A 56,636-nucleotide genomic window follows, 5' to 3' on the forward strand; every position below is an offset into this window, starting at 1 on the left:
CATGAGAACGGATTCTCCTTTTGAAATTGTGTCGTATTTGTTCCTAATATATCAGTTATTTAGTTTGACTTCCACCATCCTGAGGCACAAATCATTTTTAAAGAATCAATAAATAGGTATACTAAGATGGCAAGTATTGCTTCATCATTAATTTACATATGGAGTGGGATCTAATGAGCACTGCCAAAACTTGGATTCAAATTAAACTGATTCTCCCTATTCTGCTAGGTACTGCATTGTATGCTTTTGGACTGTTGTACTTCATTATCCCTAACCAACTAATGGAGGGCGGCGTCACCGGGGTTACCGTACTGCTCAATTATGCGTTTGGCCTCTCTCCGTCTCTGACGACCCTTGTTATCAACGTCCCGTTATTTCTGATCGGGCTCAAGATATTGGGCGGCAGGCAGATGGTCTATACAGGGGTGGGCATTGGTGCCCTTACAGCGTTTCTGTGGTTGTTTGAGAAAATGATTCACTCTGGATGGATTGAGCCACTGCACACGGAGAATGATCTCCTGCTGGCAGCCCTTTATGCAGGTGTCACTCTCGGGGCTGGTCTGGGTATCGTATTCCGCTCAGGCGGTACGACCGGTGGTTCAGATATCATTGCACGGATTCTCAATCGAAAATATGGATGGAGCATGGGCCGAATTTTGCTCGGTATCGATTTTATTATTATCGGCATTTCACTAATCTACATTCCAAAAGAAAAAATACTCTATACGCTGGTTGCCGTCTTTATCGCCTCAAAGGTCATTGACTTCATTCAGGAAGGGGCTTATTCCGCTCGGGCATTCATGATCATTAGTGACCATGCTCCCGAAATTGCCGATCTGATTACCCGGGAAATGGACCGCGGTGTAACTCTGATTCCTGCCATCGGTGCCTACTCCAAACAAGCCAAGCATGTTGCTTACTGCGTTATTTCACGTCAGGAATTCAGGCGACTGCAAATCATTGTCAGATCTGTTGATCCCCGAGCCTTCGTTATTATCAGCGATGTTCATGACGTCCATGGAGAAGGCTTCAAGGAATCCTGAAAACCAACAGAAATATATGCAAAAAAACCTCTATTCCAAGGACAATCCAGTTGGCTTCCTTGCGGTATAGAGGTTCTTTGGTTTGAAGCTGATGATCAGCGCCGGAATGGAAATATGCCTTGCTGCTGTGCACGATACTTACGATATCCTGCATACGTTAGTGCCGCCACAATCACGGATGTGATGAATAATCCTGCCGCTCTCCGGTTCGGTCCCTGAACAAATGGAACAAAGGCACTCTCATCCTTCTCGCGACCAAACAATTGATTGACCAGTTCTTCGCCTTGGGTAATCATGCTTTGCAGCTGAGTGATATCTGGCTGTTTAGCTCCAGTCAGCCCTTTGGTATGGGATAACCAGGCGTCCAGCTGAGCGATCTCATAGGGTTCACGACGAATCATCGCTGCCGGTCGAATGGTTTCATAGTGTTCTTCAAGCAAAGCATAACGGCTCGTGAGTGCTGCTGCTTTCTCATGCTGACTCACAGCAGTGGATATGGCCTGAAGGTCATCTTTTACAATTTTATAATATTGGAGCCATAAGGGTTTGGATGGATTCGCAAGACTGTCAGCAGCGAGCCGCAGCTTGGCAGAAGCCTGCTGAAGACCGGTGTCATCACTTTTGACGCGTACGGCTGCTTGTTTTACTTCAACAATCGTTTCGGATAAGGCATGAATGCCTTCGACCGTCGTCTGACCTTCAAACGAGATATGCTCCAGCCGTTCGCTAATCCGCATAATACCGTTTCTGACTTCTTCGATATTATGATCCAAGGCATTCCTGTAGAGCGATGTCGCTTCCTGATTAAGCTGCTGAATGGAACTGTTGACAAGGGCTTGTTGATCCGCTTCCCCTTCGTTCCCTACACTTTGTGCAGATACACTGTATGACAAGTTCGTCCAAAATAACAGCGCCATGAACGATACTACCCATAATCCGGTTTTGTTCCAGAACATTCTCTTCATGGACATCCCCCCCATACCAATGTATGGCAGGGCGCGACCACTTAGAACAAGCTTGCAAAATCAGGCTCGTTTCGCCTGTTTTAATGCCAGCCACGCACACAGAATGCTAACCAGGGTAAGCCCGAAAGTGAAATTGCGCACACCATCCAGATGCTGATAGAGAGCACTAGGCAGCCAAGGAAAAATATCATATGTATAGTCCATCGTATCGTTCAATAACGTCCATAGACTGGCAATCAGCAGCGCCAACCATCCGAAACCAAAGAACCTGACATAAATCAACGCTTCAATGGCCATGGCACTGTGTGAGGCGATCAGCATCCAGTCCTGCCAATGCGGCGAACCACCCTGCATCCACCCCGCGAAAATAATCGAAACAGCCCAGACCCCATATTTCACCGATGTAACCACAGCGAGAGCTTGAATAACATGTCCGATTCGGTTGAGCACCACAGACTTAGGCTTATATAGAACCCATAGAAGACCAAGGGTAAAAAACAAACTCGCTGTAGGACTGTCCGGAACAAATACAACCTGCCATAGGGGCTGTTCCGCCAGTGTTAATTTCAGCTGATCTCCGTACCATATGTACCCGTACACGGTACCTACTGCATTACACCAAAACAGAAGCCACAGAAAATACCGATTGGTCAGAAATTCCCGGCTCCAGAAAAAAGATAAAGACACGTTCGCTGCCCCTTCCTTCTTATACTTCCTATTGTCTTTATGAAGCGTTGATTTGGTTAAACATTCAAAAAAACCTGACCGCAACAACAGTCAGGTTTTTGGCTTAATTTGATTTTACTGTTCTGCCTTCTGTTTCGCAAGCCATTCCGCCAGGTGATTGATATCGTCGTCTGTCAGACCTTGGGCGATGGCTTGATCATACATGGCCGGCATGCCGTTATATCCCTCTTTAATAATGGTCAAGATCTCTTCCTGGCTATGTTTGTCACCAATACCACGAAGCGAAGGTCCACTAGCTCCCTTCATATCTGCAGCATGACATGCCACACATCCTGCCTTTTTGAACGTTTCCATTGCAGGATCATCCTTCTCAACGATGGCCACTTCTTCCTTTTGGCCTGGTGCATTGGAAGTCGGCAGACCTTGTTCATGCTTCTCGTGTGCCTCTTCCTCACGCTGAATGTGTTCAGGCTTCTGGCCTGTTGCTTCAAGCTCGTGCTTGTAGTGAGTCCAAGCCACATTCGTGAGATAAAATACAGAGAGGATTGACAGAACCATGAGTGATGATGCAATTGGACGTCTGTAAAATCGTCGTTCCTTGCCTGTATCCAAGAACGGGGCAAGCAGCAACGCTCCAAATGCAACCCCGCTGACACCCAGAACACCGAGCAGGACATAATCGCCTGACGCGTATGGATATTTCAGATATTGGTACAGAAAAAGGAAATACCAGTCCGGCATCGGAATAACGGATGCACTTGGATTAGCCGGATAACCAAGCGGCGCAGGTTCAGAGATGGTCAGTACCAGGATACCCACCAGCACCACAACACCAACCATCCATTCCTTCAGCAGAAAGTTAGGTATAAATGCTTCTGATTTGCCTGGATACGCTGTATAGTCCGGTGGAGTAATAAAACCTGCCCCTTTTCGGACGCGTGAATCACCGACAAAGATAATCTTCTCCTGATCATCAGGCTTGTGTCCGTGAGCCATTGCGATTCCTCCCTTCTCAAGTTATAGTGGTCCCGAAATGCCCTGTCTGCGGATCATGATGAAGTGTCCGACCAGAAGCACCAGAAGCACAGCGGGAAGGAAGAAGACGTGCAGGGCAAAGAATCGTGTTAGCGTCTGTGCACCTACAATGGTTCCACCTTGAAGGAATTCTTTAATAATAGGTCCGAGCCATGGGACGGTATTGGCAATTTCCAGGGTAACTTTGGTTGCAAAATAGGCTTTGTTATCCCATGGCAGCAGGTACCCGGTCAATCCAAGACCCAGCATGACGAAAAAGATCAACATGCCGACAACCCAGTTCATCTCACGGGGCGCTTTATAAGAGCCTGTAAAGAATACACGCATCGTATGTAAAAACATCATTACGATTACCAGACTGGCTCCCCAGTGGTGCATGCCGCGCACAATTTGGCCAAAAGCTACCTTGGTCTGCAGATACTCGACACTGGCATAAGCATTGATAATATCAGGTACGTAATACATCGTAAGAAACATTCCTGAGAGAATCTGAATTACGGTGATAAAGAACGTCAAGCCACCAAAGCAGTAGACGAATGCGGAAAAGTGGTGAGCCGGGTTTACGTGCTCTGGAACTTCATGATCCGCAACGTCCCTCCAGATTGGCGTGATATCGAGACGCTCGTCAATCCAGTCATAGACATTTTTAAACATCTGCGTTCACGCCTCCTATTTCACTCGGGTGTTCGGAACAATCTCGCCCAGGTATACCCAGCCCTGTTCCTCCTTGACCACATATTCATCCAGCGGTTTCGGGGCTACGGCAAGATTTTTTCCTTCCTTGTCATAGTGCGCGCCATGGCAGGGGCAATGATACTCATCAGGATAATTTTTGTCACTGTTCCAGCCGACTGTACAACCCAAATGTTTACAGATCGGTGAAAGCGCATAAATTTTACCCTGCTCATCCTTACGAATCCATGCCACAAGCGAAGCATTACTCAGGTACCAACCATCTTGCTGCTGCAGTTCAAATGTGAATTCTTGAGGTTCGTTCGTGATTTTGCTGATCTCAGCTACTTTGACAGAAGTGCCTTCTCCCTTGTGCTGCAAAATTGGGTCCACCGCAAAACGGACCATGGGAAGAATCGCACCGGCGGCCATATAGGCTGTAGCTCCACCAAGCGTGTACGTTAAAAACTGCCTGCGTGACATCTCCATCCGGCTTGGTGGTTTGTTCGAGGCTTCGTGCTGGTCATGCTCACTGCTCATACTGTCTCCACCCCCCTTTTTCAGCCAACTCTCTCATACGTTTTCATTATCAGAAATTCCACGACTTACTAGAACATACATAATCATATAGTAGCCCTAGAACACCGTCAAGAATTTGTCACACATTTTTAAGGTTCAATTGTAAGCGTTATTAAAAAAGTGTTGATAAATTGTCACATTTCCAGTCAGATGTTAATTCTTCCACATCTCGCGTATTTTTTCCCCGACATACCCTGCTATTTTTGCTTCATCTATTTCCTCAACCATTTGAGAACGATTAAAAACCAGATCTGCAGAAGAAATTTTGTCTTTGTCCAATAAACCATCTGATGTCATTATCACCACATATCTGAATCCTGAGCGCTTCAGCTGCTCACATATGGTGTTTAATGCCATTGACATTTCTGGAAAAGCGAAATGGAACGCTGGATATGTCATGACCCTCCCTTTAAATGGGACTTCAATCAGATCCAGAAAATCTCTAAGCCTCTCTAGTGCTTCCGTGGCTTCAGCCGGCGAATGATTTCCCGTAAGACCGGTGAATGGAATAAGGCATGTATCCAGATAGAGTTGCAGTTCAGCCCAGCTGTCTTGAGTCATCTCACTGAATTTCAATTCCCTATTTCCCCTCTCTATCCATTTTATTCCCATATTATATATGAGCAAACGATGTAAATCTATAGAGTTATTCGTAAATCTCTCCCAAAAAACACAAAAGGAAATGCGTAATCACGCATTTCCTTCTTATATGGTTGGATCATCAGTTAATCAGTTTATGGTTTTCAGTTCATCCGTCAGACTCCGGAAAGCTACTTCGTCTCCGGTAGCCAACGCCTTGTCGATTTCCATATACAGCTTCTCGCTACGCTGTTTACGAAGCGCTTCGTCCCACACCATCTCAGCAGCCAGCCCCAACATGACTTCATACGTAACTTTCATTTTATCCAATAGGATGCACCTCCAAAACGGATTTAAGAGCTCCTATATTCCTTACCTTTGGCAACATAACCAAGTGAAGTCCTCGACATCCGCTCAAGGTCGGCATCCGTCAATTCACGGATCACTTTGGCTGGTGTTCCCAGAGCTAGGGTATAGGGCGGAATTTTAGTATTTTCAGTTACAACAGAACCGGCCCCAATCAGTGTGTACTCACCAATATCGGCTCCATTGAGAAGGATGGCTCCCATACCGATCAGCGAGCCTGTTCCGATGTGACAACCATGAATAATCGCGGCATGTCCCACTGAAACGTCATCTCCCAGAATCAAAGGTTGATTCGTATTCACATGTCCAACAGCATTGTCCTGAATGTTACAACGTTGTCCGATCCAAATTGGCGCCAGATCGGCCCGTAATACGGCATTGAACCAGACCGTTGAATCTGCACCTAACTTCAGGTCACCTATAAGTTTGGCACCTTCAGCTACATACACCGAAGAATGAAGCTGCGGTTGTTGACCCTTGAATGGGATTATCATATCAGTATCACTCCTTAATTTGGGAGTGATTTTAGCAACTTGTCCCCTAAATGTCAAACACAAGAGGAGTCGTGTCACCAGACAGCGATCGGCAGGTTGCAGCAAGCCGTAAGCCCCATGCTGTCATTTGCACGGTACTCTCACCCTCCTGCTCTCCGATGCGAAGCATTCCCAGATGCAGCATCATTTTGACAACTCTCGTTTCATAGATCGTCTCCGGTGTGTCGTAATAAAACGGCTGGATTAACGGGCCAATTTGTCGGAACAAGGACTCTGCAGTGGACCAACCAGGCGCACATTCTCCTGTCCAATACACAATGGAGGACAAGTTTGGAATAGCACCTTTATAAAGTCTTAACCAAAACCGAAATAGCTGTATCATCTCGGCTGTATTCTCTGCACCCAGTTTTTCCTCGCCGGCTGCAGTCAATTTCAGCAGCCCCTGTTCTTCCCGAACAAGCCGGTGGTGGAAAGCATAGTCATATAGCAATGCAAACCGGTCAGGGTAATCCTTGAAGGAACGACCGTAGCCAAACCTCCATCCCGCTTTTCCAACCAATGATTCACTGACATGAAGATGGTCCATCACCTGCTGCTGAGAACGACGGTACATCATGCCTTCTGCGTTCAAAGTAATTTCATGCTGCTGCACAAATTGCAGGAACAACTTCAGATCGTCTACCAGCAGATGGTATTCATCTCGATACATCGGTGGTTCATTTGTCGTTTTAATACCTGCCTTCAGGTGAGCGGATAACACATCCCGGAACCTCATTTTCAGATCCTGGGGTACCTGGTAAAGGTACTTCGTATGCTGTGTTGTTCCATTGAATAACCATCCACTCTTGGTGAACCGAACTATAAGATCTCGCGGACTGGCACCGGACTCGCTTTCTTTTTTGTCCATCGATTGACGGGCAATGGCGACAAGCTCCTCCATGCCAAAGTATTGCCGAGGATCAAATAGCAGGTTGTTCAGGAAACGCAGATGGGCCACATTAAGTTCGCTGACCTGTTGCTCAAAAAATCGTCTACTGCCCAACGTTGTGAGAATACTCTGGATGAGTTCATGTTTGGAATTGGGTTTACACTCACACTGGTAATAGTCTGCTATTCGATTAAGCTGGCCGATATCGGCAAAAGTTAGCATATCCGCTAGATTCATGGGTCCATCGCCTCGCCGTTAACTACTATTGGGCTACTGATTCGGGGCCGGAGTAGTTTGGTTTTGTAAACATGTTTGACGGAATTCCCATGATCTAAACCTCATTTACCAAATCTTTTATCTTTTTATTCATCCTATGCCCGAACTTGTCTGCTCAGAAGAAAAATGAGAGGCACAGAATGATACCAAACGACAGTTTCGCTGTTTCAAAACAAAAAAAACAACCTGAGTCCAATTACTCAGATTGTTTAGCCGCATCCAATGATAGATGTCGTGTGCAATTATATAACAAGGGACTCCAGTCATCCTGTTCTTTTTCCAGGATCGTAAGTGACAGGTTTCCAATTCGTTCCGTATAGCGGTCTTTGAACAAGGCAGACAACAGGTTTGCGAGAAAAGCGCCATGAGTTACAATCAAAACATTTTTGTCCTGATATGCAGCCCATAAATCTTCTAGAAACGCTAAAGCGCGAGTCTGTATATCAATAATCTGCTCCTGTCCCAGATCCAGCGTCTCCCAGTCCATTCCCCAGCGGGTGATTCGTTCATCCGAGGTCAAACCCTCGATCTGACCGAAACCTCTTTCTTTCAAACGCGCATCTGGCTCAAGCATAGGCACGTCTAGCAATCCAGAGATAATCTCTCCTGTCTCCTGGGCTCGCGATAAACCACTGGTAATGATATAGTCCCATTGATAATCCTCTGTCAACAGACGGTGTCCCAGACGTTCTGCCTGCTGACGCCCTTCGGCATTCAATGGTATGTCTGTCTGCCCTTGGATACGCCCTGCAGCGTTCCAATCGGTAAGACCGTGACGAATAAGCCCAATTCGCATCTCATCCCTCATTTCTCTAAACGGCGAACGCCTGGTTAACTACGCACGCGCACCTTGTTTACGTTTGTTCGTCGTTCGATGCATCCGCCCCAGCGAAAACAAAGCCATGCCAATGGCGAGTAGTGACAAGGCCATCCAGTATCCCGGATACGCAGGTCCCATACTTACGACAAAGGGTTCAATAATGCTTCCTCTGTCGGCCCCTGGCATGTCGTACTGATACATACCTGAAGCAGTCAGATCGCTTCCAGCAACAGCTGTTTCGAGAATCCCCGTAGAAACGACACTTTGCTGTTCAGCTTCTGATACCCCAGACTTAAACATCGCCATGTATAAGAAACTGCATAAAAAAATGGCCAGAAACGCAGCAATCCACAACGTCATATGCTTGCGGATCGCAGCAGAGAATCGATTCACTTTTGCCTCTTCAGGCAAAAGCCACGGGGACTCCGCATAAATGCGGTCCATTACGTTGCGATTGACTCTCTCTGCCTGCTGCTCTGTCACTGGTTCCGGTATGCTGTGCAGCAATACTTGGGCTTCTTCCCAAACTTCAAACTGCTGCGAGCACTCCTCACAACCATCCAGATGTGCATGAAAAGCAAGCCGCTGCGGATGATTTGCCGGCAAGTCCCAGATCAGTGCAAACAAGTCCTGGGCTTCATTGCAATTCATCTGTTCTTCATCCCTTCATATGGCTCGTACACCGGTTCGAAGAAATAAGGTTCCAATTGAGTTTTTACGCTAGATCTTGCTCTGAACAATAACGATTTTACAGAACTGACGCTCTGCCCAAGAATATTCGCAATCTCCTGGTAGTCTAGTTGATCATATTCACGGAGTATGATGGCAGAACGCTGCTTCTCCGGTAAGTTGTTAATGGCATCTCTAACCAGCATGACCCGCTCACTGCGCAGTACAGCATGCTCTGGGGCGTTCTCGGAAGGAGCAATGGGTACAATCCCGCTCTCTTCTAGAGGAACACTGCCACTGCGCTGTTTGCGCAGCTCACTCAGCACCGTATTTCTCGCAATGGTATATAACCACGTCGAGAATGAGGCATCCACCTCGCGGAATGAGTGTAAACTGCGGAACGCCTTATAGAAAGTCTCAGAACAGAGATCTTCCGCAAGCAGCTCCATATTGGAACTTTTCAACATATGATATACGAAAGCCAGTATTTTACGCTGATAACGACGCATCAGCTCGGAATATAACTCCAGGTTACCTTCCTTGATCTCTCGAATCAACTGGGAATCCGTCATTTGAGTGCGACCCCTCCTCGCCCATCCATGTGCTTCTCCCCGTTCGACTCTATCCATGTATTACCGAACAGGCACAAAAAAGTTGCGGTTCTCACCGCATAAAACAGCGTAAAGCCATATCAGGCCTCTACGCCAAATTCCCCTATGTAATGGCAATTTCCCCAACGTTTCTACATTAACAGTATTTATTGTACAACGGTCAGCAGCCTCCTGGCAAATTCTTTACGATTTACAAAAGCCCGACCTGTCATTCTTATGCCTCTTATTTCACGAGTATGACTACATAAGAACCCAACTGGCAAAATTGCACATTGCACACTCATTAGACGCAAAGAGATCCAAAAAGGTTGCAAAATTTTAACCTTTTTATTTCAGATCCTTTTTTGGAGGGTTTTATTTCCTGAATTTACGTAAGTTATAATTTGATTTAACAATTTTTTATAAAGTGTTGACAAAATGAAAACGTATACATATAATAAAAGTACAGTATGGTTTCTCTCCACTCCTATCCAATAACTGTATTGCTCCACGTGAGCAATGGCCGCTTATGTAAGCGGTCTTTTTTTTGCCCTTCTTTAAGGACGTATCATAACAACTGTTTATCAATACACAAAAAAAGGAGGGCTCTCGCCCTCTTTTTTCTATTCTCATACCCAGACCTGATATCCCAGGGAATCCAATAAAGACTTCGCACGTTCCATATCCTCTTCCTGACGGAATGACAAACGCATGATGCCTGGCACATCGACCCGGTTCTCGATAATCTCCAGGTTGCTCAAGTTGATATCATGTGTCCCAAGCTCTGTTGCGATCTTACCAATCATCCCTGGTGCATCCTGAACGTCTGTATACAAGTCAAACAGCGGCGAGATCATGCCTTTACGCCGTTCTGGCAATACGCTGCGGAATTCACGTGCCTGACGGAATGCTTCTTCGATTCCTGGACCATTCTCGTTTTCCAGCATATCCGTAAAAGCAGACATCTGGCTGTTCCAGTCCTTCAATAGACCAAGGAGTACTTCACGATTGCTCAGCAGGATATCACGCCATACAATCGCATCACTGGATGCAATACGTGTGATATCACGGAACCCGCCTGCCGCCAACATTTTATACAGGGGATTTGATTCATTATATTCACGTACCTGATTCACGAGCGCTACCGCGATGACATGTGGTAAATGACTGATAGCTCCCACAATATCATCATGTAATAATGGCTCAACTCTGACGATCTGTGCCCGCGTATACGCTAGTAGCTCGGATAATCTGGCATATGCCTCTTCAGGAACATGTGCAGACGGAGTCAGAACATAATACGCGTTCTCGAAAAGTACGGCCGACGCCGCATCAACACCAGCACGCTCAGATCCGGCCATCGGATGACCGCCAATGAAGTAGGCATCGGTCATGCGTACATGCTCAGCACAAGCCGCAATTGAAGCTTTGGTGCTGCCAACATCCGTGATGATGCATCCCTTTTTCAAGGGCAGCTTCGCCAATTGTTGAAAATATGATTCAAGCAGACCTACCGGAACGCACAAAAAAATAAAGTCGGCATCCTGCACCGCTTCTTCCAGAGAGAGTGTAGCATCGTCCACTACACCACTCGCTATGTACTTTTCTTTCAATTCAGGTAGATGTGCATAGCCCATTACAGTTACTCCCGGCTTGCCTTTGAAGCAAAGCGCGAGAGATCCTCCAATGAGCCCCACACCAATCATTGCAATTTTTAATTTCATGAGACCTCACTCTTTCATCGCCGGTTTTAGTGGCTTGTTGTCGCCTTCTCAGCCAGCGTGTTCTCCAATGCCGTCACAAAAGCACGGTTCTGTTCTGGTTTGCCTACAGACACACGGATGTATGTTGGATAGACTTGGAATCCAGGGCGGACAATGATCCCTTGTTTGAGCAAGGATTGGAACACATCTTTAGATGGCATATCCAAATCGACCAAGATGAAGTTTCCTTGCGACGCGAAGAACGGCAATCCAAGACGGGTAAACTCGTTTTGCAGATAATCACGTTCAGATGCATTCTGCTTCGCACATTCCTGAACAAATGGTTGGTCCAAAAGTGCAGCCGTTGCTGCCACCTGGCCAAAACGCGACGTGTTGAATGGTTCACGTACACGGTTAATCAGGTCGATGACCTCCGGACGTGCAATGCCATATCCAATTCGTAGTGAAGCAAGGCCATAGATTTTGGAGAATGTCCGTAAAATGACCAGGTTCGGATAACGATCCAGCATGGAAATGGTTTGTGGATAAGCCGCATCCGTTACAAACTCATAATAGGCCTCATCCACCACAACCATGACATGAGCAGGTACCCGATCCATAAATGCTACAAGTTCCTGTTCAGAGATAATTGTCCCTGTAGGATTATTCGGATTACATACCCAGATGACTTTGGTTTTATCACTAATTTCCGCCAGCATGGAGGACAGGTCATGCGTTCCATCTTGAAGCGGAACTTCAATTGTCACTGCCCCCTCAATGTCTGCATTGCTTTTGTACACGGAGAACGTCTGATCCGCCATGATTGTCTCATCGCCGGGAAGGAAGAAGGCACGGGTAATTAATGCAATAATCTCGTCTGATCCGCAGCCAAAAATAATGTTGTTTCGTTCCACGCCCAAATGCTTTGCCAGCACTCCTGTCAGCTCAACGGCGCTGCCGTCAGGATACAGACTAACATAGGCCAGCTCTTTCGTAATGGCTTCCAGTACGGCAGGAGAGCTGCCATATGGATTTTCGTTGGAGGCCAGCTTGATCACTTGCTCAAGCCCCAGTTCACGTTTCACTTCTTCAATCGGTTTGCCCGGTTGGTACACAGGCAGATTGACAATCTGGGATTTCGGTTTCAACCCGACCGCCTCCTGTAGTTAAGTTATAAGTTACATGCCGAAACATGCAGGGCAATAACACGCCGTTATCTCCCTATCCTTTTAATTGTGCCACAAAGTTGCGAATTTGCAACAGCCCTGCCTCACGGGTATCCGGATTTCCAAGAAGAGGAATCGCTTCTTCCACCTGACGAACAATGGCACTCCCGACAACCACCCCGTCACAGATGCGGGAAAAACGCTCTACTTGCTCATGGCTGGAAATGCCGAACCCTACCGCTACCGGAATATCTGTCAGACTTTTCACAGTCTCAATAAAACTCTCTACTCCGTCAAAGAAGGAGGCTCTTTCCCCCGTTACACCTAGTGAAGATACGCAGTAGATAAAGCCTCTCGCTCCAGTAACGATACGCTCAATCCGCGCGTTGGACGTAGGAGCTACCAGCGGAACCAGATGCACGCCTGCCTCGTCCGCCCTGCGGCGCATCTCTTCTGCTTCCTCAATGGGAAGATCCGGAATAATCATGCCGCTAATATCGTGTTTCACAAGTTCACCAAAGAACAAATCAAGTCCCGTTTGCAGTACAGGGTTGTAATACGTAAAGAGAACAAACGGTAGCTGTACCCCAGCCTCGCGTGCTTTGGCCGCTGTTTCCATGCAGGTACGAATGGAGATCTGGCTTTTCAGCGCACGCTCGGAAGCACGCTGGATGACAGGGCCATCCGCAAGCGGATCGGAATAGGGAACCCCAAGCTCCAGGATGTCAGCTCCTGCCTGTTCAAGCTCCTTGATAATATCAATTGTCGTCTCCACATCGGGGTCACCAACGGTCAGAAACGGAATAAGTGCTGTACGATTTTGTTCCTTTAAACGCAGGAAGGTCTGGTCCATCCGATTCATGACAAGTTCCCTCCCGTATATTTCATAATGGATTCAACATCTTTGTCTCCCCGACCGGACAGACAGATGACAACGATATCGTCTGCTGTAAGTTCAGGTGCAAGCTTAACGACCTGAGCCACAGCATGTGCAGATTCCAGTGCAGGAATGATACCTTCTGTACGACTGAGCAGCTGCAGAGCATCCAGCGCCTCCTGATCTGTGATCGGTACATACTTAGCACGTTCAATGTCCTTCAGATAGGAATGCTCCGGACCAACGCCTGGATAATCCAGACCCGCCGAGATGGAATGTGCAGGTTGAACCTGTCCATACTCATCCTGAAGCAAATAACTCATGGAACCCTGAAATACGCCATGTGTGCCTTTACTCATCGTCGCTGCGTGGAATTCAGTGTCCACACCTTTGCCGGCAGCTTCGACACCAACAAGCTTTACATCCTGATCCCCGATAAACGGGTAAAACATACCAATTGCATTGCTTCCGCCACCGACAGCCGCAACAATCACATCAGGAAGACGCCCTTCGATCTCCTGGATCTGTCTGCGCGTCTCATCCCCAATGACTCGTTGAAAGTTACGCACCATCATGGGATATGGATGAGGACCAACGACGGATCCAAGCACATAGAATGTATCCTCCACGTTGCTGACCCAGTAACGAAGAGCCTCATTCCCTGCATCCTTCAGTGTCCGTGTGCCAGACGTCACCGGAATCACTTCCGCCCCCAGCAGCTTCATCCGGAATACGTTCAGTTGTTGACGCTCTGTATCTTCTTCGCCCATGAACACTTTACATTCAAGACCAAGCAGTGCAGCAACGGTTGCCGTTGCGACGCCATGTTGTCCGGCACCCGTTTCGGCAATGACTTTCTTTTTACCCATACGTTTGGCAAGCAAGCCTTGTCCGATCGCATTGTTAATTTTATGTGCACCGGTATGATTCAAATCTTCCCGCTTCAGATAGATCTTCGGTCCTCCCAGATGGCGAGACAACTGTTCCGCATGATACAGCGGCGTCTCCCGTCCGGAATACTCACTTAGCAGATAGTTTAATTCCTTATTGAATTCCTCGTCTTGAGAGTAATGATCATACGCCTCTTCCAATTCGATTAGAGCGTTCATTAGTGTCTCAGGAACAAAGCGGCCTCCGAAGGGACCGAATCGCCCGTGTTGATCCGGCAATTGATGTGTCATGCCTGCTTCACCCTTTCTACAAATGCTGTGATTTTTGCAATATCTTTCACGCCGTCAGACTCTACGCCGCTGGATACATCGACGCCGTCTGGTGCATAGGTCTGTATCAGTTGTTCTACATTATCCGGATGCAGCCCCCCTGCTACGAACAGAGCAATTCCATGTTGAATGGCCCATTCGGCATAAGCGGGAATACGATCCCACGCAAACGTCTTGCCGGAACCTCCTCCGTATAACGGATCATAGGTATCCAGTAATATGGCATCCACAACGTTTTGATAAGGATCAAGTGCCTTCTTGGCAGTATCGTTCACTTCTGCAGCTGTTTCATCTTTGGGAAAGGAAAGAGCCTTGAACACCTCGGTGCCGAAACGCTGCTTCACCAGTCCGCAAAATTCCGGAGACTCCTGTCCATGCAGCTGTATAACATCCAGGTGAGCTGCTTCCATGACACCCTCCAGTTCTGTGATTGAAGGATTCACAAATACTCCCGTCAGTTTCGGACGATAAGAAGCATTCCAGTCCATGAGGACCGCTCTTAACTCGGCAGCCTTACGCGCATCAATTTGGCGACGGGACTCGGCAAAGACAACACCAATGTAATCAATCGGCAAGTTTATCATCGATTTTAGCACTTCAACGTCCTGAAGTCCACAAATTTTTACTGCCGCTGCCGATTCTCCAGGCGCCCTGTTATCTCTGCCGCCTATACCGTCATTCATGAGTTTATTCATCCTCTTGGCCCCATCAGTTCGTAAACGGCTGCTTCCACATCATCCTTACGCATCAGATGTTCACCGACAAGGATTCCCTGTACTCCGGCCTCTATTAGTGTTCCTAAACGCTCTGGACCGTCAATTCCGCTCTCACTGATTAACGTTACGCCATCCGGAATCAACTTCATCAGATCAAGCGTTGTACTTAAGCTGGTTTCGAACGTCTTCAGATTACGGTTATTGATCCCAACAAGAGTTGCCTGCGGAATCTCCAGTACCTGCTCCAGTTCCGTTCGGTCATGGACTTCAATTAAGACATCCAGTCCTATACTTTTGGCGAATGATAGATACTGGCGGATCTGCTCTGGTGACAGGATGCTTGCAATCAGCAAAATGGCATCTGCACCAAGCAATCTCGCTTCAGCGACCTGGCGCTCATCGATAATAAAATCCTTACGCAAAAGAGGAATATTCACTGCTTGATGAATGGCCTGCAAATATTCTCCACTGCCTTGAAAGTAGGAGACGTCGGTCAATACGGAAATACAATCTGCTCCTGCCCGTTCATAGGCTAATGCAATCTCTACCGGATGAAAGTCAGGACGTATAAGCCCTTTGGATGGTGATGCTTTTTTCACTTCAGCAATAAGTCCCAGGCTCCGATTACGATTCTTCGATAACGCCCGTTCAAACCCGCGGGTAACCGGCAATGTTTCAATCTGTTTTAATGCCTCTTCCATCTGAAAGGTCTGGGCCAATACTTCAACCTCTTGCTGTTTCGTTGCAACAATTCGATCAAGATACATGACTGTACGCCTCCGTTGTGTGTATTAGCTGTTCCAATTTCATCGCTGCTTTTCCGGAATCCACAGCATTCGCGGCCATGGTCACACCTTCCGCAATGGTCTCCGCAAGACCCGAAAGGTAGATGCATGCTCCAGCATTTAGCAGAACGACATCACGATACGCGCTCCGTTCTCCGTGAAAGATTCGTTTTATGATTTCGGCATTCTGGAGAGCATCTCCTCCAAGAACAGTCTCCAGCGGATGGAGCGACAACCCCATATCACGCGGGTCAATGTCATACGTGTGAACTTCACCATTACGCAGTTCAGATACCTGAGTCGGTGCGGATATGCTGATCTCATCCAGTCCATCATGACTTGCAACGACGAGCGCTCTCTTTAAATCGAGACGATTGAGAACTTCTGCAATCATCGACGTACGACTGCGGTCATACAGACCAAGGAGCTGCCGATCCGCTCCTGCGGGATTAGTGAGAGGACCAAGCATATTGAAGATCGTACGTACACCGAGCTCTTTGCGAGGTGCAGCCGCATGTTTCATGGAAGGATGGTATACCTGAGCAAAACAGAAGCAAATTCCGATCTCATCCAGGCATTGTCTGGCCTGTTCTCCATCCAGGTGAATGTTAACCCCCAGCGCTTCAAGAACATCCGCACTGCCCGCTTTACCAGAAGCAGATCGATTACCATGTTTCGCCACTCGAACAGAGACTGCTGCCGCAATGATGGCTGAGGCTGTTGAGATATTGAACTTGTGAATCCCCGATCCGCCAGTCCCGCAAGTATCGAGCAGCCCGCTGCTATCGGTAAGAATTCGGCCGCCCTGTCCACGCATGGCCTCGGCGAAACCGGTGATTTCGTCCACCGTTTCCCCTTTCATTCGGAGAGCCATTAGCAATCCGCCGATCTGGGCCGGAGTCGCTTCACCTCTCATGATGGAGTACATCAAGTTACGTGCTTCCGTCTGCTCGAGATGGTTACCCTCCAAAATTTTGGAAAGTCCGTCCTTCATTCCTTCGTTCAGGTTTAATGCAGATGCGGATCTCTTGGAGTCTTCATTCATCACAGGGTTCATATTCATATCCGGTCTCTCCTCTCTCAGTTCTGTACAGCCGTGGCTGGCGTTACAAAATAATCTGCATTAGCAAGTGTCAGGTGGTTATCTTTTCCTTTGGGAGGGAACATGGCCTCCGCTGTACGGATTGCTTTAAGTAATGCTTTCGCCTTGTTGACTGTTTCCTCGTATTCACTTTCAGGTACCGAGTCCCATACAATGCCTGCTCCGGCCTGCACGTACGCTTTCCCTTTTTTGAAAATGATGGTTCGAATCGTAATGCAGGCATCCATGTTACCGGAGAACCCGAGATAGCCGATAGCGCCTGCGTAAGCACCGCGTGCTTCTTTTTCCAGCTCTGCAATAATCTCCATTGCACGCAGCTTCGGTGCACCCGATACCGTTCCAGCTGGGAGACAAGAGAGGAATGCATCGAAGAAGTCCTTGTCTTCTCTGAGCTCGCCCGTCACATTCGATACCATGTGCATGACGTGAGAATAACGCTCAATCTCCATGAACATGTCACACTTCACACTGCCAAATTTCGATACACGGCCGAGATCGTTGCGGCCCAGATCAACCAGCATGAGATGTTCCGCCCGTTCCTTCTCATCCTGCAGCAGATCGGCTGCAAGAGCACGATCCTCTGCTTCCGTTGCACCTCTTGGACGTGTGCCGGCAATTGGCCGTGTCTCCACACGATTTCCATCCACCTTTACCAGAGCCTCTGGTGAGGTCCCTACAATGATTTCATCATCCATTTTCAAATAATACATATAGGGTGATGGATTCAGTGTCCGAAGTACACGATATACATGAAGCGGGGAAACCTCAGTATCAATGTGGAAGCGCTGCGACAGCACGACCTGAAAAATATCACCTGCACGGATATATTCCTTGGCTTGCTCCACATTGCCGATAAACTGTTCCTTCGTTAGGTTGGAACGAATATCCCCCAGATCAACGTCTCCCGGAATGGATCGCGGATTCAGGTTTTCCCCTGGTCCTTGCTGCTGCAAGCGCTCAGCGGCCTGCTCAAGCTTCTCTGATGTCACTGCATAAGCTTTCCGGATGTCCTCATCCGTTGCTCCTTCTTTGACATGAACGTTGCCGACAAGCAGCATTTGCTGTTTCACGTGGTCAAACACAATAATCTGGTCACAGAACATGAAACGGATATCATCCATATTCAGATCATCCAGCGCATGAGCTGGAAGCTTCTCATAATATTGCAGCAGATCATATCCAAAAAAACCAATCGCTCCGCCTGTAAATGGCGGCAGTTCGTCATCCTTGGGACTACGGTACTTGCGCAGCAGCGCTTTTAGTTCTTCAATGGGTTTGCCTGGCAGTTCGCGCTTCTGGCCAGCTTCTTCCACTTCCATCCGACCCTTTTTGGCCGAAATCATCAGAAACGGATCCGTACCAATGAAAGAATACCTTGCCCACTGAATACCGCCCTCCACACTTTCCAGCAGGAATGCCCGGTCATTCTCAGCATAACGGCGGAAAATCCGGATAGGCGTTTCCATATCAGCCAAAATCCGTTTGACTACCGGAATCAGATTGTATTCATTCGACATTTTCAGTACTTGATTAACGTTTGGCGTTATCATCAGATCACGTCCTTTCAGATTAGGTAGAAGAAAGTCGGTTGTATATAACAAAAAAACCTCTACCATCAGGTAGAGGTTCTGGGTTTATAAGCTGTAATTAACAGTTTGGCGCTTCATAAATAACAAGTCCCTATACTTCCATGCTGGATCATCAGACCAGTCTCATGAATGAACGTCCTACACCCACCAACCTGCACGTCTTGAATATGGGTTCACTAACTCTTCCGCTTGCACGATACCATCACAGAAACGAAATGGGATCTCAGCAAACAAAAATGAGCATATACCAAAACAAAACGGTGTCACTGGACACGTTTCACAATATGAGGTTCCTGTTCCTATCAATCCTGTAGCACGACGTACCGCGAATCAGTTGGCCGACCTTGTTACTCCGGCTACCACCCGCTGGACTCTGCTATATACTCCACTATCTCAGCTGCTCTCAGCTCAACTCATACTCTACTCAACTGGTTCTCACTATACAGCATTCAGAATGGTTTGACAACCACTCTATTTCTTACGAATTCGAAGGTGCAGCCAAATCGGGCCGCAGAGATTGTGCACCATTCAGGTACACATGATTGATTTCATGTTGGTCTTTGGTTGTGTTCACATGCACCATGAAACGAATGCATTGCGGCAGGGCACCCTTAACAGGTACTTCCAGTGCACACATCAAAGGTACCAACTCCCAGCCATCCAGTTGGCGAATGGCCTTCGCTGGAAAGGCTGCATCCAAATCACCCGTCATCGTAATCCAGACGCTGCAGATATCTTCCGGTTTGATATCATTGCGGTCTACAATCTCTTGCAGCAATACCGCTGTTTCCTTCAAAATCAGTTCTTCGTTATTTTGCGTGACTGTTGTAGCCCCGCGAATTCCACGTGTTACCATCGTTATTCTGCTCCCTTCTTAAGCAATTCAATGACATCCCGAACTGCCGATACGGGCACGTCTTTCACAATTCGCGCTGCCCCAATCCGATCCGGAATAATAAAAACCATATGTCCTTCACGGAATTTCTTGTCATGCATCATGGCATCCATCAACGCATCCGTATTCAGATGTTTTGGCATGGTGACCGGTAATCGCAGGGAACGAAGCATTCGCACCGTATCGTCATATAGACCTGCAGGTGCACCAAGCTTCTCGCCCAGCAAAGCCGATCCGGCCATCCCGATAGAGATGGCTTCTCCATGCAAAAACTCCCCGTATCCAGCTATCGCTTCAATTGCATGACCAATGGTATGGCCCAAATTCAAAAGTGCACGCTCGCCGTTTTCCCGCTCATCACGAGACACAATTTCAGCCTTGATGCCGCATCCGCGTTCCAGACCGTATCCGAGTGTTTCCGCATCAAGCGCGAGCAACGCTTCGGCATGCTCTTCACACCAATGTGCAAACGCTTCGTCGCGAATCAGGCCGTGCTTCAGCATTTCCGATAGTCCGGCTGAAACATCGCGCGGCGGCAAGGATTGAAGTGTATCCACATCATAGAGCACAAGCTCAGGCTGATGGAATGCACCAATCATATTTTTGGCCAGCGGATGGTTAACGGCTACTTTACCACCAACACTGCTGTCATGTGCGAGGATTGTTGTAGGTACTTGTACAAACTTGATTCCACGCATATATGTAGCCGCCACGAATCCAGCGAGATCTCCCACAACGCCTCCGCCCAAGGCAATAATGGCGGAACTGCGATCCAGTTTACCCTCAATGGCAGCTGTCATCATGTCTTGATAAACCGATAGGGATTTGGATGTCTCTCCCGAAGGAACCACTGCCGAAACGACTGTATAGTCAGCCGCCCGGAGGGTCTGTTCAAGACCAGCCAAATACTTGGGAGCCACATTCTCATCTGTAATAATGAGCAGCGGACTTTTTTTGGTCAATCCATATTGCTCAAAAAATCGAGGCGCCTCAGCGAGCAGACCACTGCCAATCAGAATGGGATATGAGCGTTCCTCCAACTGAACTGTCAGCTGACGCATATTAGTAGCTCTCCAATTGAGCGTTATAGTTGTTGTAGTTGGCGCGAATTTCCTCCATGGAATCCCCACCGAATTTCTCAAGGAATGCCTTGGCAATCTCCCATGCCACCACATGTTCCATGACTACGCTTGCTGCCGGAACGGCACAAGCATCTGAACGTTCGACTTGGGCAGTGAAGGCTTCTTTGGTATCAATATCAACACTTTGAAGTGGTTTGTAGAGTGTCGGGATAGGTTTCATAACCCCACGAACCACGACCGGCATTCCGTTGGTCATTCCGCCTTCAAATCCACCCAAACGATTGGTTGCCCGGTGGTAACCACGTTCCTCCGTGTGAAGAATTTCATCATGTACCTGGGAGCCGCGAATCGTTCCTGCTTCGAATCCGATACCGATCTCCACACCTTTAAAGGCATTAATGGACATGACACCTTGAGCAATCCGTGCATCCAGTTTGCGATCATACTGCACATGGCTTCCGAGACCTACAGGCACACCTTCAACAATGCATTCCACGATTCCTCCGATGGAGTCGCCTTCCTGCTTGATTTGATCAATATAGGCTTCCATCTTCTTCTCCGTCTCTGCATCCGTCACTCGAACCGAGGAAGCTTCGGTTACTTCAATCAGCTCATCGATAGGCAGGTCTTGGTAAGGTGCCTCAATCTCTCCGATACGCAGTACACGCCCCGCTACCTTAATGCCAAACTCAGCCAGGAATTGACGGGCGATCGCTCCACAAGCTACACGTACCGTTGTTTCACGTGCACTGGAGCGCTCCAGAACGTTGCGCAGATCTTTCAGGTTATATTTGAGTCCGCCATTCAGGTCCGCATGTCCAGGACGAGGACGATGAACGCGGCGTTTCTCTTCATCACTGCCTTCAATAGGCTCAATATTCATAATGTTCTGCCAGTGTTTCCAGTCATTATTCTGAACGACCAGAGCTACCGGTGCTCCAGTTGTATATCCGTGACGAATGCCACCCACAAAATTGGCCTGATCTTTCTCAATCTGCATCCGGCGTCCACGGCCATATCCTTTCTGTCTACGGTGGAGCTGGAAGTTCAGTTCCTCAAAATCAATATTCAGATTGCTTGGCAATCCTTCGATAATTGCGGTCAATTGGGGTCCGTGCGTTTCCCCTGCGGTTAAATAACGTAAACTCATAATACGTTCCCCCTTTAAACTGTTAAACTGCACATTGCTAAAATCCCATAATTTCTTTGCTCATTATAGTATAGCTGACCCGCTTTGACAAGAAAGCCCGTCGTTTCCTGCCCAAAAACGAAATTTTGGTCAGCTTGTGCTGACACAATTCGGAGTTGAAATTACGCTCTTCCTTACCCCGAAATACAAATAACCGTCTGGACACATGTTCGTGTGTAATCCAGACGGTCATCCAATCCATTGACCTTGTTTATTTTTTGCGATAGAAGAACGTTTCCGCTGTCTCCAGACCGTATTGTCCAGGTGAGAAGATCTGTTCTGTGCTGCCTACGAATAAAATGCCGCCTGGCCGTAAACTTGCTGCAAATTTATGATACAACAGATTTTTAGCTTCCTCGGTAAAATAGATCATTACATTCCGGCACACAATTAGATCATACCCATCATCAAATCGGTCCAGCAGCAGATTCTGCTTCATAAACTTGATTGAGCTTTTGAGCTTGTCATCGATTCGATAAACCAACCCATCCTGCTTAAAATAACGACTGGCTGTCTCTTTGGGGACATCCTTGAGCGAACGCTCCATATAGCGGCCTTCCTTGGCTTTGGCCAGTGCACCTTCGTCCAGATCACTCGCCGTAATGGAACTGTCCTTAAGAATCCCCATCGTATCCAAAATCATTGCAAGTGTATAGGGCTCTTCGCCAGTTGAACAAGCTGCACTCCACACCTTTACTCGGCGCTTTGGACCAATCAATTCAGGAAGGATCTCGTCACGGAGCACTTCCCAGCGGTTAGGATTTCGCCAAAATTCCGAAACGTTAATCGTCATCCGATCAAGAAATTCGTAAAACAGTGACTTATCCTTCTGCATGGCATCAAAAAAATTAGAAAATGTATGAAACCCGTTTTTGTTTCGAAGTGTGGTCAGCCGTCTTTTCATCTGGCCTTCCTTGTATTGAGCAAGATCAATGCCTGTGCTCTCTTTGATTTTCCGAATAAAACCGGCATAATCCGGGTCTAGTTGTTCCTGCTCCAGCATCGTATCACCCTTCTGGCTAATAAATTACAACCAGGCTGCGATGCTCTTGTCGTACGTCACCAATTCATCTGTAGTAAAGAAGTTTGCTGCTTCACGAGAGGCAGACTCCGGTGAATCAGCTCCATGAATCAGGTTATGCGGTGTGTGGCTTGCAAAGTCTCCACGGATCGTACCGGGAGCCGCTTCCTTTACATTGGTTTTGCCGATAACGATCCGCGCAAGTGCCACAATGTCATCACCTTCCCAGACCATGGCAAATACTGGCCCGGATGTGATAAACAGCACCAGATCATCAAAAAACGGCTTACCCTCATGTTCCGCATAATGGCGCTTGGCCTGATCCTCCGTCATCTGAACCAGTTTCCCAGCCACCATTTTAAACCCCTTGTCTTCCAGACGGCTAACGATACGCCCAATCAAACCACGCTGCACACCATCCGGCTTCACCATCAAAAATGTACGATCCATACGCTCACTCCTCACTCACGGTTCAAAGTTAGTTCATTATGTAGACGCAATCACTTTGATTGTAACATACATGTCCAATTCCTCCCAATGAGGAATCTCACATCCATATCTTTGGAGTAAACCCGAGCAATAAGCAGTATGATCGTATCCATGCACTTTAATGAGTCCGCTTGACAACAAAATGTGCGATATCGCGCAAATTTTTGCTTGTTTTGATATTGGGCAGCTGATCCAGAGCATCGAGCGCTTTCTTCATATATCGGTCAGCCAGTGCTTCAGCTTTAGCGATTCCTTGACTTTGGCGAATCATTCCAATCGCATCCGAGGCACTCGCCCGTCCATCTTCACGCTGAACACGTGAAATCTCGTTAAGCAGCGGCTCACGAAGATCACGTTCCTGCAGAGCGTACAGGACAGGCAGGGTAATATTCCCCTGTTTCATATCACTACCTGGAGGCTTACCCAGTTGTTTCTCCGTTCCCACCAGATCAAGTACGTCATCCTGAATCTGGAAGGCCATGCCCACATTATATCCGTAAGTATACAGGAGTGAAGAAACATGTTTTGGTGCGCGTGTAGCCAGAGCCCCAAGCTGGCAGCTGACCGCAATCAGCAGCGCCGTTTTGCGACGGATCCGCAGCAAGTAATTGCGAACACTCTGTCCTGTATTGAAAAAGTCACGAATCTGCTCCATCTCACCGATAGACATCTGCACCATGGCCTTCGCCAGAATACGATGGATGTCCGGATCGGACAGGCCAGCTGTCATCTGAAGTGCTTTTCCATAGATATAATCCCCGGTGTACATCGCAATACGGTTATCCCATTTGGACTTCACCGTAGGTTTGCCTCTCCGCGTCTCTGCATTGTCAATAACATCGTCATGTACCAGCGAAGCGGAATGAATCAATTCCAGCGGTACCGCAATCAACTTCAGGCGTTCAATGTCATATGTACCATATTTACCGCCGAGCAGTACAAATACCGGACGCAAACGCTTCCCGCCGGCTTTAAGCAGATGTAGTGAAGTTTCACTTAGTAGTTTCTGATCTCCCTGCACACTGCGATACAATTCTTTTTCAATGTAATCCATGTCTTTTTTTAACAACCCGAAAATATCCAATAGTTTCATTCGTTCACCCGTGTCAGCGTATTATCAGTCCAAAAATCCATGCTTACCTTCCCCTCCAGCAAGTCGGGCCTGCAGGCATCACGAAAAACCAGGGCTTGCCGTTCCTGCTTGTGTTCTACTAAGTCGTACCTTACTTCTTCGAATGTCATGGCTAACATCCGGGAATTAAACTCTTCGACTTGTTCTGAAACAAATTCAGAAGTTGCCGGAGCATGGGTCAAGGCTGTGGTTTCACCGAAGCTCTACCATCAGCGCTCACCAATACCCCGGTACCGGGGCGAGCAAGTCATATTCTGCATATAAGTTAAAACAGTTATAGAAAAAAAACTTTTAGCCCCGTTGATCCGGTTCTCCCCATCTTGCGAACAGTTGATGCTGAATGCGCAAACTATCCAGCACTTTACCTACCAAAAACAAAATCAACTCTTCCATCGTCTGAGGTTTGTGATAAAAAGCCGGCATGGCCGGAATCATTCGAACACCCAAGCGAGAGAGCTTGAGCATATTTTCCAGATGGATTGCATGCAGCGGTGTCTCCCGTGGCACCAGAATTAGTGGCCTTGCCTCCTTCATCATGACATCCGCAGCGCGAGACATCAGATTATCTGACGCCCCCTGTGCGATGGAGGAAAGTGTGCCCATGGAGCATGGCATGATGATCATGCCATCTGCCAGATAAGATCCGCTTGCAATCGAAGCCCCTATATCACTAACGGGATGATAGACCAGCGAACCGCCGAGGCCGCCGAATTTCTCTTCCAGCACACCTTCACGATTCGTGACATCCCAATCCATTTCTTCTTTTAAAACCCGCCAGCCGGCATTAGATATCACCAGATGAACAGTGAAATCCAGGCCGAGCAGCGTTTCAATAAGTCTTATGCCATAAATACTTCCGCTGGCTCCGGTAATTCCGACAACAAGTCGTTTATTGTCCAGCTGCTGCATATTTATTTCACCGCCAGGTCTATCAAAGTAAAGGTAAATACGACCAGACTCAAAACACTATTCATGGTAAAGAAAGCCGTCTGTACACGACTCATATCGTTAGGCGATACAATATAGTGCTCATAGAAAAGAATACCATATGTAATCAGCATGCCTGCTCCATACCACCAGCTCAGATCCGTCATCAACAAAAGCGCCAAAAATCCGATGGCTGTAATAATGTGAAAGAACTTAGCAATATTCAACGATTTAATAAGTCCGAAACGGGAAGGAATGGAATGAAGCCCCTCTTCCTGGTCGAACTCCAGGTCCTGACATGCATAAATAATATCAAAGCCCGCGGTCCAGAACACAATCGTAACGTACAGCACAATGGCTGTCCAATCCATGGACCCCGTAACAGCAACCCAGCCTCCAAGTGGAGCAAGGCCGATAGTCATTCCGAGAACAACATGGCAGAGCCATGTGAATCGTTTGGTGTATGAATACAATACCAGCATAAACACTGCGATTGGAAGTAATTGCATTGATAACACATTAAGATTGGATGAAGCCCAGAATAACAATACAAATGAAACAATAATAAAGATAACAACCTCGCCATTTTTGAGCAGGCCCGCTGGGATGGCGCGCATAGCCGTCCGCGGATTTTTGCCGTCGATCGCTTGGTCAATCATCCGGTTAAGTCCAAATGCCGCACTGCGTGCACCAACCATGGCCAGCAGCACCCACATAATCTGCATCCAGGTTGGGAACGTTCCGTTCACGACCATAGAGCCGAGAATGGCACCCATAAATGCAAAAGGTAAAGCAAAAAGCGTATGTTCAATCTTGATCATTTCTAAAAAGATGCGAATTTTCCTAAACATGCTGATTCTCCTTGGTTCCAATATGCAATGCCGCGATGCCTCCGGTCAGAGGATAGGCCTGCACTTGCTTCAATCCGGTTTCTTCGAAAATGGTAGCCAGTTCCTTCCTTCCCGGAAATAATGCCAATGAATCAGGCAGCCATTTATACTGCTCATAACGTTTGGCGAACAATTTGGCAAGTCTCGGCAGTACTTGTTCAAAATAAAAATAATAAATACCTTTAAACGGTTGCCAGGTCGGCTTGGACAATTCCAGACACACAACCATGCCACCAGGTTTCACTACACGTTTCATCTCTGACAAAACCTGTCTCAAATCAGGAACATTACGAAGGCCAAACCCGATGGTAACATAATCAAATGAATTATCTTCAAAAGGAAGTGACATGGCATTCCCCTGAACAAGCGTAATCTGCTTTTGTCTGTTTACGGCATTAACCTTGTTCTGTCCCACTTCAAGCATATTGCTGCTAAAGTCCAGTCCATGCATGTGACCTGTTTCACTTGCCTCTGCCATCGCCAGCGTCCAGTCACAGGTACCGCAGCACAGATCTAAACCTGTATCCCCTTTGGACATGTTCATTTTTTTCATTGTGAATTTGCGCCAGGCTTTATGCCTGCGGAAACTCAGGATGTCATTCATGACATCATATTTTCCCGCTATACTCTGAAACACCGAATGGACAAACTCTTCTTTCGGTTTCGACTCTGCGCTCCCCATTTGTCTCCCCCTCAATCTTCCCTTACTGCTGCGTGTGAAGGCTCCAGATAACCCAAATAGGTTTCCAAGATGGCATGCAGCTCAGCTAATCCCCGCTGGTCTTGTTCTTCCTGCAGCAAAAGCTTTATGCGGTTTGTACTTTCACGAAGCCTGTCCAGCAGAAGCCCATCAATTTGATACTTGACTGCCACAGCACCACATGCCCGCATATCTAGCTCTGGCTGGCCAAGCAGGTTCCGCTCATCGGCTGTACCTTGCTTGTATATATGCCAGAAAGCATAGCTATGACTGAATTTCTTCGCGTCATTCATTCGCTGCAGCTCTTCCACAACGGTCTCGCACAAGCTGAATTCTGCAAGAAGACTCTCCCATAGCTTCTGTTCCTTTGATCCAATCATGTCCGCAAAAGAAAGAAACAGCTGCATCTTCAGCTGTACCGTTTCACGCAAGTATTCTTCAGCCGAAACGAGAAGTTTTTTCATCCGATCATACAGCGTCATCTTGCGCACGTTGACATCAGATACGGCACCGCTGAGCTTGCCAATCATCTCAATACGACCCGCATGGGCAAGCAGCTGATAAAAGCGACTGCTCAAGTAATCACCAGCAAGAACGTTCAACTGGCGTGAGCGCATCTCCTGCTCATTCCGATCCCCGGAGATCGTATCGATTCGATCATGCGTATCCATGGCCAGCTGAACGAGCGAGGTAGCCAGAGCATAGAGCTCATCATGCTCCTTTTCATCTGTACGGCCCACAAACGCCTGCAGCAGACGAGCCCGGCTATCCGGAAACGGTGGTATTTCCGTATGTTGTCGAATCATGTCGTAATCCGTATATTTTTTTGCTAGTTGGGGTACGCGATATGAATTCATTCTCAGCCTCCGAGCCTTTGCATTGTTAAACCATTTCTGCACTACAATCTTATATATTATAGCATATGTTGAACAGACACGCACTGAATCCTGCTATTCTATTACCCTTCGTTCAACAATTCGAATTGCTTCTTCCACAGATCCGTCTCCATGATGTGAAACCATTCTTTTATTTCACTGGATAGGACGGGGCTTTTCCAATTTCGAAGTGCATCGATTGCATCTGTTGGCCACTCATTTCTTCGTATATCAGCAGCAAGCAGCAGATGCCTTTTGTGCAGCCACTCATCTTCTGCCATGACACGAAGCAGTATTTGCTCCACGTTATCAATACCGTGAAATCCAAGCTCGGCCACCGTTGCCATATTATCATAGATTTCGGTGTAACTTGTTCCGGTACCTGTCACCTTCAGATCCAGTTTCAAAATGGACTGCTTCCATTCCACTTTTGCAATCGGTGTAGTTAAAGGCATAGAGCTCAGCACGTCCACCAAATTCTCGTCAGACAGTTCCAGCTTTTGCTCAGCTGCAGATACCGGCTGTACCCGCTCTCCGCCCAATGTTCGCATATGTAAGGTTTGCACAGCAACCAACAGGAAAACTGCTGCAACCGTTGCCAGCAGCGAAGCCGTCACGATCATCCGCGGTTTCATAAAATGCCTCCCTGCCTTTACATGTTAGTGTAGTCTGTCCGGTAAAGGCTCATACCTCATTGTACAATGAAAAAAAGCAGGCTATGCCTGCAATTTTTCGTTCATACCCAAAGTATTGGCTCTACCCAAATCCACTTCGTAAACAGGCAGGAGTTTTTCGTAAAACGACGCTTAGCTCTGATGCAACAGACTCTTAACTCGTCTTTTATTCTGATTCTATTTGGCCATGCTTTGTAATCATGGTAGCTTTGCCGCGGATTTTGATCGCGGAAGTATGATTCGTAAACTGGGCAATCATGACTTCACCTTTGTCCAGCTTCTCGGTATGATGAAAACGCGTGTCCTGTCCTCGCGTCAAACCGATGACCTGAACTCCGTTTTCCTCTGCCTTAATGACAATGTAATCACTGCCGGTTGGATGGTCCATTACGTAACGTCCCCTCTCCTAATTGTTCAATAGCGTTAATGATGATTAAGATTGATTCATTTGTCAACTGAGTTTTGCTTGTAAAAGCTGCAATAATCTATGGGAACCGGGTCATACTACAGGATACATTCCATAGAAAGGAGCCTCTGCATGAAGTACACCCCTGCAACCTTGACAGACGAGCACATTCATCAGCTACAGGACATTGAACAGCACCTTTCGGAATCAGCAGGAGAAGATCTGATATTGATCGCCTATAGCAAGCAACCGGACGATTCCGCCGACACAAAAAACAGCGAGGCACATCGTTAGAAGACAAAAGAAAAGGCCGTGAACGAGTCACGGTCCTTTCTTTGACATATGGAATATGTAGAAATCTTATTTAATTCCGTCTTTGAGCGCTTTACCTGGTTTGAATGCAGGAATTTTGCTCGCAGGAATTTCGATTTCTTCACCTGTTTGCGGGTTACGCCCTTTACGTGCAGAACGCTCGCGAACTTCGAAGTTCCCAAAACCAACCAATTGTACTTTGTCTCCGCTTTGAAGAGCCTCAGAGATTGCTTCGAATACGGCATCAACCGCTTTCGTTACATCCTTCTTGGACAATTCAGTCGCTTCGGACACGTGTGTAATCAAGTCTGATTTGTTCATTTGTTTTCACCTCCTGAATCAATGTCCTGAATGTTATACTGTGTTTCCGTTTTAAAGCGAAATATACGTTCATACGCAAAAAATCTACGTACATCTTGAGCGTGATGAACACAATTCTCCGCCTGCGGTCAACAGTCATTTCCGGCAGAATGCAACCTGAAACCAAGCGCGTTTCAGACGCGGAACAAATTTTATACTAATACAGACAGCACACAATTTCAAGTGCGGTTGCGGTTTAGCACGTAAAATGTCACCGCCAGGGCAAGCACGAGGACGCCACCTTTTACAATGTCATGAGTAAAATACTGAACATTCATCATGGTTAAACCGTTCACCAGTACCCCAATCAGGACCGAACCAATGAAGGTTCCGATAACATTTGGTTTACCCGCACCGAAGACCGAGAACCCTACAAACACAGCAGCTACGGATTCCATTAACAACGGAGATCCAGCATCAATCTGTCCTGATCCCACTTTGGAAGCGTAGATAATGCCCCCTATTGCAGCAAACACGCCAGCAGCCACATAAGCAAGCGTCCGTACCTTTTTCACCTTGATTCCGGACAAGCGCGCAGCCTCTTCATTGCCTCCAGTAACGTACATCTGGCGTCCGTATTTCGTATACGTCAAAAAGATATGAACACCAATGACTGCAACGAGAAGGAGGATAACCGATATAGGCATGCCGAGCCATTTCCCCTGACCAATCAGCAAGAACGTTGGATCCATCTCTCCGGCTGCCTTGCTGCCATCAGGAAATTGCATATGATTATAAATGGTATACCCTTGCGCGTACGTTTTGTGAATACCTCCAATGATGTACATGGTCGCCAGCGTGGCGAGCAGATCAGGAATACGCAGTTTTACAATCAACAAAGCATTCAGGAGACCAATGACAGCACCAATCACCAGCGGAACAATAATGACAACCGCGAGCGGCTGCTGATACCAAATCATTAATGATGCGGTTACAACGGTCGTCAATGAGACGGTAGCCCCCACCGAGAGATCGAAACCGTCCACAATGAGAGATAACGTAACACCGATGGCGACAAAAGTCACAATTGATATCGATCCCAGAATGTCAGTCAGATTACTGTAGGTAAAAAAGTAAGGCAACTTTATGCCAAAAAAAGCAATAACTCCGATAATAACAATAATCGCCCCGTAACGGAACGCAAAATCCATAGATTTGTCCTTCATACCTGCACCTCTTGTCCACCGCTTGCGTAGTATAGCAGCTGTTCTTGGTTGGTCTCGCCACGCTTGAATTCTTTTACGATTTTCCCTTCACACATCACTGCAATGCGGTCACCTATACCGAGCCCCTCGTCCAGCTCACATGTGAAATAGATGACCGCCTTGCCTGCCAAAGCCAGCTCGTTAATGATACGGAAGATGTCACTTTTGGCTCCAATATCCACGCCCTTGGTAGGTTCATCAAATATAAAGACACCAGCGTCCGCATTCAGCCATTTGCCAATAGCTACTTTCTGCTGGTTACCTCCGCTCAGATACTTCACTTCCTGACGTACCGAAGGTGTTTTAATGCCGAGCTGTTGAACCAGTGATTCCGCGTTCTCCCGCTCCTTCTTGCGACTCACGAATCCGAATGTACTAAGACGTCCGAGCAAGGGCAGGCTCAGATTTCGTTCCACATTTTCCTGAATGAGAATCCCCTGCTTGCGACGTTCCTCAGGTACGGAAACAATGCCTGAAGCTGCAGCATCCGCAGGCTGAGAGAAGCGAAGCGGTTTATCGTTTAAATGAATATCCCCTTTCTCCAGCTGGTCAGCTCCAATCAGAAGACGGGAGCATTCCGTTTTGCCCGCACCGACCAGACCGACAACAGCCAGGACCTCACCACGGCGTACAGACAAATCAACCCCCTTGACCTTGATCCCCCGGTGCAGTCCACGTGCTTCAAAGATTATCTCGCCAATAGGTGCTTCCGTCTTCGGAAATTCCTCTTCGAATGGCTTGCCCAGCATTTGTGTGACCAGATCATTGACCGTTAGTCCACGCGCCTCACCCGTAAATACATGCTGCCCGTCTCTCATGACGGTCACTCGATCACAATGTCCAGTCACTTCTGCAAGCCGATGGGTTATAAAAATGCAAGCTACTCCCCGTTCTTTTAACAAATGAACAATCCGGAAAAAGGCATCGGTTTCTTCCTGGCTCAGCGGAGCAGTCGGTTCATCAAATATAATCACCTTGGCATCCTGAATCAGGATGCGCGCCAGCAGAATCATCTGTTTCTCTGCAAGTGTGAGATCTGCTACCTTTTTCTGAACTGAAATGTCTGCTCCCAATTCTTTGAGTGCCTCAAGAGCGCGCTGCTGGAGCTTACTCGGGCTTTTCCACCATCCACCATCTGGAGATGCCAGCTGGTCCAGCATAATGTTCTCAGCAGCCGTCAGCTGCGGTACCAGTGCAGCATCGACCTCCTGATAAACACAGTGAATCCCGTTTGCCTTAGCGTCCCCCGGCGAATTTAGACGTAAATGCTGATCATTTAAAAGAATCTCTCCCTGATCCAGTTGGTAGGCACCAGACAGAATTTTCATCAAGGTACTTTTTCCTGCTCCATTGGCGCCAAGCAGTGCATGAATCTCTCCACCTTTTACAGAAAAATCAACGTCTTTCAGCGCAGGAACGCCAGCAAACTGCTTATGAATATGTTCCATTTGAAGCAATATCGGTGCAGTTGTCATGATGTAGACCTCCATTCCCTCCTCCAGGGAGTCATGCTATCCTTACAATCTGTTGTTTTGCATATCTGCCTGCGAAAAAAGCGCACCTTGCGGCGCGCCTTCTAACGCTGCTTTATTTAGCAGTGATTCCGTAATCCGCCATCCAATCCTTGATGCCCTGTGTACTACCTCCCCAACCCTCAACATATTGGGACAATTCGGAAGTAGAGATTTGGGTCTCAGGCAGTGCTTCGCGTTGAACATAAACCGGATTAAGGACCACCTGATCTTCAGTCTCATCACCGTTCAGTTTCTGATAAGCATAACGTACCTGAACACGTCCAATGTCTGTCGGGTCTACCGCTGCGGAAGCAACCCAAGGATTTTTCGGATCCTGAATCATTTGCAGATCTTCATCACTCATATCGATACCGTAAACTTTAATTTCGTCACGACCCGCTTGCTGGATTGCACGTGCAGCGCCTTTGGCAAACTCATCCCACGCAGCCCACACGGCTGTGATTTCGCCTTTCGGATATTGTTTCAGAATCGCTTCCATCTTGGCTTGTGTATCCAGAGCCGGGTTTTGCGCGGAGCCAAATGTGGCAATCTCCTTGATGTCCGTATTCTCTTTCATGAATTCGCCGTAGGCAATCTGGCGACGTTCCATAGGAGCGAATCCGGCCACCCATACTTTCACGATATTCCCCTGGCCGTTAATATCCTTTTTCATTTGTTCCAGTGTAAGTTCCGCCATCTTCTGGTCATCCTGAGACAGTACAGTTGCCCCTGGTACTTGAATTGCTGCGTCGAAGACTACTACTGGAATGTTTTGCTCTACTGCTTTTTTCACACCCGGTTCCAGAAGCGAGTCCCCGTGATCCGTCAAGATTGCATCGAACTTCTGGTTAATTGCGCTATCCAGCAAAGAAACCATTTTGGCTTTATCATTATCAGCAACAAATGTAGTTAGCTCACCGCCGAATTTTTCAATTTCCTCTTTTACGCCTTGTACATACTGCTGTGAGAATGTGCCCGTGTTAAATTCCATGATTAGGGCAATCCGTTTACCACTAAGCGGGCCTGTCACTGCCTCCGTCTTGGGCTTGTCCTCTGATGCTCCGGAAGCTGGAGTTGCTGCCGGTTCTTTTTTGATCCCGCAAGCGGACAGTGCCAATGTAAATACAAGCAGAACACTTAACCATACCCATTTCGTATCTTTCTTTTTCATCTCTGTCTCCCCCTATTCGTGCACTCTCAGTGACCTTGATCACAATAGTTGAATATTAATATAACGGCTAATCCCTAGTATGTAAATGGGTTTTAACAATTTAAAGCTAAAACTCGCTAAGTTTTTCGAGAAACATGTAGCACACATCCAGTAGTACCATTTATATGAAATTAAATCATACAGCAAAAAGACCACAAGGATGGCCTTGTGGTCTTTTGTCTTACAGAATGATGGCAATCAAGCCGCCTGAACCTTCGTTGATTATACGTCCCAATGTCTCCTGCAATTTGTACCTTGCATTGTCCGGCATCATGGCGATCTTGCCCTGAATCCCTTCGCGCACGATGGAATGCAGTGAACGACCAAACATGTCTGAATCCCACACCTTGATTGGGTCGTTCTCGAAGTCCTGCATCAGGTACCTCACCAGTTCCTCACTTTGCTTCTCCGTACCGATAATCGGTGCGAACTCGGACTCGACATCGACCCGGATCATGTGAATGGAAGGTGCAGTTGCTTTCAAACGCACACCGAATTTGGTACCTTGGCGAATAAGCTCGGGTTCATCCAGTGCCATCTCAGCAAGCGAAGGTGCCGCAATGCCGTATCCGGTCGTTTTGACCATCTCCAAGGCTTCAGCGAAGCGGTCATATTCCCGCTTGGCATGAGAGAATTCCTGCATCAGCTGCAGCAGATGATCCTTGCCTCTGATTTCAATGCCGACCACTTCCACGAGGATCTGATCGTATAATTCATCAGGTGCGTATAGATCAATTTCGGCCACACCTTGGCCCATGTTCATGCCGCTGAGTCCTGCGCGGTCAATGAACTCATACTCCATGAACTGGGACACAACCCGGTCCACGTCACGCAGTCTACGAATGTCCTTAACCGTGTCGCGCACGGAATTTTCGTAGTTGTTACGCAGCCAGTGGGTTTCATTGAGGACCATAACCCAACTCGGCAGATTCACATTCACCTCATGAACAGGGAACTCATACAGGACTTCACGCAGCACGCCTGTTACATCATCTTCCGTCATCGTGGCCGCGCTTAATGTCATTACCGGAATATCATATTTAGCTGCCAATTCGCTTCGCAATTGAAGAGCCTCTTCACTGCGAGGACGGGTAGAGTTGATGATCAGTACGAATGGTTTTCCAACCTCTTTCAGTTCGGCAATGACTCGTTCTTCAGATTCCACGTAAGAACTACGGGCGATCTCGGCAATGGTGCCGTCTGTGGTAACCACCACACCCAATGTGGAATGCTCCTGAATGACTTTGCGCGTGCCAATCTCCGCTGCTTCCTGGAACGGGATCGGCTCTTCGAACCACGGCGTGGAGATCATACGTGGACCATTTTCATCCTCATAGCCCTTCGCACCCTCCACAGCGTACCCTACACAATCCACCAAACGTACATTAACATCGAGCCCTTCAGCCACTTTGATCTGGACTGCGTTATTCGGTACGAATTTTGGCTCGGTGGTCATAATCGTTTTGCCTGCTGCACTCTGTGGAAGTTCATCCACTGCACGGGCACGATCAGCCTCGCTTGTGATGTTCGGCAGAACGATCGTTTCCATGAATCGTTTAATAAATGTTGATTTCCCCGTCCGGACTGCGCCGACAACCCCGAGATAGATATCCCCTCCGGTCCGCTCAGCTATGTCCTTAAAAATGTCCACTTTCTCCAATGAAATCCCCTCCTTAAATTACTCCGAAGGAAAAATGCTAAAGAGCATCCGCTTCGTTTTTTCAATCAGAAGACTGAAATCCCTGCAACGGTAGAGCCGCCTTTGTGAGTGCCCGGAAGTCGTCCGCCGCCGAACGTTGCATTCTGATGAAACCGGCGAAAGCGGCGTTAACTCGTACATGCAATTGGACTAGTATCATCTTATGTATCCGTATGCAGCAATATGACGCGTTTTTTTTGTTTTTTTCTCAGGTTATCAACTCCGGTAAGTTGCCCTGCTCTCGGACTGCGCGTCATTATTTCAATCTACTTTATGAACACCGGGTCGCATTTATGCTGGTTTCATTCATTTCTATTTGGGGTACCGGACACTTGGAGTTAGAGGTATACTGTGAAGGAAACATGGTTTTAGAGCCGAGCTGAGTTAGATTGAAAACGAGATGAGAAAGGTGAGATGAGCATGGCACAAATTAAAGTTTTCGGTGTACGTGAGCAATTAAATCCAATGAAAGAACAGCTTGCTAGCGTGATTCATTCCGTTCTGATGGATGTGCTGGGACTGCCAGAGAACAAAAATTCCAACGTTACTTCCCCATGGATGTGGAAGACTTCCAGTATCCGCCAGACCGATCAGCAGCATACACCATTGTTGAAATCAGCATGTTCGAAGGACGATCTATGGAAACAAAGAAAGATTTAATTCAGCAATTATATAAACAAATACATGAAAAACTCCTGTTGCCTGTCCATGATTTGGAGATCACCATTTTCGAGACACCACGTGCACACTGGGGCATCCGTGGATTGCCCGGCGATGAACTTGAGTTGAACTACAGCGTTGAGGTCTGACGTATTACCTACTCCGGTTCTTTGAAGCTCCTGAGAACTTAATTGCATCAACAAAAAGAGATACTCCTTGATGAGGAGTATCTCTTTTTTGGGTGCATTTCATCTATGGTTCGTCTTGTGCAACTGGGGCATTATTCTGCCACGTATAACTAACCGATTTTACAGGAACGAAATAGGAGTGCTCCAGCAAATACTCGCGCACATCATCCCCCTCCACAGGAGAACGATCCGATTTTTCCACCGCTTGCATGATATCGAAGGCATAGTCCACGTACACATTACCTTCACTGTCCATGATAAATGGTAACTCCTGACCAGAATATACACTGTTCAGTGTAACCTCTGGAGTACCTGCCTGAGCCGCTTGTTTCATATCTACAGCATACAGACCGGTGTACAATTCTTCCCCGGCGGGCAGTTTGCCGTTATGTACTGATTTATACTGGTTAACCATGCGCTGTACATCATTGACCTTCTGTACCGTCAGCAAGTCCATTACTTTTACAGTGGGTGCAGTCTCTTCATTTTGAATAAGAAAGTAAGCGCTCCCACCACTTTCAAAAGCAGTACCCGGAATCTCGTCCAGATAACCTTGCTGTTTCAGCTTCGGAAGATCCACTCTGAATTTTTCATATTTTGGTGTATCCATATCCGCATTAATCATGGGCAGAATCCCCTGATCCTTCTGAAATGCCTCTACAGCACTCTGTATCCGGTTCACACTCTCCCTGTATGCTATTTTGGGGTCATCGTTCCCCTGGGAGGGATACATGCAGCCACTTACTGTAGCAACCATTAAAATGAAGAGAAGGCAGCGGACTCCCTGAATCCCGTACCTCCGCCCCGAACTAATGAAGAGTCTATTTTTGTTTTCGTTCATCCGCATCCTCCTTCAATCTGAAGAGTCCAACGGGAAAACCCATTCCAATTGAGCTCCATTCAGGCTAATTTCAGAACCAGTCGTCATTCTCCTGCTGCTGGCGTTCCAACTGCTTACGTATTGCGGCTTTGAGCGGATCCTCTGGAACATGAACAGACACGGATCCCCTCACCTTGGCCTGACAAGCAAGACGAGTTCCTGCTTCCAGCAGGGAACCCAGTTTCCTTTGTTCAGCATCTGTAGGAGGGTGCAGAGCCTGCATCTGATCACCATCTACTTTGACCTTGCACATTAGACAAGCGGCTTTTCCATCGCAACGGGTTGGAATCTTCACTCCTGCACGGCGTGCGGCACTGAGCAGGTTCACTCCCGCTTTTAGGCGGATGCTTTTATTTTGCGGTAAAAATGTAATCGTGTGCTCCATCCTCTTGCCTCCCCACCTATGAAGTCCATGTAAAACCAACCAACTCTTCTACCTCAGCGGAGAAGCGGCTTGTCCACACATTATGCTTACCCAATGAAGCCAGTAAGGGTTGATGAAGCTGTGGATCCTTACGGATTGCTTCAGCAATAGCCTCATAACGGTCAGCTCGACCTCTCAGCAGATTAAAAAGCAGCTCATGAGCAAGGGGCATCAATCTTAACGTGTAAGAACCAATTTGAGCCTGAGGCGCATGATGAATCAGCAGTTGTTCAATCTCAATCCGGTACCAGCTCTGCCTGGACCATACTTCAAACCCACCTACGAGTTCAAGTGCACACTCTCCGACTTGATAATGACTCAGCAATGAAGCGTATGGTCCTGTTCGATCTATCACTGGTTCATCCAGGGCAATTCCTGGGGCAGCATGATGCAGCCCATGTGCTGCAGCCAGATCGGCGTACACGTCAATATCTCTGGGAGCCTGCTGCAACTCGACCTGCTGCAGCAGCAGTCCACAGCTCCCCCCAAGAAGCCAAGCATAAGGTACTGTATTCCAGGCTTTTGCCGTTTCCAGCAACGCAGCGTGCAATTCCGGATAGTGTTCTGTAAGGCCCTCTGTTCCCTGTGGTCCCAACCGGCTCACCTTCCCTTCATCCGTTTTCATTGTGTCAGTTCTATGGTGTAGTTATGCGGATGTTAAGCTGCACGCAAGAATAAGATCAAGTGAGCGAAGCAATTCCGCCGAAAAAACCGATCAGCATAATCAGAAACGCGATTAATGACAGAATCCCTCGCACAAAGCCTTTGGTCTTGGCTCTCGCGAAAGTTATCAGGAATACAGACAATCCCATAATCAGAATTGCAACCAATGACAGCCACATCTTGTCCATTGCGCTCATAATCCAGCAGTCTCCCCTTCAATCCGTTATTCATCACTGACACGGTGACAATTGAAATTATTATAACACGAAATTCAGAGGACTTTTCCAAAAAAAAGACAAAAAGAAAGCCAGCCTTAGCTGACTCATCTTTTTGTCTTGCTTGCCCACGTTGTAGAAGCAAAAACGATCTATTATTTTTTCATCATCATTTTCATTAATGATTCCATGCTGTTTGGATTCAGTCCACTTTTTTTGACCGCACTTACAATATCCTGAACCGTATCTTCAGATACCGGAACTTTCGCCATGGCGGATACTTGTTTAATCAATTGGCGCAACTGAGCTTCATTTTGCATGGTGGACGGTTTTACTGTGCTCGCCAATTTCTTGACAGCACCTTCTGTAATTGTTTTGCCCGTTTTTTTATTGATCGCTTTTAGTGCATCCTTAGAAATGTTGTTACCCATTCGTCTCCCCTCCTCCGGCAATACTCATGTGTATAGTATGAGTGTACCGATGAAAAGGTGAATGAGCTTCTTGATTTCTGGTGAGTAAAGCAATGGAGAATCAGGAGTGCCACTGTTCCCATGTTTCCAGTTTCATAACTTCCATTTCGGTCTTGGGATCACGGCCCATAAGTGCCTCAACCGCATCACGCGGCTCACGATCCTGAAAGAGAACATGGTATAGTTGATCCGCAATCGGCATCTGCACCCCGTATTTCTGGGAGATAAAATAGGCTGCTTTTGTCGTACGAATGCCTTCTACGACCATTCCCATGGAATTCAGCACATCCTCCAGCTTTTGTCCTTGTCCTAGCATGGAACCGGCCCGCCAGTTCCGGCTATGTTGACTTGTCGCGGTAACGACCAAATCACCGATTCCTGCGAGGCCCGAAAACGTAAGCGGGTTTGCTCCCATCTCCACGCCAATCCGGGTGATCTCTGCCAATCCACGAGTCAAGAGAGCGGCTTTGGCATTATCTCCGAAGTCCAGGCCATCTGACATCCCTGCACCAAGTGCGATAATATTTTTAAAAGCACCTGCGAGCTCCACGCCAAGCATATCCCGATTCGTATACACACGGAAATAGGCATTCATGAATAATGCCTGAGCCGCATCTGCTGCGGCTTTATCCAGTGAAGCCACAACCACCGTTGTAGGACAGCGTTTGACCACTTCCTCCGCATGACTCGGACCCGAAAGTACAACGATATGCCCTTCTTCGCATTCAAGTTCCTCAGAGATCACCGTCGACATCCGTTTGAGGCTTTCCGTTTCAAATCCCTTGGTTGCATGGATTATTAACATGTCTGGCGTATAATACGACTTGAGTTGGTTGACTACCGAACGCATGGCTGAGGAAGGTGCAACAATCAAAACGGCCGATGCCCCTTGAACGGCATCTCCCATATTAGTCGTTGCCTGAATGCGAGGTGATAACTCTGCACCAGGTAGAAAACGACTGTTCCGATGCTGGTTGTTAATTTCGGCGGCCTGCTCTTCACCACGTGTCCACATCGTCACTTCCAGCCCATTGGCGGCCAGCACACTTGCGAGAGCGGTCCCCCAACTGCCTGCGACCAGGACGGCAACTTTTTTAGACAACGCGTTTTCCACCCCCAGGTTTATTGGCTCCTAATTTATTTTCCTGTCCTCTGGCAAGCTTCGCAATGTTGGTGCGATGTCTCCAAAAAGCAAACAGACAAATAATCAGACTTCCCCAGAATAGATTCATGGAATATCCCGGGAACACTAGGATGAAGATTGGTGTTAATGCTACAAAAATAAGAGAACCCAGCGAAACGTAACGTGTCAAAACGATGGACAGGATTGCAAAAATTCCGGCAGAAACTGCAGGAACAAATGCAAGAGTGGCGAGTACGCCAATTGCTGTTGCAATTCCTTTTCCCCCACGGAATCGGAAGTAGAGCGGCCAGTTATGTCCTGCAATCGCTGCTATACCACAAATTGCAGGAATCCACTCGGAGCCGTCACTGAGCCACACTCCAATCCATACAGCCGCAATACCTTTAAGGACATCCAACAGCAGCACAAGAATAGCCGGTCCTTTACCCAATATTCGCAATGTATTGGTAGCGCCTGCGTTTCCGCTGCCATGCTGACGAATGTCGATCCCCCGTATTGCCTTTGCAAGGAGGACACTAAAGCTGATTGAACCGAGCAAATAGCTCAGTACAATCGCTGCGATTGGTAAAATCACAAACTTCTCCCCTAACCTTCGTCGGACTTCCTCCGAGTAAATATGCGAATTGGCGTACCTTCAAAATCAAACGCTCCGCGGATTTTATTCTCCAGGTAACGCTCATAAGAGAAGTGCATCAATTCCGGATCGTTTACAAAAATAACCATGGTCGGCGGTTTTACAGCAACCTGTGTCACGTAGTTAATCCGCATTCTACGTCCTTTGTCTGTAGGCGGTGGATTAATAGCCACTGCATCAGATACAACATCATTAAGCAAATGCGTCTGAACACGCATAGCATGCTGGTGAGCTACACGAGTTACCACAGGTAGCAATTTTTGTAAGCGTTGTTTTGTTTTGGCTGACAAAAAGACTACGGGAGCATAAGTCATAAACAGGAAGTGATCCCGAATTTTTTTCTCAAACTCATTCATCGTTTTATCTGTTTTATCCACCACGTCCCATTTATTCACAACGAATAGGGAAGCTTTACCGGCTTCAAATGCATAACCTGCAATGTGCTTGTCCTGTTCAATGATGCCTTCCTCGCCGTTAATAACGACCAAAACAACATCAGCACGTTCAATGGCACGCATGGCACGCATAACACTGTATTTCTCGGTAGTTTCATACACTTTACCACGTTTACGCATACCTGCTGTATCAATAAGCACATAACGCTGCCCATCCTTTTCGAACGGGGTATCAATGGCATCGCGTGTCGTTCCGGCTACATCGCTTACGATTACGCGTTCCTCACCCAAGATGGCATTCACCAATGAAGATTTACCAACGTTTGGACGTCCGATTAGAGCAACACGAATGACGTCTTCATCGTATGTTTCTTCTTCAAGTTCAGGCAATTTTTCAACAATCGCATCCAGCAAATCACCAATACCCGTACCATGACTTCCGGATACACCGATCGGATCTCCAAATCCAAATCCGTAAAACTCGTAAATGAGCTCACTGCGCCCAATATTATCCACTTTGTTAACGGCTACAACAATGGGCTTGCCTGAGCGGTACAACATCTCTGCGACTTCTTCGTCAGATTGCGTAATTCCTGCTTTTGCATCACACATGAATACAATAACATCCGCTTCTTCAATGGCGAGCTCTGCCTGCATCCGAATTGATTTAAGAATGACATCCTCGCCGTCGATTTCGATACCACCTGTATCGATTATACTGAATGGTTTACCGTTCCATTCACCGATTCCGTAGATCCGGTCACGGGTAATGCCCGGCTTGTCTTCCACAATGGCCAGTCTGTCGCCGATAATCCGATTAAAAATAGTGGATTTACCCACGTTCGGTCGCCCGACAATTGCCACAACGGGTCTTGCCATACATTCCACTCCTCCTGTCCATACTTACGTTACTCATCATAGCAAAAAACACATGTCTTGGCTAACCTTTCATGCCAAGAATGCTCACAATAACAACAATCGGCGAACCCGCTGGGGCTCGCCGATCTTGCTTTTATTGTTCAGCAAAATATGCAGTATAACTTAGAACCATGCATGAATAACTTATTTGAATTTGCTGAGTTTGTCACCGAAACGTTCGCCGAGTGTGATGCTCATACCTTGATTGCTCAAGGAAACGTTCGGGTTGTTGATTTCTTCACGCGGAGCGTTGTTTCTAGCAGGTCTTTCAGCTTTTGGCGCTTGGGCAGGAGCTTCTTCTGTTTCTTTGATGCTCAGGCTTACACGTTGCTCAGCAGGGTTCATGTCGAGAATCTTAACTTGAACTTCCTGACCTTCTTTCAACACTTCGTGAGGAGTGCCGATGTGTTTGTGGGAAATTTGTGAAATGTGCACAAGTCCCTCAACACCAGGAGCGATTTCAACGAAAGCACCGAAATCAACTAGACGTTTAACAACACCTGTTACGATATCGCTAGTGTTGAATTTCTCGCCAGCTGTTTCCCATGGTCCTGGTTGAACAGCTTTCATGCTCAGGCTGATTTTGCCTTTTTCAGGGTCAACTTTCAGCACTTTAACGCTGACTTTGTCACCTTCGGAAAGGACATCGGATGGTTTGTCCACATGCGTCCAAGCGAGCTCAGAAACGTGAACCAGACCGTCAACTCCGCCTACATCAACGAATGCTCCGAATTGAGTCAAACGTTGTACTGTACCTTCGATAACTTGGCCTTCTTGCAGACCAGCCATAACCTCAGCTTTGTTAGCTTCGAATTCTTGCTCCAGAACGTCTTTTTGGGAAAGGATCACTTTGTTGTTCTCACGATCGATCTCTTTCACTTTAACGCGCAGTGTGCGTCCTTTGTAGTCGCTGAAGTCTTCTACGAAATGGCGCTCAACCATGGAAGCCGGAATAAATCCGCGTACGCCCACGTCTGCTACCAGACCGCCTTTTACCACATCAGCTACAACAACTTCGAATACATCTTGGTCTTCAAAGTGCTTTTGCAATTGATCCCAAGCGTTTTCGCTGTCGATTGCACGTTTGGACAGAACGAGTTTTTCTTTCTCGTCGTCGATGCTAAGAACTTTAGCTTCAACTTCTTGTCCAACTTCTACTGCATCAGACGCGCTGTCAACATGCAATGAGGACAGTTCGCGAATTGGAATTACACCGTCATATTTATATCCAATGCTCACATAGGCTTGGTTATCTTCCAATTTGACGATGGTTCCTTTTACAGTATCTCCTTTTTTCAAGGAAACGAATTGATCCAACTCATCTTGGGTTGCTTCTTGATTTTTCATTTCTTCCGACATGTCAAATACCCTCCTCAATTCAAAAACCCCATTATATTCAAACCTGCCTGTAGCAGAGTTCAAAACACTTTCAACGCTGAATGGCTCGGATTAGTTTCCCTCAAAAATATGGAAATAATGCATTCAGACTTTCGGTGAAGAGCAAATTATTTGCTCGGTACACCTGTTTTCACCATCTCATTAATTTTGGACATAATCTTTTCAGTTGCTCTTTCCAGTGCATCACCAGAAGGATCTTCCTTAAACTCGTCCAAATTCACCGGTGCTCCATACACCACTTTCATCTTACGAAATAGCTTGTAGTTGCCGATAATAGCAGTAGGGATAACGGTAGCACCACTCCGAAGAGCAAAGCTCGCTGCACCTTTTTTGCCGATGCCTCCATCGTTGTGCCGACTCCCGGAAGGGAAAATGCCGAGCACTTCACCATTGCGCAAAATGTTTAGTGAAGTTTTGATGGATTCCTTGCTAACGCCTCCACGCTTAACGGGAAACGCGCCCACAGCCTTAATGATCTTCCCAAGTACCGGAACATCAAACAATTCACTTTTGGCCATGAAGCGTACCTGCCGGCGAAGTTTAATACCTACCGTTGGAGGATCAAAGTTACTGATATGATTGGAACATAAAAGTACGCCGCCCTCTTGGGGGATATTCTCCCGTCCAACTGCTTCCAGGCGGAAAAGAATGGTGTAAATGATCCGCAGTACTGTGCTGCAAAATGTGTAAATCATAGACCAACCTCTCCTCTGACCATTGTGCAATAAGATACGATTTTGTCAACCACTTCATGAATACTCATCTTGGTTGTATCAAGAACAGTTGCGTCCTCAGCACAGCGAAGTGGGGATATTTCCCGCTCTTCATCCAATTTGTCACGAGTGGCTATGTCTCGCTCTAATTGCTTCAACGTCAGTCCTTCAGAGGGGTCCAGTTCTTTGAAGCGGCGAAGTGCGCGCTCTTCCACACTGGCAGTCATGAAGATTTTCACTTCCGCATCGGGCAATACTGTCGTTCCGATATCGCGTCCATCCATGACGACGCCCTTGCGCAAAGCCATTTGCCGCTGAGTATCCACTAATTGCGAACGCAGCCCCTCGATTTGCGCATATCGGGACACGATCCCCGTAACTTCACGGGAGCGGATTTCCGAGGTTACATCTTCCCCGTTACAGAACACTTTCTGTCCGCCCGGGTCCGGCTGTAAATCAATGACCAGTTTGTGGGCTTCTTGAAGTACCTCTGATACATTATCCGGAGAAATCCCTTTCCGAATCATGTGTAGGGTTACCGCACGGTACATTGCGCCAGTATCGACGTAAATATAACCGAGCGCCTCTGCAACCAATCGGGCCACGGTACTTTTCCCGGCACCAGCAGGTCCGTCAATTGCAACGTTCATCTTCCCGTTCTCTGATGTGTTCTGGCTTGCCAACGGGGCATTCCTCCTCAAACGATAAGCCTCAATAAAAAAACAGGCATTGCCTGCATCGTGAAAATTATACCACACTATACACATGGATGCAAAAACAGCCAATTCATTGATGTTCCCTTTTCGTTGAAAGCTCCTTATGAATTGGTGTCCCCTCCATTCGGTCTATCCGGGTCACATTTTGTTTGAAATATGGAACCTGAAGCAGCAATTGATATACCACCAACAACAAGAATAAAACGGCAATAAGCTGAAAAAGTCTTCTTTCCATTCGTTTGGAGAACACGTAATACAGACGCTCATATCTTCGGGATATACGTCGGTGATTCATACCCAAGCCCCTCTGTTTTTCCCCTTACGTTTCCCGCCATATTTCCTTTTTATTCAAAAAATCCGCCCTTACTTCGTACGATAATCCAGCTGCCGTTCAAAGCAGAACTTAATGATTTTTTGCCGCTCCGAGTCTGTGATTTGGGTAAATTTCAACATGCAGAGCTGTCTTCCAGACTCGAGGGTTTTAATGCGAACCACTTCAGCCTCGAAAGCCACATGTTCAATCGTAGAATTCCGATAGGGAACGAGCAGCCAGCAATTCAACTTTTGCCCTTCCGCAATCGGGAAATTTGGTTCTCCATATATAGACAACCCCCCGCCACCTATATCCTCGGTCAATCCCACCGCACGAGTCAGATCTTCTGCTTGAATGGCTAGTTCAAGATTCGCATGAACACGCAGGAAGCTGCGTCGTTGTATTTTTGAGATATCATCAGGCAGCGGTTTGCGTATACGCACAAGCCTTACCACATCTTCTTCAAATCCGGTCACGTACGTATTGAAATAATGTCTGACGCCATCCTCAGTGATATAAGAGATGGACAGTTCTTCGCCGAAATACAATCTTTTCAAACGACTGCTACCTTGCTGCATCGGTACTTCAATCAAAAAACTGTGATCATCCATGTCTGCTATACGGGATTTGTATTCCTTGCTCTCTTCTTTTTCATCTGCTGAGGCAATTTGGATGTGTAAAATTTCATTAATTTTCGGATACAAGCTCTTCACCGCCACCTTACTATTCATCATCGTATGTACAAGGACTATTATACCATGACCTTTCTCATAGCGGATAACAAAAAACAGACCACGAGGTGGTCTGTTTGGTAAAATTATTGTCTGTCGTTTTCCCTTTAAATTCTAGGAAGTCGCATTCACAGGTTTAATTTCTTCAACTGCTTCTTCGACCCCTGTATTAGCGTTGATATAAATTCGGTATTTCGTCCCGTTGATGCGTCCGCCGAATTCATAACATAATACTTCCTTGCTGTAATCATTCTCAATTAATGACTTACGTGCATAGCTCTCCTCAAATTCAGGATTAAGCTTTTTGCGAGCTTGTGCTTCGGTAAGAGTCGCTTTTGGTATTTGCCGTTGTTTTTGATGCTCATAGACATAATCACTTGCCTGGAAGCCAGTAACGTCTCCTGTATCCAGACCGACGCGTACAGACATTTTCTCCGGATAAAGCAGGGTATCCCCTTGTTTGCGAACATACGTTAAGTTTGCCAAGTTACCATACTCATCGTAGTTTACTGCTTTCATATCTTTGTAGCCCTTATTGACGAGAAATTGATCCGCTTTGGCCATGGCATCTGAACGTGAGACCTTTTTCGCGCCAATCGGTCTAGTATCGCTGTAGGAAATCAGCATGCCCCCATTGCGGGTAAAATCCATCATCAACTTGCTTTCTTTGCCTTGATTGATTGTAGCGGTATAGGACTCCCAATCCGTACCTTTACCATTCTCCTGAACCTGGATCTTGCTGCTGTCTGCATTCGAGAATTTCGCAGCTTTACTTTGAATTTGTTCTTTTGATACCGGAATACCATCAAGCTTTTTGACTGAACGTTTTGCATAAATGCTGGATACCGAAGGGCCCCAATCCAGTTCAGGATACTCCTGTACTTTTTTGTTCACCGTGCGAAATCCATCGACAATGGTGTTATCCATCGTTTCTTCTTCTGTCGCCATAGCCGTTTCGGCATCCATCCAGCGCAAGCGGTCAGAAAGCACTTTTTGCTGGACTTCCTGTAGGTTTTTAGTGATTTCGGAGGAATTTTGGTACAGCCTTTTCAGGTTGCCCACTTCCTTCTCACTTAGTGGTTCATTGGTTAAATCACGCATGGATGCCTGATAAGCAAAGTTTGAGATTCGAGAAAGAAATTCCTCCGTCTCGTTAAAAGGCAGCATGGTTAGTGGCAGTTGGTTAATCTCATTTTGCGCCTCGCTGGTAAGCCGCCACACATTCATCAGACCTTTACGGTGCATGCCCTGGGATGTGGAGTTTACCGCCAGTGTATTACCGATTTCAGAGTGCAACTTGTCCATATGGAAAGACAAATCATGAAATGCACGCTGATACTGATTCTCCGCCTTGATCAAGATCGCATTTTTCTCCTGGTTCTCCTGGTATCCCCAAACAAGGGCACCGATCAGCAATACTGCAAATATCGGAAACATGACTGAACTTAAACGTTTATACATCGGTAGAGTCTCCTTTCATCTGAACCACTATCTATATTGTGGATCGAAGAAAGTCCTCTTATGCATCGGTTTTCCAGCCGGCACAATGTTTGACTCTTTACGAGCTATTTAATTCATTTGAATCCAAGACGTACCGCCATCTTCTACAATTTCAAATTGATCCCGATTATCACACAGACACTGCTTGAATCCGGTCTCAATTCGCCCTCTTTCTTTTTTGCCGCGCAGCGTAAACCGCTCTCCGCACTGTTTGCATCTGATTTTTATTTTTATCCTCATTACGCTGTCCCCGTTTCTGTTGTTCATTCCCCGGAGATTCTTTAGGTCGAAAACAAAAAAACACACCGGGGCATCAGGCGCAGTACGCGCTCCATGTCCACCAGTGTGTCCGTATTTCTATAATTTAACCTCTTCCTCCCGTTTCACAAATCGAAAAGGAGAGCGGTTATTAGCCCGCGTAATTTTGCCCATGGCCCCATACCACAATCCCGCCATTAGCGGTGCTATGAACCACAGCCAGTAGTTTACCATCGTGTTCATGATGACATCGTAGAGTGCATGCCAGAAAAATGGAAGCAACAGCGATAGCATCAGGAACCAACGTTTCTTCTTGCCATCCGAAAACTTGGCCCGCCCCATGTAATACCCCATAATTACCGCAAACATGGCGTGTCCTGACACAGGAAGTAATGCACGGAGAAACATGGCTGAGACGGAGGCATTCCCCGCAAAGGCATACAATACATTCTCCACCGTTGCAAAACCAAGCGAAACAGCAACAGCGTAAAGAATACCGTCATATGGCTCATCAAACTCCGTGTGATTATAAATGATGTGGTATAACACAAACCATTTAACAAATTCCTCAACCCCGCCCGAAATGAGAATGGACTCAACGTAGGGGTTATCTCCGAGCCATAACATCATACCTCGCTGAATAATCATCACAGGCAACACCATCAAAATACCCATAACGAATACTCTCAGTACCATATGAAGCGGCTCGGAATCATAACGGTCTTTCAGATAAAAATATGTTAACAAGGCGAGACCCGGAGCTACTGCTGCCGCTAAAACCGAAAACAAAAGCACCGAAATTCCCTCCTCTGACTAAGACGCGTTTGCAATTGAATTTAATCCTGACGTTTGAAATGGGTGCAGATCACTTCAATGGCCTGTTCAGGCATAATAACTTTACCGTACTCTTCCATTACCGCTGGCGTAACCGAAGAACCCTCACCAAATTCAGCAAGCAATGCTATTAAGGCAGCATGTTTGGTGCTATCGACTTCGTCCGGTTCCAGATGCAGGAACCACTTATCTTTATAGGAATAAAGTCTTCCCGCATTCGTTACATGTTGACGCAACATATGTGCAGCCTCAATCAAGATTTCAAAATCCTTAAAGGCATATACAATGGAATCGCTCTGCTCCAGTGTAACTTCCATCTCGTATACTTCTTCAGGCAGATCATCCTCATGGCCGGAACCATATTGTTGCGGATCATATTTCCCACGCGTAACAATGACCACCATTCCTTGAGCGGGAAGTGCGAATACTTCGACAGCAAGCGGACCTGTAGCATCGAACCCAAGTTCGGAATATGCCTGATCCATCATTTCAGTGAACAGTTCATGAACTTTAGGTATTTCCTGCCACATATCTTCTTTTTGTATTCCGCGCTCGCTCAGATCGTCAAAGGTCAGGAAAATCCGTATCTTATCGTGACTTAATCGTTCTATTTTCATACAGGATCTCCCCTTTATAAGCAAGTCTTATAACAGATTATGAAGCACAAAACAATATGTGCTGAAAATAAATCTATGTAGTTATGTTATCATTTTATACCTGCAAATGCACGAAGTAAAATCGACAAAAAAAGAATCAATCCACATCAAACAAGACTGTGGTTGATTCTATTCCAGTAGTTTTGGTTTATAAACCGGGTACTGTTGTGTTTGTTTGACTCAAAATTTGCTCAACTTCATGTTTAACATCCGGATTGGTGCGAATAAAATCTTTGAGCATGTTCATGTTTTCTTCTTTTTCCTGCGGGGTAATGGCTCTTGGTGTTTTTTTCAATGCACTTTTGTGGGATTCACCATGCTCATTATTCTTAGGGCTGAATCCATCCATGCCTGGAAAAGTCATTTCCATCATCTTGTGCTTGGCTTGACCCATCATGTTGCCGGACGAGAGTGAAGACAACATGGGAATTTTGCCTTTGGACAGATATGAACTGGCAGCAACACCAACTACAATCCCCCAAAAAAAGGATGACGCCTTCATTACACCAACCTCCTCTTATGTTAAGATCACAACTAGTGTTTGCGGAAGCTCGACATCTCATTCCGCATAAATACAGGAAAGTGAGTTGAAATTATGTTAAAAACGACTGCCGCTATCCTTTTTGCCGCATGTCTCCTGTTGTCAGCATGTGGGGAGCAGGAAACACCTACTACCGAAAACACCACTCCTGAAAACGAAACGGTCTCCTCTGCACCAAGTGAAGAAAGCAACACTTCAAACGCAGTGGAAAATGGCCTACCTTCGTCTCAAGACAGCCTAGAGCAAACACAAGAACAAGAAACAGAACAAGAGACAACTGAGGATAAAAAAGAACAACACATTGAGAAAACGTATCATATGAATGAAAATTATTACATCAAACCCAATGATGAAAAGGGTGAGAAGAAGGTCGTTCTTCTGACATTCGATGACGGCCCTAAGGAAGCAGAAATGATTAATGGATTAATTGATACACTTGACAAACATGATGCCAAAGCCATATTTTTCGTTAATGGATATCGTGTCAAAAGCCATCCGGAATTGCTAAAGCTGATTTACGAGCGTGAGCAAATTATTGGTAACCATGCTTGGGACCACGAGGATCTCAAAAAAATGTCCGCTTCCGAAGCTGCCAAGCAGGTAACGGATGTTCAACACATCGTCAAAGAAACCATTGGTGTGGAGCCTGAATTCTTCCGCCCTCCCTTTGGATCTGGTAATGACGCTTTGAAAGAAACCGTCAAACAAAATGGCATGTTATACATGACATGGTCCAACGGTTCGCTGGACTGGGACAAGAGTACTCAGAACAAACCCGATAAAGTCGTTCAGAATGTGCTTGATCAGTTAAATCCCGGAAGCAATATATTGATGCATGAACTTCCTTGGACTGTAGAGGCACTAGATGATTTGTTAACGAAGCTGGAGAACAAGGGATATTCTTTTGTTGACCCTCGTTCGATAGAGCTTCAAGCCAGGTGAGGATATAGATAAACAGCCCTGATCCATATAGATCAAGGCTGTTTTATTTTATTTTCATCGATTTTAAAGTAATCTTGTGCATCTCAGCTGGACAGCATAACCTGAGCGGCAAATGATTCGTTCCATAACCTCTGCTAACCAGCATTTTCCCATCCGGATCATCGTTCATTCGTTTCAAGGTGTACCATCCGTTCGACACATTCCGGTAAGCTTGGTTAAGGAAAATCGGTCCAAGAAACGGGATCACGAGTTGTCCCCCGTGTGTATGCCCACTTAAGATAAGATCAGCATAATCATGAACACTCTTCGCTTGAAGCGGATCGTGAACTAAAACAATTACGCAATCATTTTGGTCCTTTTCCGTTAGGTGATTGCTAAGTTCACGAGACCGATAATCCGCTCCGGCCAGCTTTATGCTGGAATCCCTCTTTTGAAGAGACACAACCTGATCCTGCAGAAGCCGAACCCCGGTTTCCTCAAAAATCCGGGCCAACTGAGCTGTTCCCGCATGTTTGTCATGGTTTCCATAAACTGCATAAGCAGGACCGATATTGGTCAGTAGTTGCATATTACGTCTGACGATGGACCATGAAATCCCCTTCTCCGCCACATCTCCACCTATCAGAACCCAGTCCACCTGGCCCAATAATGGCTTAATGTCCTCCTGCCTCAATCTCCTCTTATGAAGGTCTGATACATACAAAATGACGCTTCCATCAAACGAAAGGGGTAAGGCGTTTATTTCAACATCATCCTCCACGACCCGGTGAAGGTGCGCTTCACGCCACATATGAACGATCAATATGAAAACCACCATAAACACAGATGCGAACCAGACCATCATTACCAAGGCCAAGGAAGAAATGTGTTTAGTGGCGGAGCCCCTTTTATGCCCCACCAGACCAGGCTGATCGTGAGTAAAACAAAAATAATGATGAGTGAGTTGACAAACCGTTTACTTAACCGCAATCGGCGAGAAGGATGAAGCTCAGTCCGGGTAGGAAGTGAGCCTGCTTCAGTGACCGTTTCATCGGTCGCTTTTTGCGGAGTTTTGGAACGTGCCGGAGCCCGGCTGGGGAGCACCGGGCTTTCCAGTGCTGATACATACGACTTGCGTTGTGATCTTGGTACGGATACGGTGGACAATGAAGCCCCCGCCCCCTCCAGTGCAGCAGCCGGTTCAGGAACCAAGTTCACTTGAGGAGCCGTAGTCCGCTCGGTCTTCTCTGTTTTGTCCGAGTGGCGGTGGCGCTGACTGCCATATGTCTTCATTCTGCTTAATTGCTGGTTCATGATCCCCTCCGAAAACGTATCGCTAATCCGGACACCAAATCAATAATAAAGTGACATAATATCGGCGCCCACAATGTGCCGGATTGCAAATAAATCCAACCCAATCCATAGCTAGAAACAAAAACCCAACCTGTAGGAATCCAGTGGCGAAGATATCGAATATGAATTACTGCAAACAGTATGCTAGTCCAGTAAGGGCCAATGGCATGCTGTATGGCTCCGCGAAACAATAATTCTTCACAAATAGCGACAATAGCTGCTATACATACGATATGCCAGATGGGGCGTGACCTGAACAGCATATCATTGATTCCTCCGTCATCCATGCTTTCCTGAGGAATGACATAAGACAGGACCAAATCCATGACGAGCATAATGCCGGCAAGACCAAGCCCCCACCAAATAAAATGAAAACTTTCGGGCCAAGCAAGCACGTCGAACAGATTTCGCTTCTGCAATAAAATCCACACAACTCCAATGATCAGAGTTAAACCTTGTGTAAAGTATAGATTAATCAGAAGCAAGCGCTCGGTAAGCTGCTGCGGTTCAGCCTTCTGAATCTTGAACTTGGAAAACTTTGATTTTTTCATTGCCTGCGTCTGTCCTCTTACTAGATATTTGATGGATAACCTACTTGGCTGCCCAATCGGATAGTATACTAAATGATAGCCAAAAATCCAAATTGGTTCAAGACCTGCCTCAAGTCCTGGTTCCCTATCCTTTGTTACCCGAATTTCACTCTCATCGTAACGTCTGATTTGATTTTTTAAATCTTGAATTTTATACGACTTTCAGTTATATGATTTAGGCATCTTTCATAGTAAACTCGCTGATAAATGAACCTAATCCCAGTCATCTGCATTAAAACATTTATGCCTATTGACATGGTCATGTTAGCCATGATACATTATGAAAAAATTAGTCACGTTAAACACGATGATGGAAAAAAGATGTTGCTTTGTTCTTACAGAGAGCCGATGGATGGTGCAAATCGGTGGCAGGCAATGAATCTTGAGCGTTCCTGAGTTATTGCATTGAAATTAGAGTAGGTGCAATCGGTTTAGAGCCGTTATCCTCTTCGGTCTTTATTGACCGTGAAGACTGTCGTTGCGAAGCGGCAGTGAATTAGGGTGGTACCACGACAACTCTCGTCCCTTATTGCGCAAGCAGTATGTGGATTGAGAGTTTTTTGATTTATTTTTAGGAATATACGTGGGTCCACTCTATTATTACACCCCTCTCCTCTGCTGCGACACCGCGTTGTTGGGCGGAAGGATGAACCCGGTTTTAAGGAACACCTCATTGTAGAGGTAAGTCCTTGACGATATAGATACACATACTAAGGAGGAAGAAACCATGTACAAAGTGTTAGTATCGGACCCAATCAGTGATCTGGGTATTCAGCAACTGGTGGATGCAAATGATGTTGTAGTTGAGAAAAATACCGGTCTTAGTGAAGATGAGCTTGTAGCCATTATTGGTAATTATGACGCCCTTCTCGTTCGAAGCCAAACTCGAGTTACAGATCGTATTATGGCTGCTGGAACCAATCTCAAAGTCATTGGCCGTGCAGGGGTTGGGGTGGATAACATTGACCTGGAGGCTGCCACTCAACGCGGTATCATCGTTATTAATGCGCCTGATGGTAATACCATCACGACATGTGAGCATACATTTGCCATGATGATGGCATTGGCACGTCACATCCCACAGGCTTACGCCAAAACCATTCAAGGTACATGGGATCGCAAGACCTTCCTGGGTGTGGAACTCAGAAATAAAACTCTGGGCGTACTCGGAATGGGACGAATCGGCAGTGAGGTTGCCAAACGTGCAAAAGCCTTTGGTATGGATATTCTCGCATATGACCCGTTTCTTACCCAAGAACGTGCTGAGAAACTTCAAGTTAAACTGGCCAGCGTGGATGACATCATTCGTAATGCCGACTTCATGACGGTACACACTCCATTGACACCTGAAACTCGTCACATGATCTCCCGTGCACAATTTGAAATCATGAAAAAGGGTATGCGCATTATCAACTGTGCTCGTGGCGGAGTCATTGATGAAATGGCTCTTGTGGAAGCGATCGATGAAGGTATTGTTGCAGGTGCTGCATTTGACGTGTTTGAAAGCGAGCCACCAGCACAGGATCATCCTTTCCTGAATCACCCAAGTATCATCGTTACGCCTCACCTGGGTGCATCCACCGTGGAAGCACAAGAAAATGTAGCGATTGATGTATCGGAGCAGGTACTTCATATTTTGCGGAATGAACCGTTCAAAAACGCTGTGAACATGCCAGCTGTTGCACCAACAGTAATGAACAAACTCCAGCCGTACTTTAAGCTTGGTGAAACACTGGGCAGCTTTGCAGCCCAAATTACACAAAATGCAGTGCAAGAGATTCGAATTGACTATGCAGGTGACCTTTCAGAAGTAGATACGTCGCCACTCACTCGTTACATTGTTAAAGGCATTCTCGCAAGACATTTGGGCGGAGAAGCAAATATCGTTAACTCCATGCATCTGGCCAAAACCCGCGATCTGAATGTAGTTGTAAGCCAAACATCCACAACTAAAGGGTTTACTAACCTCATCACAGTTACGTTGGTAACGACACAGGAAGCAGAGGAACGCCGTGTAGCCGGTACGCTGCTTGCTGGTTACGGAGAACGGATCGTACGCCTGGACAAATTCCCGGTTGATATCGCTCCAGAAAGTCACCAAATTTTGATCTCCCATAACGATAAGCCAGGTATCATCGGACGGGTAGGTACGCTGCTTGGTCAAAATGATGTCAACATTGCCTCCATGCAAGTGGGACGGAAAATTATCGGCGGTGCTGCAATCATGATTCTGACTGTGGATAAAGCAGTTCCAAAAGATGTCCTTGTCCAGCTTACAGGTCTGCCTGAGCTTAATACAGCTGTTGAAATTGTTCTTGAATAGTTGCCACATCGTGCATAGATAGTCAAAAGAGACGATCCCTGAAGGGTTCGTCTCTTTTTTTCTACTTTAGCTTAATCGAATAATGTTAAGTGTTGCACCCGGAGGTGACAGTACTGCTGTTGCAACTAAACCAAACAACTGCAGTTGAATGGTTGATCCAGCTGTGACGGTTACTATAAAGTCGGTTGCTAACTGGCTAAGTGAAAGTACTGGCGAGATTACACTTGGTGGAACTACAGCACCATTCAGCAGTATACGAGATTGGACAGCGAGCGCTGCAGTAAGATTGATTTTGTAACTAATATAATAACGTCCTGCCGTAGCGAGAGTAAACGTATCACTGGTTCCATTCACGGTAATTCCGGTACCAATGTTTTGATTATTAGGCAGAGCTACAGCCGTTCCGCCCAAAAGAACAAGAATTGTACCACTTGTATTCTCTGCATAAGAAGATGCTGCTGTAACTGAAGTTCCTGTTGCACCTGTGGCACCAGTTGCCCCAGTGGTACCGACACCCGTCTCTCCTGTTGCGCCTGTTGCACCTGTAAGTCCCGTTGCACCTGTGGCACCAGTAGCTCCTGTTGCACCAGTACTTCCCGTTATGCCAACTCCAGTGGCTCCCGTTATACCGGTTTCTCCTGTTACACCAGCTGTTCCTGTCGTTCCGGTACTTCCGGTTATGCCTACCCCAGTAGCTCCTGTTGCCCCGGTACTTCCCGTTATGCCTATTCCAGTGGCTCCCGTTATACCGGTTTCTCCTGTTACTCCAGTTGTTCCTGTCGCTCCAGTACTTCCGGTTACACCTACACCAGTAGCTCCTGTTACACCTGTCGCACCAGTTTCACCTGTTAAACCTGTGATGCCTGTTGCGCCGGTAATTCCGGTTACTCCAGTTGATCCGGTAACACCTGTTGCCCCTACTCCTGCCAGTAATGTGTAGTCTGGGGAGGTCCCTGGTGTTCCTGTTGGGGCTGCAACATTCGTAATATACGTGCTGCCGTTGAACGTAACTACCTGACCGGCTGGATATGTTGGTGCCACAGCTGGATCGAAAGGGACCACTCCACTCAAACCGATACCCGTCGCTCCCGTGGTGCCTGTAATTCCTGTCGCTCCGGTTTCACCTGTAATACCTGTGATGCCTGTGGCTCCGGTTAATCCGGTAACTCCAGTTTCGCCTGTACCACCCGTTACTCCAGTTAATCCGGTAACACCTGTTGCCCCTGCGCCTGCCAGTAATGTGTAGTCTGGGGAGGTTCCTGGTGTTCCTGTTGGAGCTGCAACATTGACAATATACGTGCTGCCGTTAAACGTAACTACCTGACCGGCTGGATATGTTGGTGCCACAGCTGGATCGAAAGGGACCACTCCACTCAAACCGATACCCGTCGCTCCCGTGGTGCCTGTAATTCCTGTCGCTCCGGTTTCACCTGTAATACCTGTAATGCCTGTGACACCCGTTGCTCCTGAACCTGCTAACAACGTGTAGTCTGGGGATGTCCCCGGTGTCCCAGTTGGTCCAGCGACATTGGCAATATACGTACTACCGTTGAACGTAACTACCTGACCCAATGGGTATGTTGGTGCCACAGCTGGATCGAATGGTACCACCCCACTCAAACCAACCCCTGTTGCACCCGTGATACCTGTATTTCCTGTCGCCCCGGTCTCACCTGTAAAACCTGTGTTGCCTGTGACACCTGTTGCCCCTACACCCGCCAGTAATGTGTAATCCGGGGAGGTTCCTGGGCTTCCTG

At 46.9% G+C, this 56,636-nt stretch carries 67 protein-coding genes and 1 other annotated feature (2 of these 68 running past the window's edge); of the genes, 6 read left to right on the forward strand and 61 right to left on the reverse strand.

What is annotated here, in order from left to right; all coding sequences use genetic code 11:
* Positions 1-3 carry the 5' portion of a nucleotide pyrophosphohydrolase gene (locus tag MHB82_RS19645; protein WP_056696770.1) on the reverse strand. Its footprint begins 327 nt before the window's first position, so 3 of the gene's 330 nt are visible here — the first part of the coding sequence; the start codon lies at positions 1-3; the stop codon falls past the left edge of the window.
* Positions 4-173: 170 nt separating this feature from the next.
* Between MHB82_RS19645 and MHB82_RS19650 the strand changes: the two genes are divergently transcribed.
* Positions 174-1,043, forward strand: a complete 870-nt coding sequence (locus MHB82_RS19650; protein WP_095361910.1) for a YitT family protein — start codon at positions 174-176, stop codon at positions 1,041-1,043.
* A gap of 95 nt (positions 1,044-1,138) precedes the next feature.
* On the opposite strand, the gene MHB82_RS19655 is transcribed toward MHB82_RS19650, so the two are convergent.
* The 33 genes from MHB82_RS19655 to mtrB all read right to left on the reverse strand — a co-directional run bounded on the left by MHB82_RS19655 (position 1,139) and on the right by mtrB (position 29,123).
* Complete coding sequence (locus tag MHB82_RS19655; RefSeq protein WP_341175659.1) at positions 1,139-2,008, reverse strand: sporulation protein YpjB; 870 nt, start codon at positions 2,006-2,008, stop codon at positions 1,139-1,141.
* Positions 2,009-2,068: 60 nt separating this feature from the next.
* Positions 2,069-2,695, reverse strand: coding sequence for a DUF1405 domain-containing protein (locus tag MHB82_RS19660; RefSeq protein WP_341175660.1), 627 nt, complete (start codon positions 2,693-2,695; stop codon positions 2,069-2,071).
* A gap of 114 nt (positions 2,696-2,809) precedes the next feature.
* Positions 2,810-3,691: a menaquinol-cytochrome c reductase cytochrome b/c subunit gene (locus MHB82_RS19665; RefSeq protein ID WP_095361913.1), complete on the reverse strand. Its 882-nt coding sequence runs from the start codon at positions 3,689-3,691 to the stop codon at positions 2,810-2,812.
* Between the two features lie 21 nt (positions 3,692-3,712).
* Entirely contained in the window at positions 3,713-4,384 is a 672-nt protein-coding gene (gene qcrB / locus MHB82_RS19670; RefSeq protein ID WP_017687726.1) for a menaquinol-cytochrome c reductase cytochrome b subunit, read from the reverse strand.
* A gap of 15 nt (positions 4,385-4,399) precedes the next feature.
* Positions 4,400-4,942: a QcrA and Rieske domain-containing protein gene (locus MHB82_RS19675; RefSeq protein ID WP_095361914.1), complete on the reverse strand. Its 543-nt coding sequence runs from the start codon at positions 4,940-4,942 to the stop codon at positions 4,400-4,402.
* A 192-nt stretch (positions 4,943-5,134) separates the two neighbouring features.
* Positions 5,135-5,557, reverse strand: a complete 423-nt coding sequence (locus tag MHB82_RS19680; protein WP_095361955.1) for a DUF2487 family protein — start codon at positions 5,555-5,557, stop codon at positions 5,135-5,137.
* Positions 5,558-5,710: 153 nt separating this feature from the next.
* Positions 5,711-5,890: an IDEAL domain-containing protein gene (locus tag MHB82_RS19685; RefSeq protein WP_095292837.1), complete on the reverse strand. Its 180-nt coding sequence runs from the start codon at positions 5,888-5,890 to the stop codon at positions 5,711-5,713.
* Positions 5,891-5,913: 23 nt separating this feature from the next.
* The gene (locus tag MHB82_RS19690) at positions 5,914-6,420 is read right to left on the reverse strand and encodes a gamma carbonic anhydrase family protein (protein WP_095361915.1); all 507 of its coding nucleotides are present in this window, start codon (positions 6,418-6,420) and stop codon (positions 5,914-5,916) included.
* Positions 6,421-6,466: 46 nt separating this feature from the next.
* Entirely contained in the window at positions 6,467-7,585 is a 1,119-nt protein-coding gene (locus tag MHB82_RS19695) for a hypothetical protein (protein WP_110758990.1), read from the reverse strand.
* Between the two features lie 235 nt (positions 7,586-7,820).
* Entirely contained in the window at positions 7,821-8,420 is a 600-nt protein-coding gene (locus MHB82_RS19700) for a histidine phosphatase family protein (RefSeq protein ID WP_095361917.1), read from the reverse strand.
* Positions 8,421-8,459: 39 nt separating this feature from the next.
* Positions 8,460-9,095 carry an anti-sigma factor family protein gene (locus tag MHB82_RS19705; RefSeq protein ID WP_110758995.1) on the reverse strand — a complete coding sequence of 212 codons (636 nt, stop codon included), beginning with the start codon at positions 9,093-9,095 and terminating at the stop codon, positions 8,460-8,462.
* Positions 9,092-9,685, reverse strand: a complete 594-nt coding sequence (locus tag MHB82_RS19710; RefSeq protein WP_095361919.1) for an RNA polymerase sigma factor — start codon at positions 9,683-9,685, stop codon at positions 9,092-9,094. Before MHB82_RS19710 ends, MHB82_RS19705 begins: the two co-directional genes overlap by 4 nt.
* Positions 9,686-10,332: 647 nt before the next feature.
* Complete coding sequence (locus MHB82_RS19715) at positions 10,333-11,427, reverse strand: prephenate dehydrogenase (RefSeq protein ID WP_095361920.1); 1,095 nt, start codon at positions 11,425-11,427, stop codon at positions 10,333-10,335.
* Between the two features lie 26 nt (positions 11,428-11,453).
* Positions 11,454-12,554, reverse strand: coding sequence for a histidinol-phosphate transaminase (gene hisC / locus MHB82_RS19720; protein WP_341175661.1), 1,101 nt, complete (start codon positions 12,552-12,554; stop codon positions 11,454-11,456).
* 73 nt (positions 12,555-12,627) lie between these two features.
* Positions 12,628-13,434, reverse strand: coding sequence for a tryptophan synthase subunit alpha (trpA, locus tag MHB82_RS19725; protein ID WP_341175662.1), 807 nt, complete (start codon positions 13,432-13,434; stop codon positions 12,628-12,630).
* Positions 13,431-14,630 (reverse strand): tryptophan synthase subunit beta, encoded by a 1,200-nt coding sequence (gene trpB / locus MHB82_RS19730; RefSeq protein ID WP_341175663.1) that lies wholly within the window; start codon positions 14,628-14,630, stop codon positions 13,431-13,433. Before trpB ends, trpA begins: the two co-directional genes overlap by 4 nt.
* Positions 14,627-15,352: a phosphoribosylanthranilate isomerase gene (locus tag MHB82_RS19735; protein WP_341175664.1), complete on the reverse strand. Its 726-nt coding sequence runs from the start codon at positions 15,350-15,352 to the stop codon at positions 14,627-14,629. Before MHB82_RS19735 ends, trpB begins: the two co-directional genes overlap by 4 nt.
* 8 nt (positions 15,353-15,360) lie before the next feature.
* A complete protein-coding gene (trpC, locus tag MHB82_RS19740) occupies positions 15,361-16,152 on the reverse strand; it encodes an indole-3-glycerol phosphate synthase TrpC (protein ID WP_341175665.1) in 792 nt (263 codons plus the stop codon).
* A complete protein-coding gene (trpD, locus tag MHB82_RS19745; protein ID WP_445671267.1) occupies positions 16,142-17,164 on the reverse strand; it encodes an anthranilate phosphoribosyltransferase in 1,023 nt (340 codons plus the stop codon). The genes trpC and trpD overlap by 11 nt, the downstream gene beginning before the upstream one ends.
* An 86-nt stretch (positions 17,165-17,250) precedes the next feature.
* Positions 17,251-18,822: an anthranilate synthase component I gene (gene trpE, locus MHB82_RS19750; protein ID WP_095361957.1), complete on the reverse strand. Its 1,572-nt coding sequence runs from the start codon at positions 18,820-18,822 to the stop codon at positions 17,251-17,253.
* 517 nt (positions 18,823-19,339) lie between these two features.
* Complete coding sequence (gene aroH, locus MHB82_RS19755) at positions 19,340-19,717, reverse strand: chorismate mutase (RefSeq protein ID WP_110759002.1); 378 nt, start codon at positions 19,715-19,717, stop codon at positions 19,340-19,342.
* 2 nt (positions 19,718-19,719) lie between these two features.
* Complete coding sequence (gene aroB, locus MHB82_RS19760) at positions 19,720-20,817, reverse strand: 3-dehydroquinate synthase (RefSeq protein WP_341175667.1); 1,098 nt, start codon at positions 20,815-20,817, stop codon at positions 19,720-19,722.
* Position 20,818: 1 nt separating this feature from the next.
* A complete protein-coding gene (aroC, locus tag MHB82_RS19765; protein WP_095292861.1) occupies positions 20,819-21,988 on the reverse strand; it encodes a chorismate synthase in 1,170 nt (389 codons plus the stop codon).
* A gap of 250 nt (positions 21,989-22,238) precedes the next feature.
* The gene (locus MHB82_RS19770) at positions 22,239-23,030 is read right to left on the reverse strand and encodes a CheR family methyltransferase (protein WP_095361928.1); all 792 of its coding nucleotides are present in this window, start codon (positions 23,028-23,030) and stop codon (positions 22,239-22,241) included.
* A 24-nt stretch (positions 23,031-23,054) separates the two neighbouring features.
* Positions 23,055-23,498, reverse strand: a complete 444-nt coding sequence (ndk, locus tag MHB82_RS19775) for a nucleoside-diphosphate kinase (RefSeq protein WP_341175668.1) — start codon at positions 23,496-23,498, stop codon at positions 23,055-23,057.
* Positions 23,499-23,655: 157 nt separating this feature from the next.
* Positions 23,656-24,630, reverse strand: coding sequence for a polyprenyl synthetase family protein (locus tag MHB82_RS19780; protein WP_095292868.1), 975 nt, complete (start codon positions 24,628-24,630; stop codon positions 23,656-23,658).
* Complete coding sequence (locus MHB82_RS19785) at positions 24,627-24,851, reverse strand: hypothetical protein (RefSeq protein WP_095361930.1); 225 nt, start codon at positions 24,849-24,851, stop codon at positions 24,627-24,629. Before MHB82_RS19785 ends, MHB82_RS19780 begins: the two co-directional genes overlap by 4 nt.
* 109 nt (positions 24,852-24,960) lie before the next feature.
* Entirely contained in the window at positions 24,961-25,578 is a 618-nt protein-coding gene (locus MHB82_RS19790; protein ID WP_095361931.1) for a UbiX family flavin prenyltransferase, read from the reverse strand.
* Positions 25,579-25,580: 2 nt separating this feature from the next.
* Entirely contained in the window at positions 25,581-26,447 is an 867-nt protein-coding gene (locus MHB82_RS19795) for a UbiA-like polyprenyltransferase (RefSeq protein ID WP_095361932.1), read from the reverse strand.
* Positions 26,440-27,168: a demethylmenaquinone methyltransferase gene (locus tag MHB82_RS19800; protein ID WP_095292874.1), complete on the reverse strand. Its 729-nt coding sequence runs from the start codon at positions 27,166-27,168 to the stop codon at positions 26,440-26,442. The genes MHB82_RS19795 and MHB82_RS19800 overlap by 8 nt, the downstream gene beginning before the upstream one ends.
* 11 nt (positions 27,169-27,179) lie before the next feature.
* Positions 27,180-28,043: a heptaprenyl diphosphate synthase component 1 gene (locus MHB82_RS19805; protein ID WP_095361933.1), complete on the reverse strand. Its 864-nt coding sequence runs from the start codon at positions 28,041-28,043 to the stop codon at positions 27,180-27,182.
* Positions 28,044-28,144: 101 nt separating this feature from the next.
* Positions 28,145-28,696 (reverse strand): hypothetical protein, encoded by a 552-nt coding sequence (locus MHB82_RS19810; RefSeq protein ID WP_095361934.1) that lies wholly within the window; start codon positions 28,694-28,696, stop codon positions 28,145-28,147.
* Positions 28,697-28,901: 205 nt separating this feature from the next.
* A complete protein-coding gene (gene mtrB / locus MHB82_RS19815) occupies positions 28,902-29,123 on the reverse strand; it encodes a trp RNA-binding attenuation protein MtrB (protein WP_095292880.1) in 222 nt (73 codons plus the stop codon).
* A gap of 150 nt (positions 29,124-29,273) precedes the next feature.
* Between mtrB and MHB82_RS19820 the strand changes: the two genes are divergently transcribed.
* Positions 29,274-29,435, forward strand: coding sequence for a hypothetical protein (locus tag MHB82_RS19820; protein WP_181429798.1), 162 nt, complete (start codon positions 29,274-29,276; stop codon positions 29,433-29,435).
* Between the two features lie 66 nt (positions 29,436-29,501).
* Here the strand turns inward: MHB82_RS19820 and MHB82_RS19825 are convergent, their stop codons facing one another.
* The 5 genes from MHB82_RS19825 to spoIVA all read right to left on the reverse strand — a co-directional run bounded on the left by MHB82_RS19825 (position 29,502) and on the right by spoIVA (position 35,402).
* Positions 29,502-29,774 carry an HU family DNA-binding protein gene (locus MHB82_RS19825; protein ID WP_024630670.1) on the reverse strand — a complete coding sequence of 91 codons (273 nt, stop codon included), beginning with the start codon at positions 29,772-29,774 and terminating at the stop codon, positions 29,502-29,504.
* Positions 29,775-29,992: 218 nt separating this feature from the next.
* Positions 29,993-30,979, reverse strand: a complete 987-nt coding sequence (locus tag MHB82_RS19830; RefSeq protein ID WP_095292881.1) for an ABC transporter permease — start codon at positions 30,977-30,979, stop codon at positions 29,993-29,995.
* Entirely contained in the window at positions 30,976-32,493 is a 1,518-nt protein-coding gene (locus tag MHB82_RS19835; RefSeq protein WP_341175669.1) for a sugar ABC transporter ATP-binding protein, read from the reverse strand. The genes MHB82_RS19830 and MHB82_RS19835 overlap by 4 nt, the downstream gene beginning before the upstream one ends.
* Before the next feature lie 112 nt (positions 32,494-32,605).
* A complete protein-coding gene (locus tag MHB82_RS19840) occupies positions 32,606-33,703 on the reverse strand; it encodes a sugar ABC transporter substrate-binding protein (RefSeq protein ID WP_095361935.1) in 1,098 nt (365 codons plus the stop codon).
* 220 nt (positions 33,704-33,923) lie between these two features.
* A complete protein-coding gene (gene spoIVA / locus MHB82_RS19845; RefSeq protein ID WP_095292886.1) occupies positions 33,924-35,402 on the reverse strand; it encodes a stage IV sporulation protein A in 1,479 nt (492 codons plus the stop codon).
* Between the two features lie 459 nt (positions 35,403-35,861).
* Here spoIVA and MHB82_RS19850 point away from each other — a divergent pair, with 459 nt between their 5' ends.
* The gene (locus tag MHB82_RS19850; RefSeq protein WP_341176724.1) at positions 35,862-36,101 is read left to right on the forward strand and encodes a hypothetical protein; all 240 of its coding nucleotides are present in this window, start codon (positions 35,862-35,864) and stop codon (positions 36,099-36,101) included.
* Positions 35,996-36,250: a tautomerase family protein gene (locus MHB82_RS19855; RefSeq protein WP_341175670.1), complete on the forward strand. Its 255-nt coding sequence runs from the start codon at positions 35,996-35,998 to the stop codon at positions 36,248-36,250. Before MHB82_RS19850 ends, MHB82_RS19855 begins: the two co-directional genes overlap by 106 nt.
* 103 nt (positions 36,251-36,353) lie before the next feature.
* Here MHB82_RS19855 and MHB82_RS19860 read toward each other — a convergent pair whose 3' ends face one another.
* The 18 genes from MHB82_RS19860 to MHB82_RS19945 all read right to left on the reverse strand — a co-directional run bounded on the left by MHB82_RS19860 (position 36,354) and on the right by MHB82_RS19945 (position 49,653).
* Positions 36,354-37,130, reverse strand: a complete 777-nt coding sequence (locus MHB82_RS19860; RefSeq protein WP_341175671.1) for a hypothetical protein — start codon at positions 37,128-37,130, stop codon at positions 36,354-36,356.
* A gap of 70 nt (positions 37,131-37,200) precedes the next feature.
* Positions 37,201-37,554 (reverse strand): 2Fe-2S iron-sulfur cluster-binding protein, encoded by a 354-nt coding sequence (locus MHB82_RS19865; RefSeq protein ID WP_095361936.1) that lies wholly within the window; start codon positions 37,552-37,554, stop codon positions 37,201-37,203.
* 16 nt (positions 37,555-37,570) lie between these two features.
* On the reverse strand, positions 37,571-38,218 hold the full coding sequence (locus MHB82_RS19870; RefSeq protein WP_341175672.1) for a hypothetical protein: 648 nt from the start codon (positions 38,216-38,218) through the stop codon (positions 37,571-37,573).
* 55 nt (positions 38,219-38,273) lie between these two features.
* Positions 38,274-38,453 carry a DUF2768 family protein gene (locus tag MHB82_RS19875; RefSeq protein WP_095292896.1) on the reverse strand — a complete coding sequence of 60 codons (180 nt, stop codon included), beginning with the start codon at positions 38,451-38,453 and terminating at the stop codon, positions 38,274-38,276.
* Positions 38,454-38,626: 173 nt separating this feature from the next.
* Positions 38,627-38,902 carry a stage VI sporulation protein F gene (locus MHB82_RS19880; RefSeq protein WP_056696692.1) on the reverse strand — a complete coding sequence of 92 codons (276 nt, stop codon included), beginning with the start codon at positions 38,900-38,902 and terminating at the stop codon, positions 38,627-38,629.
* 100 nt (positions 38,903-39,002) lie between these two features.
* Positions 39,003-40,043, reverse strand: coding sequence for an NAD(P)H-dependent glycerol-3-phosphate dehydrogenase (locus tag MHB82_RS19885; RefSeq protein WP_095361938.1), 1,041 nt, complete (start codon positions 40,041-40,043; stop codon positions 39,003-39,005).
* Positions 40,036-40,659: a glycerol-3-phosphate 1-O-acyltransferase PlsY gene (gene plsY, locus MHB82_RS19890; RefSeq protein ID WP_095292899.1), complete on the reverse strand. Its 624-nt coding sequence runs from the start codon at positions 40,657-40,659 to the stop codon at positions 40,036-40,038. Before plsY ends, MHB82_RS19885 begins: the two co-directional genes overlap by 8 nt.
* Positions 40,660-40,670: 11 nt before the next feature.
* Positions 40,671-41,993 carry a ribosome biogenesis GTPase Der gene (gene der / locus MHB82_RS19895; protein WP_095361939.1) on the reverse strand — a complete coding sequence of 441 codons (1,323 nt, stop codon included), beginning with the start codon at positions 41,991-41,993 and terminating at the stop codon, positions 40,671-40,673.
* Positions 41,994-42,176: 183 nt separating this feature from the next.
* Positions 42,177-43,391 (reverse strand): 30S ribosomal protein S1, encoded by a 1,215-nt coding sequence (gene rpsA, locus MHB82_RS19900; RefSeq protein WP_095292903.1) that lies wholly within the window; start codon positions 43,389-43,391, stop codon positions 42,177-42,179.
* Positions 43,392-43,537: 146 nt separating this feature from the next.
* Positions 43,538-44,125 (reverse strand): lysophospholipid acyltransferase family protein, encoded by a 588-nt coding sequence (locus MHB82_RS19905; RefSeq protein WP_095292905.1) that lies wholly within the window; start codon positions 44,123-44,125, stop codon positions 43,538-43,540.
* On the reverse strand, positions 44,122-44,826 hold the full coding sequence (cmk, locus tag MHB82_RS19910) for a (d)CMP kinase (protein ID WP_095361940.1): 705 nt from the start codon (positions 44,824-44,826) through the stop codon (positions 44,122-44,124). Before cmk ends, MHB82_RS19905 begins: the two co-directional genes overlap by 4 nt.
* A 103-nt stretch (positions 44,827-44,929) precedes the next feature.
* Positions 44,930-45,154: a hypothetical protein gene (locus MHB82_RS19915; RefSeq protein WP_341175673.1), complete on the reverse strand. Its 225-nt coding sequence runs from the start codon at positions 45,152-45,154 to the stop codon at positions 44,930-44,932.
* Between the two features lie 68 nt (positions 45,155-45,222).
* Positions 45,223-45,876, reverse strand: coding sequence for a flagellar brake protein (locus MHB82_RS19920; RefSeq protein WP_095292911.1), 654 nt, complete (start codon positions 45,874-45,876; stop codon positions 45,223-45,225).
* 141 nt (positions 45,877-46,017) lie between these two features.
* Entirely contained in the window at positions 46,018-47,364 is a 1,347-nt protein-coding gene (gene ypeB / locus MHB82_RS19925) for a germination protein YpeB (RefSeq protein ID WP_095361942.1), read from the reverse strand.
* 108 nt (positions 47,365-47,472) lie between these two features.
* On the reverse strand, positions 47,473-47,670 hold the full coding sequence (locus tag MHB82_RS19930; RefSeq protein WP_341176725.1) for a hypothetical protein: 198 nt from the start codon (positions 47,668-47,670) through the stop codon (positions 47,473-47,475).
* A 90-nt stretch (positions 47,671-47,760) separates the two neighbouring features.
* Positions 47,761-48,456, reverse strand: coding sequence for a glutamic-type intramembrane protease PrsW (prsW, locus tag MHB82_RS19935; RefSeq protein ID WP_110759019.1), 696 nt, complete (start codon positions 48,454-48,456; stop codon positions 47,761-47,763).
* A gap of 41 nt (positions 48,457-48,497) precedes the next feature.
* Positions 48,498-49,112, reverse strand: a complete 615-nt coding sequence (locus MHB82_RS19940; RefSeq protein ID WP_095361944.1) for a genetic competence negative regulator — start codon at positions 49,110-49,112, stop codon at positions 48,498-48,500.
* Between the two features lie 187 nt (positions 49,113-49,299).
* Positions 49,300-49,653 (reverse strand): hypothetical protein, encoded by a 354-nt coding sequence (locus MHB82_RS19945; RefSeq protein ID WP_341175674.1) that lies wholly within the window; start codon positions 49,651-49,653, stop codon positions 49,300-49,302.
* A 93-nt stretch (positions 49,654-49,746) separates the two neighbouring features.
* On the opposite strand from MHB82_RS19945, the gene MHB82_RS19950 reads away from it, so the two are divergent.
* Positions 49,747-50,634 carry a polysaccharide deacetylase family protein gene (locus MHB82_RS19950; RefSeq protein WP_341175675.1) on the forward strand — a complete coding sequence of 296 codons (888 nt, stop codon included), beginning with the start codon at positions 49,747-49,749 and terminating at the stop codon, positions 50,632-50,634.
* Positions 50,635-50,677: 43 nt separating this feature from the next.
* On the opposite strand, the gene MHB82_RS19955 is transcribed toward MHB82_RS19950, so the two are convergent.
* From MHB82_RS19955 to MHB82_RS19965, 3 genes are read right to left on the reverse strand one after another with little or no spacing between them, the layout of a single operon-like run.
* A complete protein-coding gene (locus MHB82_RS19955; RefSeq protein ID WP_341175676.1) occupies positions 50,678-51,436 on the reverse strand; it encodes a metallophosphoesterase in 759 nt (252 codons plus the stop codon).
* A gap of 41 nt (positions 51,437-51,477) precedes the next feature.
* The gene (locus tag MHB82_RS19960) at positions 51,478-51,927 is read right to left on the reverse strand and encodes a hypothetical protein (RefSeq protein WP_341175677.1); all 450 of its coding nucleotides are present in this window, start codon (positions 51,925-51,927) and stop codon (positions 51,478-51,480) included.
* Complete coding sequence (locus tag MHB82_RS19965; protein ID WP_341175678.1) at positions 51,924-52,517, reverse strand: type II CAAX endopeptidase family protein; 594 nt, start codon at positions 52,515-52,517, stop codon at positions 51,924-51,926. Before MHB82_RS19965 ends, MHB82_RS19960 begins: the two co-directional genes overlap by 4 nt.
* Before the next feature lie 337 nt (positions 52,518-52,854).
* Positions 52,855-53,086 (forward strand) — a binding site (T-box leader).
* Positions 53,087-53,283: 197 nt separating this feature from the next.
* On the opposite strand from MHB82_RS19965, the gene serA reads away from it, so the two are divergent.
* The gene (gene serA / locus MHB82_RS19970) at positions 53,284-54,879 is read left to right on the forward strand and encodes a phosphoglycerate dehydrogenase (protein WP_095292930.1); all 1,596 of its coding nucleotides are present in this window, start codon (positions 53,284-53,286) and stop codon (positions 54,877-54,879) included.
* 66 nt (positions 54,880-54,945) lie between these two features.
* On the opposite strand, the gene MHB82_RS19975 is transcribed toward serA, so the two are convergent.
* A protein-coding gene (locus MHB82_RS19975) for a BclA C-terminal domain-containing protein (RefSeq protein WP_341175679.1) crosses the window boundary here: on the reverse strand, positions 54,946-56,636 show its 3' end. It continues 2,599 nt past the right edge of the window; the window shows 1,691 of its 4,290 coding nt (coding positions 2,600-4,290); its start codon lies off the right edge, out of view; it ends in the stop codon at positions 54,946-54,948.

The sequence above is a fragment of the Paenibacillus sp. FSL K6-2862 genome (assembly GCF_038005125.1).
In the GTDB taxonomy this organism is placed as follows: Bacteria; Bacillota; Bacilli; order Paenibacillales; family Paenibacillaceae; genus Paenibacillus; species Paenibacillus illinoisensis_A.

Bases quoted from the DNA above. Each gene is read 5' to 3' on its own strand.
- MHB82_RS19650 (WP_095361910.1), top strand. From the start codon at position 174: ATGAGCACTGCCAAAACTTGGATTCAAATTAAACTGATTCTCCCTATT.
- MHB82_RS19655 (WP_341175659.1), bottom strand. From the start codon at position 2,008: ATGAAGAGAATGTTCTGGAACAAAACCGGATTATGGGTAGTATCGTTC.
- MHB82_RS19665 (WP_095361913.1), bottom strand. From the start codon at position 3,691: ATGGCTCACGGACACAAGCCTGATGATCAGGAGAAGATTATCTTTGTC.
- qcrB (WP_017687726.1), bottom strand. From the start codon at position 4,384: ATGTTTAAAAATGTCTATGACTGGATTGACGAGCGTCTCGATATCACG.
- MHB82_RS19675 (WP_095361914.1), bottom strand. From the start codon at position 4,942: ATGAGCAGTGAGCATGACCAGCACGAAGCCTCGAACAAACCACCAAGC.
- MHB82_RS19690 (WP_095361915.1), bottom strand. From the start codon at position 6,420: ATGATAATCCCATTCAAGGGTCAACAACCGCAGCTTCATTCTTCGGTG.
- MHB82_RS19695 (WP_110758990.1), bottom strand. From the start codon at position 7,585: ATGAATCTAGCGGATATGCTAACTTTTGCCGATATCGGCCAGCTTAAT.
- MHB82_RS19700 (WP_095361917.1), bottom strand. From the start codon at position 8,420: ATGCGAATTGGGCTTATTCGTCACGGTCTTACCGATTGGAACGCTGCA.
- MHB82_RS19705 (WP_110758995.1), bottom strand. From the start codon at position 9,095: ATGAATTGCAATGAAGCCCAGGACTTGTTTGCACTGATCTGGGACTTG.
- MHB82_RS19710 (WP_095361919.1), bottom strand. From the start codon at position 9,685: ATGACGGATTCCCAGTTGATTCGAGAGATCAAGGAAGGTAACCTGGAG.
- MHB82_RS19715 (WP_095361920.1), bottom strand. From the start codon at position 11,427: ATGAAATTAAAAATTGCAATGATTGGTGTGGGGCTCATTGGAGGATCT.
- trpA (WP_341175662.1), bottom strand. From the start codon at position 13,434: ATGAATCGGATGGACCAGACCTTCCTGCGTTTAAAGGAACAAAATCGT.
- trpB (WP_341175663.1), bottom strand. From the start codon at position 14,630: ATGACACATCAATTGCCGGATCAACACGGGCGATTCGGTCCCTTCGGA.
- MHB82_RS19735 (WP_341175664.1), bottom strand. From the start codon at position 15,352: ATGAATGACGGTATAGGCGGCAGAGATAACAGGGCGCCTGGAGAATCG.
- trpC (WP_341175665.1), bottom strand. From the start codon at position 16,152: ATGTATCTTGATCGAATTGTTGCAACGAAACAGCAAGAGGTTGAAGTA.
- trpD (WP_445671267.1), bottom strand. From the start codon at position 17,164: ATGAAGGACGGACTTTCCAAAATTTTGGAGGGTAACCATCTCGAGCAG.
- trpE (WP_095361957.1), bottom strand. From the start codon at position 18,822: ATGATAACGCCAAACGTTAATCAAGTACTGAAAATGTCGAATGAATAC.
- aroH (WP_110759002.1), bottom strand. From the start codon at position 19,717: ATGGTAACACGTGGAATTCGCGGGGCTACAACAGTCACGCAAAATAAC.
- aroB (WP_341175667.1), bottom strand. From the start codon at position 20,817: ATGCGTCAGCTGACAGTTCAGTTGGAGGAACGCTCATATCCCATTCTG.
- aroC (WP_095292861.1), bottom strand. From the start codon at position 21,988: ATGAGTTTACGTTATTTAACCGCAGGGGAAACGCACGGACCCCAATTG.
- MHB82_RS19770 (WP_095361928.1), bottom strand. From the start codon at position 23,030: ATGCTGGAGCAGGAACAACTAGACCCGGATTATGCCGGTTTTATTCGG.
- ndk (WP_341175668.1), bottom strand. From the start codon at position 23,498: ATGGATCGTACATTTTTGATGGTGAAGCCGGATGGTGTGCAGCGTGGT.
- MHB82_RS19780 (WP_095292868.1), bottom strand. From the start codon at position 24,630: ATGAAACTATTGGATATTTTCGGGTTGTTAAAAAAAGACATGGATTAC.
- MHB82_RS19790 (WP_095361931.1), bottom strand. From the start codon at position 25,578: ATGCAGCAGCTGGACAATAAACGACTTGTTGTCGGAATTACCGGAGCC.
- MHB82_RS19795 (WP_095361932.1), bottom strand. From the start codon at position 26,447: ATGTTTAGGAAAATTCGCATCTTTTTAGAAATGATCAAGATTGAACAT.
- MHB82_RS19800 (WP_095292874.1), bottom strand. From the start codon at position 27,168: ATGGGGAGCGCAGAGTCGAAACCGAAAGAAGAGTTTGTCCATTCGGTG.
- MHB82_RS19805 (WP_095361933.1), bottom strand. From the start codon at position 28,043: ATGAATTCATATCGCGTACCCCAACTAGCAAAAAAATATACGGATTAC.
- MHB82_RS19810 (WP_095361934.1), bottom strand. From the start codon at position 28,696: ATGAAACCGCGGATGATCGTGACGGCTTCGCTGCTGGCAACGGTTGCA.
- mtrB (WP_095292880.1), bottom strand. From the start codon at position 29,123: ATGGACCATCCAACCGGCAGTGATTACATTGTCATTAAGGCAGAGGAA.
- MHB82_RS19820 (WP_181429798.1), top strand. From the start codon at position 29,274: ATGAAGTACACCCCTGCAACCTTGACAGACGAGCACATTCATCAGCTA.
- MHB82_RS19825 (WP_024630670.1), bottom strand. From the start codon at position 29,774: ATGAACAAATCAGACTTGATTACACACGTGTCCGAAGCGACTGAATTG.
- MHB82_RS19830 (WP_095292881.1), bottom strand. From the start codon at position 30,979: ATGAAGGACAAATCTATGGATTTTGCGTTCCGTTACGGGGCGATTATT.
- MHB82_RS19835 (WP_341175669.1), bottom strand. From the start codon at position 32,493: ATGACAACTGCACCGATATTGCTTCAAATGGAACATATTCATAAGCAG.
- MHB82_RS19840 (WP_095361935.1), bottom strand. From the start codon at position 33,703: ATGAAAAAGAAAGATACGAAATGGGTATGGTTAAGTGTTCTGCTTGTA.
- MHB82_RS19850 (WP_341176724.1), top strand. From the start codon at position 35,862: ATGGCACAAATTAAAGTTTTCGGTGTACGTGAGCAATTAAATCCAATG.
- MHB82_RS19855 (WP_341175670.1), top strand. From the start codon at position 35,996: ATGGATGTGGAAGACTTCCAGTATCCGCCAGACCGATCAGCAGCATAC.
- MHB82_RS19860 (WP_341175671.1), bottom strand. From the start codon at position 37,130: ATGAACGAAAACAAAAATAGACTCTTCATTAGTTCGGGGCGGAGGTAC.
- MHB82_RS19865 (WP_095361936.1), bottom strand. From the start codon at position 37,554: ATGGAGCACACGATTACATTTTTACCGCAAAATAAAAGCATCCGCCTA.
- MHB82_RS19870 (WP_341175672.1), bottom strand. From the start codon at position 38,218: ATGAAAACGGATGAAGGGAAGGTGAGCCGGTTGGGACCACAGGGAACA.
- MHB82_RS19875 (WP_095292896.1), bottom strand. From the start codon at position 38,453: ATGAGCGCAATGGACAAGATGTGGCTGTCATTGGTTGCAATTCTGATT.
- MHB82_RS19880 (WP_056696692.1), bottom strand. From the start codon at position 38,902: ATGGGTAACAACATTTCTAAGGATGCACTAAAAGCGATCAATAAAAAA.
- der (WP_095361939.1), bottom strand. From the start codon at position 41,993: ATGGCAAGACCCGTTGTGGCAATTGTCGGGCGACCGAACGTGGGTAAA.
- rpsA (WP_095292903.1), bottom strand. From the start codon at position 43,391: ATGTCGGAAGAAATGAAAAATCAAGAAGCAACCCAAGATGAGTTGGAT.
- MHB82_RS19905 (WP_095292905.1), bottom strand. From the start codon at position 44,125: ATGATTTACACATTTTGCAGCACAGTACTGCGGATCATTTACACCATT.
- MHB82_RS19915 (WP_341175673.1), bottom strand. From the start codon at position 45,154: ATGAATCACCGACGTATATCCCGAAGATATGAGCGTCTGTATTACGTG.
- ypeB (WP_095361942.1), bottom strand. From the start codon at position 47,364: ATGTATAAACGTTTAAGTTCAGTCATGTTTCCGATATTTGCAGTATTG.
- MHB82_RS19930 (WP_341176725.1), bottom strand. From the start codon at position 47,670: ATGAACAACAGAAACGGGGACAGCGTAATGAGGATAAAAATAAAAATC.
- MHB82_RS19940 (WP_095361944.1), bottom strand. From the start codon at position 49,112: ATGAAAATAGAACGATTAAGTCACGATAAGATACGGATTTTCCTGACC.
- MHB82_RS19945 (WP_341175674.1), bottom strand. From the start codon at position 49,653: ATGAAGGCGTCATCCTTTTTTTGGGGGATTGTAGTTGGTGTTGCTGCC.
- MHB82_RS19950 (WP_341175675.1), top strand. From the start codon at position 49,747: ATGTTAAAAACGACTGCCGCTATCCTTTTTGCCGCATGTCTCCTGTTG.
- MHB82_RS19960 (WP_341175677.1), bottom strand. From the start codon at position 51,927: ATGAACCAGCAATTAAGCAGAATGAAGACATATGGCAGTCAGCGCCAC.
- MHB82_RS19965 (WP_341175678.1), bottom strand. From the start codon at position 52,517: ATGAAAAAATCAAAGTTTTCCAAGTTCAAGATTCAGAAGGCTGAACCG.
- serA (WP_095292930.1), top strand. From the start codon at position 53,284: ATGTACAAAGTGTTAGTATCGGACCCAATCAGTGATCTGGGTATTCAG.